Source organism: Streptomyces sp. NPDC096323 (assembly GCF_040302845.1).
Lineage (GTDB): Bacteria > Actinomycetota > Actinomycetes > Streptomycetales > Streptomycetaceae > Streptomyces.
This window is the reverse complement of record NZ_JBEOSI010000015.1, coordinates 69749-126661: the sequence shown is the minus strand read 5'-3', so window position 1 is coordinate 126661 and position 56913 is coordinate 69749. Positions and strand designations below refer to the sequence as shown.

Below are 56913 nucleotides of genomic sequence, written 5' to 3'. Positions count from 1 at the left end.
GTCGTCGTAACTGACGATGGCCAGGTCGTCGGGGACGCGGATGCCCTGCTCCGTCAGGTACTGGACCACCGAGAGCGCGTCGGGGTCGCTGTGCACGATGAGCGCGGTGATACGGGAGCGGCGGCAGCCCTCCACGATGTCGCCGATGATCCGGCGGTGTCCCGGGACGTCGAGGGCCACGCTCTCGCGTATGAGGAAGTCGTCGGGCAGCCCGAGTTCCGAGCAGGCGCGGTGCCACCCCACGGCGAGGTGCGCCGAGGTGGGGCTGCCCTTGGACAGCACGAGCCCCATATGGCGGTGGCCCAGCGTGTGCAGATGCCGGACCGCCATCTCCAGGCCGGTCGCGTGATCGCTGCGCACCCATTCGAGCTGGTGCGGCGTCGGGGTCCAGGCGGGTGTGTCGCGCTCCACGAAGACCACGGGCACCGGCAGCCTGCCGATCCAGTCGATCATCTCGTGCATGCCGGGGCCCTCCAGGTTCGGCGCGAGGAGCAACCCCTGCACCTGCCCGGATTCGGTCAGCCGGACGATCTGTCGGCGGTCCTCCGCCTGGTCGTAGCTGGAGCCCCGCAGCTGGACGTTGACGCCGTGCGCCGCCGCGGCGTTGCGGACGCCACTGACGATGTGCGGCCAGTAGAAGTCCAGCGAGGGGACCACCATCCCGATCGTGAACGCGGGCATCGTGAGCCGCCTGCGGCGCACCGGCTCCTGCTCCAAGGGAGAGGGCAGCGTGGCCCCGCCGTGCACCCGGGTCAGCAGGCCGCGCTCGGCCAGCGCCGCGATATCGCGCCGGATCGTCAGCTCGCTGACCGAGAGGTCGTGTGCGAGATCGCGTACGCGAACAGCGCCGTGCAGCCGGAGCCGGTCCATCAGTCGTTCGCGGCGTTGCAGTGCGAACAGCTGGTCGCCCCTCGCGGAACAATCCGCGGGCCCGTCGGGCCCGGTGAGCCGTGTCGACGTCATGGCGCATCCCCTCCCGTCCGGTCCTGAGCCCGGGCGATGTTCGAATCTGTTCGTTTCGCTTCGTCTGTGGTCGAGCTCTGGTGGGTCTGTGTGGCTGACCACTATCTCTGACTCAGCGTCTTCTGGCTGGAACTCGCCGGAAACACGGATGGCACCTGCTGTTTGAGCGGGCGCCCGGAGGCAGAGGAGCCCGCACCGCATGCAGACCAAGGCCCGCGCCCTGCTCGTGATGAGCAGGCCCAGCTTCGAGGCGCACTTCGACCAGGACCGGCTGCGCCGCCTCGCCGGCCTCGTGACGCTGGACGAGCCCTGCTGGACGGACGACCTCGACAGCGCACGGTCGCGCGAACGCCTGGCCCGCACCGAAGTGCTGCTCACGTCGTGGGGCGCACCCGCTCTCACACCGCAGCGGCTCGCCGCGGCACCCCGTCTGCGGGCCGTGCTGCACGGGGCGGGCAGCGTGCGGGACCTGATCGGGCAGGAGGTGTGGCGGCGCGGGATCCGGGTGACCAGCGCCGCCGAGGCCAACGCCGTACCCGTGGCGGAGTACACCCTCGCCGCGATCATCTTCGCAGGGAAGAAGGCCCCGTTCCTCGCCGCCGACGAGCAGCGGGCCTACGGGGGCTGGGGCTCGGTCACCGGGTACGGCGACCTGTCCAACTTCCGGCGGACCGTCGGCATCGTCGGCTTCTCGCGGATCGGCCGGCAGGTCGTCGAGCTGCTCCAGGTGCTGCGCGGCACCACCTGCCTGGTGGCCGACCCGTACGCCGACCCGGACGAGGTGGCGCGGGCCGGCGCCACGCTCGTACCGCTGGAGGAGATGCTGCCGCAGGTCCACGTGCTGTCCGTGCACGCCCCCGAGCTGCCCGAGACCCACCACCTCATCGGCGCCGCGCAGCTGGCCATGCTCCCCGACTTCGCGACCGTCATCAACACCGCGCGCGGCTCGCTCGTCGACCCCGACGCACTGGCCGCCGAGTGCGCCGCCCGCCGGCTCTTCGCGATCCTCGACGTCACCGATCCCGAACCGCTGCCCGCCGACTCGCCGCTGCGCCGCCTCGCCCGCGTGATGATCACGCCGCACATCGCCGGGTCGCTGGGCACCGAGACCGGCCGGCTGACCGACCACGTCCTCGACGAACTCGCCCGCTGGACCGCGGGCAAGCCGCTGCGGGCCGAGATCACCGCGGAGAGCTGGGCCCTGGGCCTGAGCGCCTGACCCGACCCGCCCGCCCCACCGTCCCCAACCGCTCAAAGGAGAGCCGCCGCAATGAAGTTGACGAAGAACCACGCCCGCATCGCGCCGTTGGCCGTCGCCGTGATCCTCACCGCCACAGCCTGCGATGCCAGCGGCACGGACACCACCTCGTCGTCCGAGGGCAGGACCGTCGTGAAGATCGCGCTGTGGAACTACCGGACCACGCCCGAGTTCAAGGCCCTCATCGACGGCTTCGAGGCCAAGAACCCCGAGATCGACGTCCAGCCGGTCGACATCCTCGCCGACAACTACCCGGAGAAGGTCACCACCATGCTGGCGGGCGGTGACACCACCGACGTCCTCACCATGAAGAACGTCACCGACTACGCCCGCTACGCCACCCGCGGTCAGCTCCTGCCGCTGACCGACGAGGCGGCCGCGCTGGACAAGGCGTCGTACTCCGGCCTCGACGACTACAACCTCAAGAACGCCTACTACGCACTGCCCTACCGCTCGGACTTCTGGGTGCTCTTCTACAACAAGGACATGGCCGGCAAGGAGGACCTGTCCAAGCTGACCTGGGACGACTACGCGAGGCTTGCGAAGAAGTTCACCCGGGGCTCGGGCTCCGACAAGGTCTACGGCACCTACCTGCACACCTGGCGCTCCGTCATCCAGGCGGTCTCCTCCGCGCAGACCGGCGGCGACCAGCTCGGCGGCGACTACGCGTTCTTCAAGGACCAGTACGAGATGGCCCTCGGCCTGCAGAAGGCGAAGGCCACCCTGCCCTTCTCCACCGCCTCCAGCAACCAGATCACCTACGACTCGCAGCTGACCACCGGCAAGGCCGCCATGGTCCCCATGGGCTCGTGGTGGGCAGCCGCGCTGCTCGCCGAGAAGGCGCAGGGCAAGAACGACATCAACTGGGGCATGGCGCCGATGCCGCAGATCAAGAACGACGGCAAGACCGTCACCTTCGGTTCGCCGACCGCGTTCGCCGTGAACAAGAAGGCGCGCAACGCTGACGCCGCGAAGAAGTTCGTCACCTGGGCCTCGGGCCCGGAGGGCGCCGCCGCCGTCGCGAAGATCGGCGTCACACCCGCGTACACCAGCGACAAGATCCTCGACACCTTCTTCTCCGTCGACGGCATGCCGAACGACGCCCTGTCCCGCAAGGCGATGCAGCCGACCACGGTGCAACTGGAGATGCCGGTCAGCGACAAGACCTCCGACATCGACCAGATCCTCAAGGAGGAGCACGAGATGATCATGAGCGGCGAGAAGTCCGCCGCCGACGGCATCAAGGAGATGGACAGCCGTGTGAAGGACGAAGTCCAGTGAGTGCCGTCGCACCCCCCGCCGCCCCGCCCGCGGCCGACGGCGCCTCCGCGGCCCACCGGGCCGCCGCGAAGCGCCGGCGGCGCCGCAACCTCCTGGTCGGCTGGTCCTTCATCCTGCCGAACTTCCTCGGGTTCGCCGCCCTCACCCTCCTCCCGGTGATCGGCGCGCTCGCGATCTCCTTCACCGACTGGGACTCCTACTCCACCCCGAAGTGGGCGGGCCTGGACAACTTCCAGCGGCTGTGGAACGACTCCAACTTCTGGGCCGCACTGCAGAACACCCTGTACTACGCGGCAGGACACATCCCGCTCACGCTCCTGGTCTCGCTCGGCCTCGCCGTCCTGCTCAACCAGAAGCTCCGCGGCGTGCACGTTCTGCGGACCGCCTTCTTCTTCCCGTACATCACCTCGCTCGTCGCGGTCGCCGTGGTGTGGAACATGCTGCTGAGCCCCGAGTCGGGGCCCGTCAACCAGTTCCTCATGTCCCTCGGCATCGACCACCCGCCGGGCTGGACCAGCTCCCAGGACTGGGCGATGCCCGCGCTGATCATCACGAGCGTGTGGCGGGACATGGGCTACTACATGGTGCTCTTCCTGGCCGGACTGCAGACCGTCCCGGCCGAGCTGTACGAGGCGGCCCGCATGGACGGCGCCGGCCCCTGGCACCGGTTCTGGCACGTCACCCTGCCCGGCCTGCGGCCCACGACCTTCTTCGTCACCGTCATGATCACGGTCTCCAGCTTCAAGGTGTTCGACCTGGTGCAGGTCATGACCGAGGGCGGGCCGGGCCGCTCCACCCTCGTCCTGTCCCAGCTGATCTTCCGCGAGGGCATCACGCAGGGCCGCTTCGGCTACGCCTCGGCGGTCTCCCTCGCGCTGTTCCTGATCTGCCTGGTGATCACGGTGATCCAGTTCCGGATGCAGCGAAGGAGCGAGCGATGAACACCACCCTGCTGAGCAAGGACACCCGCCCGCCCGCGGGCCGGGCTCCCGCAGGCTCTCCGGCGGAGCCCCGCGTCCGCAAGGGCGTGAGGGCCGTCGCCGGGCAGACCGCCCTGTACGTGCTGCTCGCCGTGGTCGCCCTCGCGGTCCTGCTGCCGTTCCTCTGGATGCTGATCTCGTCGGTCAAGGACGACCGCGACGTGTTCACGGTGCCGATCCAGTGGATCCCCGAAGAGTTCCAGTGGGACAACTTCACCAGCATCTGGACACGGGTGCCCTTCGCCGCCTACCTCGGCAACTCGTTCTTCCTGAGCATCGTGATCACGTTTCTCCAGGTGCTCACCGGGAGCTTCGCGGCGTACGGCTTCGCCAAGATGCGCTTCCCGGGCCGGGACGTGCTGTTCACCGGCTACATCGCGACGATCGCGGTGCCGTGGCAGGCGTACATGGTGCCGCAGTACGTGATCATGCAGAAGCTCGGCCTGGTGAACTCGTACACGTCACTCGTCCTGCTGCAGGCGTTCGGCGCGTTCGGCGTCTTCCTGATGCGGCAGTTCTATCTGACGATCCCGGACGAGATCAGCGAGGCGGCCCGCCTCGACGGCCTGAGCGAGTACGGCATCTGGGCGCGGATCGTGCTTCCGCTGTCCAAGCCGGCCCTCGCGAGCCTCGCCCTGCTGACGTTCGTGAACACCTGGAACGACTACATGGGCCCGTTCATCTACCTCACCGACAACCGCCTGTGGACGGTGCAGTTGGGGCTGCGCGCCTTCATCGGACAGTACGACGCGGAGTCGGCCATGATCATGACGGGGTCGGTGCTCTCCGTCGTGCCGGTCCTGGCGGTGTTCCTGCTCGGCCAGCGTTACTTCGTGCGCGGCATCGCGACCACCGGTGTGAAGGGCTGAGGGGTGGAGAGGATGGGTGCGAGCCCACGTGCACGGCTCAATGTGGCTTACGGCTCCTGGGAGTTGATATGGGCGCACGTGCACCGGGTGCTAGTCGTCAACCTAGGGATCGCCGTGACGAATCTGCCCCTGCTGGCCGCGCTGCAGGTGACCCAGCAGCCGTGGCGGCATCCGGTGTTCTTCGGGCTGTTGCTGCTGGCGCTTCCCGGTCCCTCCCTCACCGCCGCGTTCGCGTATCTCGGCGCGACGACCGGGGACGAGCAGGCGCCGGTACGGCTGTTCGTCCAGGCGTACCGGCGGCTGTTCCGGCGGGCGGTGCTGATCTCGGCGCCGTTCGTGCTGCTTATGATCGCGGCCGTCGCGGATGCCGTGACCCTGCGGACATCGCCGCTGGGGGCGGCCGTCGTGCCGATGGCGCTGGTGGCCGGGCTGGTCGCCGCCGCTGCGTGGCCGGTCGCGCTCGCGCAGGTGGCCGCGGGCGGGGACGTCGGACGCCGGCTCCTCCTGCTGGCGCCGTACGCGGTGATCCGGCACGGTGTACTGGCTCTAATGAATCTCGTGCTGGGGATGGTGGCCCTGTTGCTCGTCAACCAGGCGCCGCTGCTGGGGCTCGCGGTGCTGCCCGGGTGCGTGCTGTTCGTATGGTGGCGCAACTGCCAGGTCATGGCGCTCTCCAGCGAACCGGGCGCGGCGGGCGATCTCGGCGTCCGTGAGGGGAGGCGTGATGTCACCGACGGAATCCGAGCGGTCGCGCGGCCCTGAACAACGGCTGGACGCCGACTGGCCGGGCGGGATGCACGCGCGTATCCGGTCGGCGGCGGACAGCGCGCGGACCACCCCCATGCCGGACCTCCCCTTCTCCGCGTACCGCCGCTTCGACGACGATGGCGACCGTCTGGCGTACGAGGACCTGTACTTCCGGCGCCGCGCGCAGGTGACGGCCCTCGCCGCCGAGGCCCTGATCGGCCCGGCGGCGAAACTGGACGCGCTGGCGGACGCGCTGTGGTCCGTCTGCGACGAGTACACCTGGGCGCTTCCCGCCCACGAGATGCACGCCACCCGCCTCGGGCGGGGAATGGACCAGTGCCTCGACCTGTTCGCCGCGCTCACCGCGCAGCTGCTCGCCGAGACGGTCCGGATCTGCGGCGACCGGCTCGATCCCCGAGTCGCCGCCCGCGTGCGCGACCAGGTGGACCACCGGGTGCTGTCCCTCCTCGCCGACGACGAACGCCCGCTTCTGTGGGAGGCCTGGGCACACAACTGGGCAGCCGTGTGCGGCGGTTCCGCGGGCCTCGCGGCACTGGCCCTGTGGGAGCCGGGACCACGCCTGACCCGCCTCCTCGACCGGTGCCGACGCGCTCAGCTCACGTACCTCAGCGGCTTCGACGACGACGGGGGCTGCGCGGAAGGGGTGGGCTACTGGGTGTTCGGGTTCGCACACTTCGTCTACTTCGCCGAGGGGCTGCGGGAGTCCACCGGCGAGGATCTGCTCACGCACCCCAAGGTCCCGGCCATCGCCCGCTTTCCGGGCGCGGTGCATCTGGGCGACGGGCTTTTCCCCGCCTTCTCGGACGGGGAGGAACGGCCCCGCGTGCCCGCCGGTCTCGCCCGGCAGCTCGCGCGGAGGCTCGGGGTCCGGGCCCCCGCCGAGGCCGTGGAGGCCACGGTCGGCCGGGCGGACCTCACACGGGACTGGGCCGATCTCTCCCGGACCCTGCGCTGGGGCGCCCCGGACCCCACGCCCGCGCCGGAACCCGAGCCGCCGACGGCGTACCTCCCCGACCTCGCCTGGCTGATCGACCGGGGGCAGGGCGTGGCCTTCGCGGCCAAGGGCGGCCACAACGCCGAGCCCCACAACCACAACGACCTCGGCCAGTTCGTGCTCGCGGCCCGGGGCGAGGTGCTGCTCGCCGACCTGGGCGCCGGCGAGTACCGCAAGGGCTACTTCGACGACGCCACCCGCTACACGTTCCTGCACGCCTCCTCGCGCGCGCACTCCGTCCCCCGCGTCGACACGCGGGAGCAGTCCGCGGGCCGAGCCCGCACGGCCGAGGTCCTGGAGCTCCGCCTCCACGCGCACGGAACGGACCTGACCCTCGACCTCGCCGGCGCCTACGAGGTGAACGGCCTGACAGCGCTGCGCCGCGCCTTCTCCTGGCGCCGTGACGCCGGGGAACTGCTGCTGGTCGACGAGGTCGAGACGGAACGCCCGATGCCACTGGAGGAGGTGTTCGTCAGCCGGCTCCGCCCCGAGACCGGCGCGGAGGGGGTGGTGTGGACCGGGACCTCGGCACGGGCCCGCCTCTGCCTGCCGGAGGGCTGTGCCGCCCGCGTCGAAACGGTGCACACCACCGACCACGAGGGCGCCCCCGACACGGTCCACCTCCTGCGGCTCGACTTCGGCCTCGTCGAGCGGCGGGCCCGGTTTGCGTTCCGCTTCACGGTCGGAGGGCCCCCCTTGTCGGCATGAAGGCGTACTTGGCAGAGGCGGCGCCGCCCCGGTTTCAGCGGAAGGCGGCGACGTTGCGGGCGGCCCAGTCGGCGAAGGGGTGCGGGGCGCGGCCGAGGACCTGCTGGACGTGCGGGCTGATGCGCAGCTCGGCAGGGCTCGGGGAGCCGATGATGTCCAGAGTGTCGTCGGCGAGCTCCGCCGGCATGCTCTGGCTCATGGCGGCCTTGGCCTCTTCGCGGGTGAGCTCGTGGAACTTCACCGGCGAGCCCAGGGCGGCGGCGATGGCCTCGGCCTGCCGGCGCGGAGTGATCACCTCCGGCCCGGTCAGTTCGTAGACGCCGCCGGTGTGCCGGTCATCCAGCAGGCAGGCTGCCGCGACGGCGGCGATGTCCGCCGGGTCGATGACTGGTACCCCGACATCGCCGAAGGGCGCGGCGACGACCTGCTGCGTACGGACGGAGTCGGCCCACCACAGAGCGTTGGAGGCGAAGCCGCCCGGCCGCAGGATGACCCACTCCAGGCCCGACTCCCGCAGTGTGTCCTCCAGCGCGCGCATCGCGATGCGCGTCTCGCCGGAGGGCCTGGTCACCACGCCCAGCGTGGAGAGCAGGACGACCCGGCGGACCCCGGCGGCCGCGGCATCGCCGATGATCTCGGCAGGGTTGGCCCCGGTGGCGTGCAGGTCGCCGGACAGCAGCAGGAACAGCGCATCGGCCCCGGTCAGCGCGGACTTGAGGCCGCCCGGCTCGGCCAGGTCGGCCACCACGTGGTGGACACCGTCCGGCACCGCCGCCGTGTGCCGCGACACCGCCCTCACCTGCTGGCCGGCGTCGGCCAGCGCCTGCGTCAACGGCTGTCCGATGTTCCCGGTGGCCCCAGTTACTACGATCATGGTCGCTCCTCGTCGAAATGTTTCCTGTGGTCCGCACGCTAGGAGCAGGGGCTAACATTTTGTAAGGGCATACCTTTAGGTAAGCTCGTGACATGGTGGAAAGCGTGCAGCACAGGCCGGTTGAGGTCGAGAAGCGGTATGACGTGTTTCACACCGACTGCCCCGCGCGGGACATGGTCGACCATGTGACCAGCAGGTGGGGCATCTGGGTGCTGATCTCCTTGCGCAGAAGCAGCCTCCGGTTCTACGAACTGCGCGAGAGCATCCAGGGCGTCAGCGAGAAGATGCTGGCCCAGACCCTGCGGGGGCTGGTGCAGGACGGCCTGGTCTGGCGGGAGGTCGAGCCGACGACGCCCCCTCAGGTCACTTATGGGCTGACGGAGTTCGGCCGGGACGTCGGCGAGCCGCTGACGGACCTGTTCGACCGGATCACGCGACGGCTCCCGCCGCGCGGCACGGCGTAGCGCGGCTGGTGCGCATGCGCGGCGCCTTGCCGGTGACGCGCGCGTAAGCCCCTGGCTCCGTGGTGGCCGGCATGCGAGTCAGCCCGCTCGGGCCCGGCTCCTGCGGCGCCTGCGGAGGTCCTGCGCGAGCTGCAGGACGGTCGCGGCCTGCAGCAGCGCTGCGCCGGCCACGAACCATCCTGAACCTTCTCCGTCTTCGTACGCCCGCACCGCGCCGGTGAGGAGCACGAGGGCGATCGGGACGCCCGCCGCCGAAATGGCCAAGTTGATTCGATCGGTCACCCGCGAAGTGTGCTGCTTCGATCGCCGTTCCGGCTACGACCGGGGCGCCGTCGTGGATCCTGCTCGGTATCACCTGGACGAGGTCGACGAGACGCCCGGGCGGGTCGCCGACGCGCAAGCCGGGCCCCGCCCGGCGATCTGCAACAAAGGCGGCGCCGGTCACATCGGCATGGCCCGCTGTATTGACAGTACGCCGTCATGTCGGTGTGATGAGTGGGAGCGCTCCCATGCCTGAACTGTCCTACGGTTCCCCCCCACCCGAGGAGGCGCACATGCCGATTCTTCGCCCGCGATTACTGCGCAGACAGCTCTGGACAGCGGCCGGGGCCGCCCTCGCGCTGGCCTTGTCCCTTCTGGCCGTGGCGCCCGCCAGCGGCTCAGCCTCGGCGTCCGGATGCCAAGTCGACTACACGGTCAACGAATGGGCCGGCGGCTTCACCGCCCAGGTGGGCATCACCCATACCGGTTCCGCGCTCAGCGGTTGGCAGCTGACGTGGACGTACGGAGGCGACCGGCACGTCACCTCCGCCTGGAACGCTTCCGTCACCCAGACCGGCCACTCCGTGACCGCCGTCAACACGGCCTGGAACGGGGTGCTGGCCGACGGCGGTTCCGTGGACTTCGGGCTGCAGGGGACATGGCAGGCGGCCGACTCCGTGCCCACCGACTTCGCCCTCAACGGGGTGCCCTGCGGCGGTGACGGCAGTACGCCGCCTCCCACGACTCCTCCGCCCACGACACCACCCCCCACCACACCGCCCTCCGCGGAGTGCGGGGACGCCGCCGTCTGCGAGGACTTCGAGAACCAGGCCGGCCCGGCTCCCGCCGGCAACTGGCGGGTCACCGCGCCCGACTGCCAGGGCACGGGCACGGCCACCGTCGACACGGCCGTCGCGCACAGCGGCTCGCGGTCGCTCCGGCTGGACGGACGGGCCGGGTACTGCAACCACGCCTTCGTTGCCGCCACCGCGGACCTGTCGTCGGTCGGGCCGGTGCTGCACGTGAGGATGTGGGTGCGGCACACCACCGCGCTCCCGGCCGCGCACGTCACCTTCGTATCGATGCCGGACAGTTCGCAGGGCGGCAAGGCGCTGCGGATCGGCGGACAGAACGGCGCCCTGCAGTGGAACCGGGAGAGCGACGACGCCACGCTCCCGGCACAGAGCCCGGTCGGGGTGGGGCTGAGCCGGCCGCTGCCGACGGGCAGTTGGCAATGCCTGCGGTTCGCGGTCGACACCTCGGCACCGAAGCTCGACACCTGGCTCGGCGACGAACAGGTGCCGGGGCTGCACGCCGACGGCGTACCGACGCAGGACGTCGACCAGCAGTGGCTCGCGCGGACCACTCCGCCGAGGCCCACCGCCCTGCGGCTGGGCTGGGAGAGTTACGGGACCGGGGACGACACCCTGTGGTTCGACGACGTGGTCGTCGGCTCCTCGCCGGTCGGCTGCTGAAGGCGGCTGTGAAGGCCGGCTGACCGGAAGGCGGGGGAAGACCTGCGTGACCTGCGCCGACGGGCTGACGATGGCGCTCCGAGAGGGGGGCCTGTCAGCCCGTCAGCGGCTCCGGCGTCCCGGATCGCCGACGCAGGCGTTCCGAAATCCCTGCCCGGCCCGCCCCCGGCTGCGACGGCCGTGACGGCCCGCATAAGATCGCGTCGATCGGCCAGGGGGGTCGGATCTTTTAGGGCCTCTGGGGGCGACGCCGTGGGTGTCATTGTGGGTGCGATCGTTGCGGTACTCGTGGTCGTGGGCGGGTGGTGGGTCGTCCGGACCTACAACCGGCTCGTACGGCTGAGGAATCAGACGCAGGCCTCATGGGCGCAGATCGATGTGCAGTTGAAGCGGCGGCACGAGCTGATACCGAATCTCGTCGAGGGGGCGCGCGGTTACGCCGCTCACGAGCGCGGCACCTTCGAAGCGGTCACCGCCGCGCGCGGTCAGGCGCTGAGCGGCGGGCTCGGCGTGACGGAGCGGGCGGCCGCCGAGGATGCCCTCAGCGCGACGCTGGGGAGGCTGTTCGCACTTGGGGAGAGCTACCCGGACCTCAAGGCGGATCAGCACTTCAGCACGGTGCAGGCCGAGTTGAGGTCGGCGGAGGACAAGATCGCGTACGCACGGCAGTTCTACAACAGCGCCGTGCAGAGCTACCACACCGCCCTCGAGAGCTTTCCCGGCAACATCGTGGCCGGGATGGGCGGCGCGCACGGGCGGCGGGAGTACTTCGAGGCTCCCGGCGCGGCGCAGGACGCGGTCCAGGTGAGATTCGCGTGACGCACATCGAACAGCTCTACTGGGGCGGCGCCGCCCTGATCGTGCTCTGGCTCGTCGCCTTCGGGTTCGCGCTGGTCGCCACCCGCAACGGCGCGGTCACGCCGGGGCCCGCGACCCAGGAGTTCGGGGACCACCCCGAATCACCGGCCGTGGTCAGCCTGCTCGGCAACAACTGGCGAGGCGTGGAGCACGCCGCCGCGGCCACCCTGCTGGACCTTGCGGCCCGCGGGTTCCTCGAGCTGCGGCAGCCGGGCGACGACCCGGCCCGCAGCAGCGTGCACGTCACCGAGGCCGGCCGGACGGCACCGGACCTCATGCCGTACGAGCAGCGCGTGCTGGCCCGCGTCGCCGCCCGCGCGGTGAACGGCGGCGCGCCCATCGGAGCGATCGCCTTCCGTGACGACAAGCGCGCCGCCGCCTGGAACACGGAGCTGCGCAAGGAGGTCATCGCCGAAGCCCGGCTGCGCGGCCTGTCCCGGTTCCGGTTCCCGCGACTGCTCGCCGGTGCTCTGATGTTCAGTGCCTTCGTGCCCGGTGCGCTGTTCACCGTGGCCGCCGTCATGGGAGGTCACAACCTGCGTGCCGCGGCCGCGGTCGGTGTGGCGCCGGGGGCCGCGCTGGTCTACCTGCTGGGCAGGTCGATGGGCGAGCGGGCGACACCGCAGGGCCTGGAGCGCGCCGGGCACTGGGCCGGGCTGCGAGCCTGGCTGACGGCACACGACGACTTCGCCCGGCTGCCGCCCGCGGCCGTGACGGTCTGGGACCGTTATCTCGCGTACGGAACCGCACTCGGCGTCACCAGCCTGACCAGCCGACTCCTCGGCTTCGACGGGGGAGACCGGCGACGGGTCTGGTCCTCGTACGGAGGGACCTGGCGGCCGGTGCGGATCCGATACCCGCGGCTGCGTCCCGGGTTCGGCGCTTCGACGCGCCGGCTGCTGTACCTGGCGGCGGGGGCGGCCCTGGTCGCGGCCGGAATCTGCGCCTTCGCGGTGCTGCGGCAGCCCGACTGGTCGGTTGTGGCCGACGCGCACAGCGAGGGCTCGATGCGCCGGCCTGGACTGGTGCTGAGCGCCGGCTGGGTGGTCAGCGCCCTGCTCGGTCTGGTGGTGGCGGGCAGGATGAGCCGCTGGATACTTCTGGCGGCGTTCCTGGCGATGATGCCCGGCAACTTCGCGAGCGACAGCGACGGCTGGTTCGTCGACGCGGCGGCGCAGGAGGGGCCCCTGCCCGTCGAGTTCGCGGCGATCGCCGTCTTCGGCGCGCTGGCGGTGTTCTTCGTGGTGCTCGCCTGCCTGGAACGGAGTGAGCCCGACACGATCACCGGTGAGGTGCTGCGTATGGAGTCGCGCAAGGGCAAGGATGTGGCCCGCTTCCTGGTCCTCGACGAGGGGAACACGGACCTGACCACCGCCTGGGCGCTGCCCGCGGCCTCGCAGGGCATCGCGACCGGTGCGCAGGTGCGACTGAGGGTTTCGCGGGGCACCCGCGTCATCCGCTCCGCGGAGCTCGTGAAGCGCGCGATGCCGGAGGGCGACCGGGTGAAGCCCGTCGGGCGACCCGCCTCCTGAGGAAGCGGATGGGCCGGAGCGCCTCCCGGTGAGGCGCTCCGGACGCCGGGTGGCGGACCCGATGCCGTGCCGGGTGCGGTACCGGAGCGGCCCCGGGCTCCTGTCCGTCACCCGCTTTGCGCTGCCGTACCGCTCTGCGGATAGTTTGTGCGGGACAGGTACGCAGACCCGTGGCGGCTCAGCCGCACGGGGACGGGAGGTCGGGAAGAGTGTCGCTGCGCGGAGGTGATCCTGCCGAGATCGGCGGCTATCCGCTGGAGGCGCGGCTAGGCTCGGGCGGCATGGGCACGGTGTTTCTGGCCCGTACGGGTTCGGGGCGGCCCATCGCGATCAAACTGATCCACCAGCAGTTCGCGGGGGACGAGGAGTTCCGCATCCGCTTCCGGCAGGAAGTGGCGGCGGCGAGGCGGGTGAGCGGCGCGTTCACCGCCGCCGTGGTCGACGCCGCCCCCGAGGCCGAGCAGCCGTGGATGGCGACGGCCTACATCGAGGGGCACACGCTCGCCCAGCACATCGCCGCGGAAGGCCCGCTGGACGGGGCGGAGTTGCGCAGGCTCGCCATCGGCCTGGCGGAGGCGCTGCGCGACATCCATCGCGTGGGGGTCGTCCACCGCGACCTGAAGCCTTCGAACGTCGTGCTCTCGTCCGAGGGCCCGCGCGTGATCGACTTCGGCATTTCGCGTGCCACGGACCAGCAGACCCTGACGATGACCGGGCGCGTCATCGGTACGCCGCCCTTCATGTCCCCGGAGCAGTTGCAGGCGCCGCGTGGGGTGGGTCCGCGGTCCGATGTCTTCTCGCTCGGAACGCTGCTGGTGTACGCGGCGACGGGCCACGGGCCCTTCGACGCGGACAGCCCTTATATGACGGCGTATCAGGTGGTGCACGAGGAGCCGTCGCTGGACGCCGTGCCGACAGCTCTGCGCGCGGTCGTCGAGTCGTGCCTGGGCAAGGAGCCCGAGGGGCGCCCCTCGGCGGACGAACTCCTCGTGCTGCTGCGGGACCTGCCGGCCGACCTCGGGGGGACCGGCGCGTCCGGGGTGGGCACCGGCCGCACCCGCGACATGGCCACCCAGCATCACCTCGCGACGCGGGACACTCCGGCGCCGAATGCCGCCCCCGCCGACTCCGGCCGCCCCGGGAGCACCGGCACCTTCGCCGGCCGACGTCTCAGGAGCCGATGGCGGCCCGTGCTCGCGGCAGCGGTCGCGGTGGCGGCGATCGGCGGGGGAGTCACCGCGCTGCAGGTCGGCGGCTTCGGGGAGAGCAGCGGCGGCGACAAGGACACCCGGCTCGAGGCGCCGGGTGCCGCACTTCCGGCCGGCTTCCAGCCGTGGCGCCGGACCGTGCAGGGCGGTCGCGCGGACGTTCCCGACGAACTGCGCTGCCTCGCACGCGGCGACGCGCTGTTCTGCGGGGGCGGCGGTGTGATCGCCGCCCGGATCAGGGCCAAGGACGGCTCGCGGGTGTGGACGGCGAAGAGCCCGGGCATCCCCGTCCAGGGCATGCACCTCGTGGGCGCCACCGACGACACGGTGATCGGCTACCGCTTCGCGGCCGAGGGTGACCCGCAGGCCCCTCCCAGCGAGGTGGTGGCCATCGACGCGGACAACGGCCGGGAGCTGTGGTCCGTTCCGTCCGGCGCCCAGTCGACGGTTGTCACGGGCCGGACGCAGGACGCCCTCGTCGTCGGCTCCACCGTGGTGACGGTCGACGCCTCCAACTCCCGCTTGGAGGCCCGGGACGCGCACAGCGGTGCGGGGTCCTGGAGTACGCCGTTCCCCGTCGGCACCCAGTGTTCCGCTGTCCCCATGGGCCCGCGACTCCTCGCGATGTGTGCGACGGACGCGGAAGCGGACGGACTGGAGGTCCGCCACCCCACCCTGTACGAGATCGGCCTCGCCTCCGGGTCACTGGGCAGGCCCCTCGCGCTCGACGGCCCCGCCGTGCCGATGGGCGTCGCCGACGGCAGTCTCGTATTCCTGCGGGAGCACATGGACGGGCCGGCAGCGGTCGGCTACGACGGGGTGGTGCGGGTCGACCCGTCCTCGCGGAAGGTCACGTACTCCCGACTGGCCACGACGTACGAGGGAACGCCCGGGATGGCGGAGGGCACCCTCTTCGTGAGCGGACAGACCGGCCTCGTCACGGCGTTCGACCCCGCGACCGGCCGGAAGAAGTGGGCCCGCCAGACGGGCGTGGAGGGGGCGTCGGGTCCGGTGGCCGGACCCGACGCGCTGTACTTCAGCTCGGCCACCGGCCGGGTGGTCGCGCTGTCGCCGGACGACGGAAAGCCCCTGTGGACGACGAACCCGCAGGCCGACGGCCTGACGGGCCAGCAGGGCGCGAGCCCGCGCGTCACCGTCGCGGGGCGTGCGGTGATCGTGGCGGCGGCCAAGAACACGCTCTTCGCCTTCGACGCCCGGAAGCCGCCGAAGGCGGGCTGACCCGGGGGTCCGGCCGGGCTCAGCCGAGACCGCGATGTGCCGCCCACAACGCCCCGGCGCGGCCGGCGGCACCGGCGACCAGGGCGGCCAGCTCGGGGCGGTCGGGGAGGGGGAAGGACACGTAGGCGCCTCGACCGCCGGCGACCGGCCGGCCGTAGGCCTTCGCCGCGAGGCGGCCGTCCGGCAGAAGCCGGACGTTGATCGTGGTCAGCGTGAACGCTTCACCGCGTCGGGTGTCCGTCCAGCGGAGCGCCTCCGGGACGGTGACATTGATCGCCAGAGCGCTCACTTCCGGGTCGCTGCTCATGGGCGGATCCTCTCACGCGCGTGCCGCGGCAGCCGGGGCAGGACAATTGACCGCGATGACCCGTGACCGCGCCCCCAACAGAACCCAGGAGTGCTGACGACATGACGAACCGCTGGGCCGGAGTGACGGTCGACTGCGTCGACGTGGAACGGGTGGCGGGCTTCTGGAGCGCGCTGCTGGACCGACCGCAGGGGCCGTCCGAGCCCGGCTGGATCTACCTCGGCCACCGTGACGATCCGCAGCCCCGCCTCGTCTTCCAGCCGGTGGCCGAGCCGAAACAGGGCAAAGTACGCCTCCACCTCGACGTGGCGGTCGACGACGTCGAACAGGGCATGGCCCAAGTCGTCGCGCTCGGCGGCAGGTTCACCGGCGAACGGCACGAGTACGACGAGGGCGTGGTCGTCGTCATGGCCGACCCCGAAGGGCACGAGTTCTGCATGGCTCAGTACTACTGACCCGCTACCGCCGCCGGTGAGTGTCGGTGCGGGCCGGCTTCCGTGTGACTCCGTTCGCCTCAGAGACCGGTGACCTTGCCGCTCGCCGACAGCTCGTACACCAGCGTGACCGTGCGACGGCCGCCCGGCGGGAGCGTGACGTCCCAGCGGACGATGCCCTCGGCGTCCACCGCGTCCGGCGCCGGGGAGCAGGCGTCCTTGTGCAGGCGTACGGTCACCTCCGCGACCTCGGGGACGGGGATGCGCTCCCGGAGGGTGACCACCCGGTCGCCGTGCTCGCCCGGGGCGGAGAAGCGGGACAGGTGCAGCCGGACCGTGCGGGTGAGAACGCTCCGCTGGGTGATTCCCGCGGAGGCGCGGGACTCCTCGGTGTAGCGGACCACCCGGTAGTCGTCGCGGCTGCCGAAGGCCAGCTCGACGGGGGCGCCCGGGGCGGCGAAGTCCAGCATGCCCCGGCCGCCGAAGCCACTGCCGCGGATGAGGTCCACCGGCCCGGCGAGCAGTGCATGGCCGGACCGGTTGTCGAACCGCACGACCTGGGTGACCAGGGGGGACAGCTCCGGCGAGCACGCGTACTCGCTCGGTGCGGCGGTGGTGAAGGCGGAGACCGCCACCCGGTGGGCGCGGCCGTCACAGGGGATCGAGACCGGGGCGGGGGCCATCAGGACCCGCGCCTCGCCCCCGTCGTCCACCCCGGGCAGGCCGAGCACCGGGGCCGGCCCGAGGGTCCCGGTCTCCTCCTCGCGCAGTTCGACGTCGACCGTGCGGCGCTCCTGTGCCGAGCGGTCCCTGAGCGTCAGCCGGTCCTCGTCCAGCCGTGGCGGCTCGGTGGCCGCCGCCGAGCGGGCCGTCGACAGCGTCAGCCGTACGTGCGACCAGTCCTCACCGGTGCGCTGCCAGACCATCGCGTCGGTCTCCAGCGTCAGGGCGTCGCCGTCGAGCACCGCCCGGTAGGCGGGCCGCCACAGCGCGCACGGGGTGAGGTGGCTGAGGCGCAGCCCGACGGTTCCGGCGGCCGAGGCCCGTACCGTCAGCTCGATGTGACCGACCAGCTCGGCCGGTTCTTCCTCCGCGAGGGACAGAGCCCGCTGGAGGTCGGCGAGTTCGGCGCCGACAGCGATCAGCCGGGCCTTTACCACGCGCAGTTGCTCGGCATGGGTGTCACGCTCGGCGTCCGCACGGTCGAGCTCGCGGGACCAGCGGGACAGCTCCGTCTCCCCGAATCCGGCGCCCTCGCCGATCTCGCGCAGCAGGTCGGTGGCGAGATGGCCCAGCAGGTCGAGGCGGGTCTTCAGCCGGTCGCGTCGCTGTCCCAGGGACCGTTGCTCCTCCTCGAGGGCGTGCACACGATGGCGCAGTACGGAGTCGTCCTCCGTGGGCGGTGACGGCTCGCGCGGCATCCAGGTGCGGACGATCCGCACGTCGAGCACGGTCGCGGGGTGTCCGGAGGTCAGCTCGGCATGGAGCGTCCGGTCGACGGCCAGCGCACTGACCGGTCCCAGGCGCAGCCGCTGGACCCCGGCCTCCAGATCGAGCACGGCGGTGCGCTCGACGTGGGCGCGGTCCTCGAGGCACGTGACGGCGGTGACGGGGAGGGCGATCGGCTTCGTGGCCGTGGACATGAGGGGTGTCAGCTCCTGCGGTTTCCGCCGGCCAGGGCCTTGCCGGCCGGGATACGGACTTCGTAGCCGCCGTCGAGAGCGGCGGTGGCGCCGGCGGGCAGGTCCAGTCGCCAGACCCGGGTGCCCGGGGCGTGCCGATCGGGTCCGGCGCCCTCCTCGGGCGCCGTCCAGTCGGCCCGCTCCTCGATCCTGACATCCGGTTCGGAGGTGACAGGTACCCGTTCGCGGACCTCCACCGTGACCGGCACGGACAGGCGGTTGGCGAGTTCCACATGGACACGGTGGTCGAGCACGGTGGTGTTGTTGCGCAGACCGGAGGTCGACTCGTTCAGGTGCGTACGGCGCGTCACGCGGATGCCCTCGGCCGGCCCCAGCCCCACCCGGCGGACCTGGCCGGGTGCCAGTGTGGGCAGCGCGGCGGTCAGCAGGAACGCGTCGTCGACGCTGACCTCCACCGGACCGGCGAGCAATGCCTGGTCCGTGGCGTTGGAGAGCACCAGCGTGGCGTACACGGTCTGCTCCACGGACGGCACGCAGAGGTACTCGGTCCGCAGGCCGACCGGGATCTCGCCGACGGTGACGGTGTGCCAGTTGCCGTCCGACGGGATGTCGGCGCGGGCCGCGGCATCGAAGCGGTGGTCGAAGGAACCGGCCGACTCGCGGGGCCGCACGGCCTGCCCCGGCAGCGGCAGGAAGGCCACCGTTTCGGCGCGCCGCCGGTACTCGGCCGCCACCGGGTCGGACGGGGAGCCGGGGAACAGCCGGCCCCTGCGATCGCCCTCCTCCTCCGGGCCGCAGAGAGCGAGGGCGGCGTAATCGAGCTCGGCGCTGCTCGGCTGCGGCGGACCGGCTGCCGGAGCCGGAGGGGACGGCGGCGCGGCCATGCCGGGAGCGGGGGGCGCGGGGGCGTTCGCGACGGATCCGGAACGCGATCTGCTGCGCGGTCGTGCCCCGGCCGGTGCCGCGGGGGCGGGCACCCCGCCGCCGAGGGCCTCCGGGGGAGCGCCGTAACCCGGGGGCGGCGGAGGACCGCCGTAAGCCTGCGGCGCCGGTGGTGGCGGCAACGGGACGGCCCTTGACGCGGATGCGCCTGCGCCGCCCATGGGCGGGCCGCCGGCTGCCACGGGCCCGGGCGAACGGTCCGGGCCGGGGCCTGCCGCGTCGTACCCGGAGAACAGGCCGACGAGCCCGGCCGGGGGTTCACGCCAGCCGGACGGCGCGGGGAGGGGCTGGCTGCGTCCGATCCGGACCGAGCGGAGCCTCGGCAGGTCGGTGCGGCGCCGCAGATCGGCGGTGGCCAGGGCGATACGTACGCCGGTCCAGTCCTCGCCGGTCCGCTGGGCGACCGAGGCGCGCAGCACCAGGTGCCCGCTGTCGTCGCCCTGGCGGTGGCCGAGGCGGTACGCAGGCACCCAGACGGCGCCCGGCACCCCGTACTCGAGCTCCAGTTCCACCTCGCCGCCCGCGTCGGCGGCGCCGTCGAGGGTCAGGGCCGCGCAGACCGTGGTCTCCACGTGCGCGGACGGCGCGTCGGTGGAACCGCGCTCCAGCCGGTCCGCGGCCACCGTGAGGGCGTGCTCGGCGTCGCGTACCGCCTCCTCCAGCTCGACGAGCCGGCCGTGCAGTCCCGTCAGCCGCTCGTCGACGAAGCCGGCGAGCTCCAGCCACGCGTCGGCCGGGGTGCGGCGGTGCGGGTCGTCGCGCTTGCGGGGCGGCGGGACCGGGTGAAGGGTCCTGACCTCCTCGATCACGAGCAGCTGCCGGTCCCGGCGCCCCAGCGCCGCCTCGTACACGTCGAGCAGCCGCTCGTAGTCGCGCCGCAACGTGTCCGTGGAGTCGGTGCCGGGCAGCGCGGCCTCGACTTCCACCCGGGCCTCGGTGACCCGCACCCCCGGGGCGCCCAGGACCCGGACCCGCAACGAGCCCGGGTCAAGGGAACGGGGCAACCCCGTCACCCGTACCCGGCCGTCGGACGGCACGCCGCCGCGGGCCAGCCGGCTGCACACCGCGCCCTGCGCGTACACCACGACAGAATCCAGGGCCGATGCCCACCTCGTTGCCGACTCACCCGTCATGCGCTCCGCCCCCGCCGCGTTCATGGTCAGCGAAGCCTACGCCGGGACGGCCGCCCGTACGCTCCGGTCAGGCAGGTCCGCAGTCCGGGCACAGGCCCCGGTAGGTCACCTCGGCCTCCGAGACGGTGAAGCCGAACCGTTCGGACTCCGGCAGCTCCGCGAGAAGGTCGCCGCTGGGGTGGACGTCCCGGATGGTGCCGCAGCCGGAGCACACCAGATGCTGGTGAGGGTGGTGGGCGTTCGGGTCGTAGCGCTTGGCGCGGCCGTCGGTGGTCACCTCGATGACCTCGCCGAGCGAGACGAGATCACCGAGGGTGTTGTAGACGGTGGCGCGGGATATCTCCGGCAGCCGGGAGGTGGCGCGTGCGAGGACCTCGTCCGCGGTGAAGTGGACGTGTTCGCCGGCGAGTACCTCGGCGACCACCCGGCGTTGAGCTGTCATCCGCCAGCCACGTGCGCGAAGCCGTTGCAGCAGGTCACTCATGCCCACCAGCCTTACTGTGCGTTGTCCGACGAATGGCGCGGTACATGCCTGTCGTTCGTATTGACTTGGACTATGTCCATCGTAGGATCGGTTCCGGTCGACAGCCAAGGGACAGGACAGCAGTGCGGGAAAGTTCGTGACTTCAGGAGACGGGGCCGCTCGCCCCGGCATCCGGCCCCGGCCTTCCCGCCGTCCGCAGTTCCTCAGCACCGTGATCCGCCCCGTCCGGAAGGATTGTCATGACTGAGAACCACGACGCGATCGTCACCGACCCGAAGGCAGAGGAGACCGGTGGCTGCCCGGTCGCGCACGGTCGCGCGCCGCACCCCACCCAGGGCGGCGGGAACCGCCAGTGGTGGCCGGAGCGGCTCAACCTGAAGATCCTCGCCAAGAACCCCGCCGTGGCCAACCCGCTGGGTGAGGAGTTCGACTACGCCGAGGCGTTCAAGAGCCTCGATCTCCCGGCCGTGAAGCGCGACATCGCCGAGGTGCTGACGACGTCGCAGGACTGGTGGCCCGCCGACTTCGGCAACTACGGCCCGTTCATGGTCCGGATGGCCTGGCACAGCGCCGGCACCTACCGGATCAGCGACGGCCGCGGCGGCGCCGGGGCCGGTCAGCAGCGCTTCGCGCCGCTCAACAGCTGGCCGGACAACGCGAGCCTCGACAAGGCCCGCCGGCTGCTGTGGCCGGTCAAGAAGAAGTACGGCAAGAACCTCTCCTGGGCCGACCTCATCGTCCTGACCGGCAATGTCGCCCTGGAGACGATGGGCTTCAAGACCTTCGGCTTCGGCGGCGGCCGCGCGGATGTGTGGGAGCCCGACGAGGACGTCTACTGGGGCCCCGAGACCACCTGGCTGGGCGACGAGCGCTACACAGGCGACCGCGAGCTCGAGAACCCCCTCGGCGCGGTGCAGATGGGCCTCATCTACGTCAACCCCGAGGGCCCCAACGGCACTCCGGACCCGATCGCCGCGGCCCGCGACATCCGCGAGACGTTCCGCCGCATGGCGATGAACGACGAGGAGACGGTCGCCCTGATCGCCGGCGGCCACACCTTCGGCAAGACCCACGGAGCCGGCCCGGCGGACAGTGTCGGGCCCGACCCCGAGGCGGCCCCGCTGGAGCAGCAGGGTCTCGGCTGGCGGAGCACGTACGGCACCGGCAAGGGCGCCGACACGATCACCAGCGGTCTGGAGGGCATCTGGACGGACACCCCGACCACCTGGGACAACAGCTTCTTCGACATCCTGTTCGGCTATGAGTGGGAGCTGTTCAAGAGCCCGGCGGGCGCCCACCAGTGGCGGCCGAAGGACGGCGCCGGTGCGGGCACCGTCCCCGACGCGCACGACCCGTCGAAGACCCACGCGCCGACGATGCTGACGACCGACCTCTCGCTCCGGTTCGACCCGGCGTACGAGGAGATCTCGCGGCGCTTCCACCAGAACCCCGACCAGTTCGCCGACGCCTTCGCCCGCGCGTGGTTCAAGCTGACGCACCGCGACATGGGCCCGGTCGTACGCTACCTCGGTCCGGAGGTTCCCCAGGAGGTCCTGGTGTGGCAGGACCCGCTGCCCGCCCGGACGCACGAGCTCATCGACGCGGGAGACATCGCCTCCCTCAAGGCGCGGATCCTCACCTCGGACCTGTCGGTGTCCGAACTGGTCTCCACGGCGTGGGCGTCCGCCTCGTCCTTCCGCGGCAGCGACAAGCGCGGCGGCGCCAACGGCGCACGCATCCGCCTCGAACCGCAGAACGGCTGGGAGGTCAACGACCCGGACCTGCTGGCGAAGGTGCTGCGTACGCTCCAGGAGATCCAGGAGTCCTTCAACTCCGCCCAGCAGGGCGGGAAGCAGGTCTCGCTCGCCGACCTCATCGTGCTCGCCGGCGCCGCAGCCGTCGAGAAGGCCGCCGCGGACGGCGGCTTCGACATCGAGGTCCCGTTCACGCCGGGCCGCGTCGACGCGTCGCAGGACCAGACCGACGTGGAGTCGTTCGTGGAGCTGGAGCCGTCCGCGGACGGATTCCGCAACTACCTCGGCAAGGGCAACCGGCTGCCCGCCGAGTACCTGCTGCTCGACCGGGCGAACCTGCTGACCCTCAGCGCCCCCGAGCTGACCGTGCTCGTCGGCGGTCTGCGGGTCCTGGGCGCCAATTACCAGCAGTCGTCGCTCGGGGTTCTCACCGACACGCCCGGATCCCTGACCAACGACTTCTTCGTCAATCTGCTCGACCTGGGCACGACGTGGAAGGCGACGTCCGACGACGCGAGCACGTTCGAGGGTCGCGACGCCGCCACGGGTGAGGTCAGGTGGACCGGTACCCGCGCCGACCTCGTCTTCGGCTCGAACTCCGAACTGCGTGCGGTCGCGGAGGTCTACGCGAGCGATGACGCGAAGGAGAAGTTCGTGAAGGACTTCGTCGCCGCGTGGGACAAGGTCATGAACCTGGACCGGTTCGACCTCGTCTGACGGTGCGTCCGGGCCGGCCTCTCCACGGGGCCGGCCCGGACCTGTGTCGCGGGGCGGCGGCCCGCCGCCCCGGCCTTAGGCTGCCAACCGGACCCGGCCCCCGGTCCCGATCCAGGAGTTCACCTCATGTCCGATCCCGCAAGCACACCCCCGTACCCCGACGCCTTCCGGCCGGACGAGGCCCCCGCGCCGCACCCGTTGCTGGAGCCGCTGCTCGGGTTCCTGGGCAGCTGGACCGGCCGGGGCCGCGGCGGGTATCCGACCCTCGCCGAGGACTTCACGTACGCGCAGAAGGTCACCTTCAGCCATGACGGGCGGCCCTTCCTCCACTACGAGGCGCGCGCCTGGCTGCTGGACGCGGACGGGCTTCCCCTGCGGCCGGCCGCGCGGGAGAGCGGCTGGTGGCGGATGCAGCCCGAGGGCCGGGTGGAGGCGCTGATCACCCAGCCCACCGGCATCGCGGAGATCCTGACCGGCCGCGCGGACGACGGCGCGGTCGACCTCACCACCCACCAGGTCGCGGCCACCCCCACCGCCAAGGACGTCGAGGCAAGCCGCCGTCGGTACACCCTGGCGGACGACGGCACGCTCGACTTCGTCCACGACCTCGCGGCAGTCGGCCACCGGCTGCGGCACCACCTCACGGCGCAGCTCCGGCGTGAGGCCGGAAGCCAGGGGTAGCGCACGGCGCGGCCGGACGGGCTCAGCGCAGCGCCTCGGGCAGCTCCTCCCGGTGGATGACGCCCAGACGCTGTGTGGCCCGGGTCAGCGCCACGTACAGATCACTGGTCCCGAACAGCGCGGGCTCCACGACCAGCACATGGTCGAACTCGAGACCCTTCGCCTGCCGCGGATCGAGCAGTACCACCGGGTGGGTCAGATCCGGCTCGGCGCCGGCCGTGACTCCGGTCAGGGGAGCGGCGATCTCGTCGTGGAGCGCCCGCGGCGCGATCACCGCGAGGCGCCCCTCCTCGGGCGTCAGCTCCACGACCGCGCGGGCCACCGCGCCCGCCAGGTCGTCACCGGACGCCCGCAGCCACGGCGCCTCGCCCGTCGACCGCACCGAGGCGGGCGGCTCGAACGAGGGGTCGTGGGCGCGCAGCACCCTGGCGGCCAGCTCCATGATCTCCGCGGGCGTACGGTAGTTGACCTTCAGCGCGACATGGTCGAAGCGGTCACCGACGTACGGCTGAAGGATCTTCTCCCACGAACCGACGCCGGCCTCCTCCGAGGTCTGCGCGGGGTCGCCGACCAGGGTCATCGACCGGGTCGGCGAGCGGCGCATCAGCAGTCTCCACGCCATCGGCGACAGCTCCTGCGCCTCGTCGACGATGATGTGCCCGAACGCCCAGGTGCGGTCGGCGGCGGCACGCTCGGCCGCACTGCGGTGATCGGCCTCCTCGTGCCGCTCCGCCATCCGCTCCGCGTCGACGATGTCGTGGGCGGCGAGCACCTCGGACTCCTCGTCCTCGAACTCGAACGACTCCGAGCCCCTGGACAGCTCCAGCACGCCCTGCGCGTACGCGATCCGCTCCTGGCGCTCGGCCTCCTCCGCCGCACGCTCGGCGCTGTCGTCGGCCCCGAGCAGCTCCGCCGCCTCGTCGAGCAGCGGCACGTCGGCGGGTGTCCAGCGCCCGTCGCCGGGTGCGCGCCGGATCGCCTCGGCGTCCTCGGCCGGTACGTACACGGGGTCGGCCAGGTAGTCACCGAGGAACCCCTGCGGGGTGAGCGGCGGCCACAGCTCGTCGATGGCGCCGTGCACCGCCGCGCTGACGGCGACCGCCTTGCCGAGCTGGGCGATGTCGTCGGGGCCCAGGAAGTTGGGGCCGCCGTACGGGTCGGCCCCGATGCGCTCGGTGAGCTGCGCGGTGAGGGCGTCGATGATCCGGAACGCGAAGTGCGGGCGGGCGAGATTGTGGGGCAGCAGGGTGTCGCGGGCCGCCTGCCGGGCCTCGTAGGCGATCTCCCAGTCGAGGATCAGGTCCCCGTCGTCGTGCGCGATGACCAGCGGTGCACCGGGCTCCGGCAGCAGCTGCCGGTCGCGCACGGCCATGGCGAGCGCCTCCGCCATCGGCTCACCGCCCTTGACCGCGGCGGCGCGAGGCGTGTCCGTGCCGTCGGCGTGGACCCCGGGGAACAGCTCGGCCTGGGTGGCGAGCAGCACGCCGGTCTCGCCCAGCGCGGGCAGCACCTCGCCGATGTAGCTCAGGAAGGCCGGGTTGGGGCCCACGATCAGGACGGCGCGCTTGGCGAGCAGCTCGCGGTGCTCGTACAGCAGGAACGCCGCGCGGTGCAGCGCCACCGCCGTCTTGCCGGTGCCGGGACCGCCCTCGACGACGAGCACGCTGCGGTGCGGGGCACGGATGATGCGGTCCTGTTCCGCCTGGATGGTGCGCACGATGTCGCCCATGCGACCGGTGCGGGCGGAGTTCACGGCGGCGAGCAGCACCGTGTCGCCGGCCGGGTCCTCGAAGCCGGTGCGCTCATGGTCGCCCACGTCGAGGGTCTCGTCGTGCAGCTCGGTGACGGTGCGGCCCTCGGTGGTGAGGTGCCGGCGCCGCCGCAGCCCCATGGGCGTGTGGCCGGTGGCGAGGTAGAAGGGGCGGGCGACCGGCGCACGCCAGTCGATCAGCAACGGCGTATGCGCGGCGTCGTCCTCACGGATTCCGATGCGGCCGATGTGGTGCGCGGCGCCGTCGGTGAGATCGATGCGGCCGAAACACAGAGAGCCGTCCACCGCGTTCAGGGCGGCCAGCAGTCCCGAGCGTTCGGAGACGAGCACATCGCGCTCCAAGCGCGCCTGCAGACCGGTCCCGACCGGCGTCAGCGCGTCCTCGACGCGCCGAGCCGCGACCCCGCGCAGCGCGTCGACACGGTCGTAGAGCCGGTCGATGAATTCCTGCTCCATCTGCAATTCGGCGCTTTCCCGAGTTGACAACATTGCTCCCTGACGGATATGGTGTTTCTTAGTGGCCCCCGTTGTGGGGCCTTTTCTGTGAGCGCACAGAAACACTCAATATACTCGGGAGAATCCCCGGTCCGCAATTGTGGACCGGGGATTTCTTGTTGTCGGCAGGCTTCCCGTGGTGGCCAGGGGTCGCGAACCGGCTGGGCCGGCCGGCCCAGCCGGTCACGCTGTCAGACGGAGGCCGGGGGCGCCGTGGTGCTGCCGCGGCCGTGAGACACCGGCCCGAAACCGCTCGACAGCCGGACGGCATCGCTCCTATGCTCGCAGGCGGACATCGCGTGTCGGTCACCGGCTGGGTGAGGCATGGAGGTGTCCGGGAGATGCCTTCGGAGGCATTCCACTTGCCCGTCGAACTGAATCACACCATCGTCCACGCCCGGTCCAACCGGGAATCCGCCGAGTTCCTGGCCCGTCTTCTGGATCTCGAAGTCGGCACGGCGTGGGGCCCGTTCATCCCGGTCTCGCTGAGCAACGGCGTCACGCTGGACTTCGCCACCATTCCGGCCGAATCGATCACCCCGCAGCACTACGCCTTCCTCATCGGCGACGCCGACTTCGATGACGCGCTGCGGCGCATCCGGGCGGAGGGGATCACCTACTACGCCGATCCGCACCTCGAGCAGCCGGGCGAGATCAACCACCACCACGGCGGACGGGGACTCTACTTCCTGGATCCCGCAGGCCACGGCATGGAAATCATCACGCGCCCCTACGGAAGTCACCCAGTGACATCCGCGGAGTGACGCCCGCGGAGCCGTAGTCCCGGCCCCCGTCCGCCTCCCGTCGTGTACTCAAAGAGTTGAGTAGTCATATTCTTGAGTACGATGCCACGTGGCCGGTGCCGCGGGGTTCCGGCGAGAAGAGGGAGGGGGCTGCTTCGATGGCCCTGCGACATGCCGTGCTGGCGGCGCTGCTGGACGGCGAGTACAGCGGGTATCAACTGGCGAAGGCGTTCGACGTCGGCGTCGCGAACTTCTGGCACGCCCTGCCCCAGCAGCTGTACACCGAGCTGGCCAAGCTGGAGAAGGAAGGCCTGGTGGAGGGCCGGCAGGTGATCCAGGAGACCCGGCCCAACAAACGTGTCTTCCAGGTCACCGACGCCGGCCGCGACGAGCTGGAGAAGTTCGCCGCGGCCCCGTCCAAGCCGTCGTTCATCCGCGACGACCTGCTGGTCAAGGTCCAGTCCGCCGACCGCATCGGCACCGCTCAGGTCATCGAACAGCTCGACGAGCGCGTGGCCGCGGCGGACGCGAAGATCGGGCTCCTCGACGACCTGCTGCGCAGGATGCGGGGGGACGCGGACGAGGACGAGTTCCTGCGCCACGGCGACCGGATCGGTCCCTATCTGACGTGCCTGCGCGGCGTGGCCTTCGAGAAGGAACACCGGGACTGGTGCCTGCGGATCGCGGCAGTGCTGAGGGAGAGGCAGTCGACTCGTGCGGAAGGGTGAATACCTGCGTTACGTCGCCCTGGGTGACAGCCAGACCGAAGGGATCGGTGACGGGGACGACATCATCGGCCTGCGAGGCTGGGCCGACCGGCTCGCCGAGCACCTCGCCACCGTCAACCCGGGTCTCCAGTACGCCAATCTGGCGGTACGGGGACGGGTCGCCGGACAGGTCCGCGCCGAGCAGCTGGGCCCCGCGCTGGCCCTGCGGCCCGATCTGGCCACCGTCGTCGCCGGGGTCAACGACTTGCTCCGGCCGCGGGTCGACGTCGCGGAGGTGGCCGGGCAACTGGAGGAGATGTTCGCCGCGCTCACGGCCGCCGGGGCACAGGTGGCGACGTTGACCATCCCCGACGTGGGGAAGATCGCGCCCCTCGCCCGGCCTGTGAGATCCCGGGTGTCGGAGCTCAACACCCTCATCCGGGCCGCGGCCGCCCGCCACGGCGTCGTGATCGCCGAGATCGCCCTTCACGCCGTCGCCACCGACCCACGCCTGTGGAGCGTCGACCGGCTCCACGCGAGCTCTCTCGGCCACGCGCGGATCGCCGCGGCCGTCGCCGAGGCCATCGGTCTGCCGCGGAGCGACGACACGTGGACGCACCCGCTCCCGGCCAAAGTGCTGCCCAGCGGCCTGCAGGCCGCAGGTGCCGAACTGCGCTGGGCAGCGGCTTTCCTCGGCCCCTGGCTGGGACGCCGCCTGCGCGGCCGGTCGTCGGGAGACGGACGCACCGCCAAGCGCCCGGACCTGCTGCCCTGGAGCGCCGGTATGTGACCGCCGGGTGGGCCGCCGAAAAGGACCCGGCCCGCCGCGCGACGCGGCGGGCCGGGCCCTTTTCGGCGGGTGCCGAGAGGTCAGCGTGCGAGGCGGATGCGGTGCAGCTGGTCCTTGCCGTCGGCGCCCGCGCCGGACTTGTCGACGACGTACGCGATGTCGCCGGCGACCTCGATGTGGTTGGGGTTGGCGCCGGTGGCCACGGTCTCCACGACGCCGCCCTTGCGGGGGTCGACGACCGAGACGGTGGCGTCCGTGCGGTTGACGACGAGCACGCGGCCCGAGCGGCCGTCCGTGGCGACGGACAGCGGACCCCGGCCGGTGGCCACGGACTTGGTGACGAGGCCCTTGCGGAGGTCCACGACCGACACGTCCCCGCCGGTCTGGTTGGCGGTGTAGGCGGTGCGGCCGTCCCTGGACAGGGCAACCGATATCGGGCCGTCGCCCGCGGGGATGAGGCGCGGGGTGGTGGAGCGCGCGGCGACCTGGATGATCTGGTCGTTGGTGAGGTCGGCGGCGTACACGGTGCCGGAGCGCTCGTCGACGGCCAGACCGGTGGGGCCCGCACCCGTGACGGTGACCCGCTTCTTCTCCTTGAGGGTGCGGCTGTCGAAGGCGACGAGCGTGCCGTCACCGAACGCGCTCGCCCACACGGTGTTGTGGCGCTCGTCGACGACGATCTCACGGGCGTGGTTCACGCCAGGGAGCGTGGCGAGGTGCTCGCCGGTGCGCTGGCTGTAGACGGCGACCGAGTTGTTGCGGGTGTTGGTGGTCCAGACGGTGTTGTGCTCGTCGTCGACCGCCACCCCGTAGACCGCCTCCACCGCGCCGGTGGCCGGGTCGGTGACCGGCGGTGCGTAGGTGGCCTTCACCTCGAGGGTCCGCGGGTCCACCTTCGTCAGCGCGGAGTTCGTCACCGGCGGCCGGCCCACAGCGGAGGCGGTCCACAGGACGTGGTTCCGCTCCGAGTAGGAGGACTGGTAGAGCCCCTTGGTGACCGGCGCGGTGGTGACGGCCGAAACGGCCGGCCGGGCCTGGGCGGTCGCGGTGCCCGTCAGTGCCGCGGTGCTGCCTGCGGCGAGCACGACGGCGACGGCCGCACAGGTGCCGGTGCGACGCGGGCTGCGGGTGGGTGAGCTCATGCTGGGGTCAACTCCCTGAAGGTGGTGCACGGGGATCCGCACATCTGCAACACAACTTAGCTTAGCCTTACCTAAGTAACGGCCTTTCAGGTGTGTGATCCGGATTACGCCGCCCCTGGCTCGGCAGCCGCAAAGGTAAGGTGACCCTAAGTCAATTGCTCGTCCCGTCATTCGGAGCCTCCCCATGATCACGTCCGTGCCGCCCCAGGACGCCCCGCAGCGACCGCCCAGGACGGCACGGCCGGATCCGCCGGCCCGACTCGCCGAACCCGTCTGCGCCCTCCCCGGCGCGGACGGCACCGAGGAGTTCTGGGCCCGGATCGCCCAATCCGGCACCCCGCTCGTCGGGCCGGACCCCCTGGGCGGCGACGACCATGCCGCCGTGACGTTCCTCTGGCGCGGAGCCCCCGGCACCCGTGCCGTTCAGGTGCTGCCCAACAAGCTCGGCGACCCCCGGGCCCCCGAGGGCAACCTGATGGAGCATGTTGCGGGCACCGATGTGTGGCACTGGACGCTGAGACTGCGGCACGACTGGCGGGGCACGTACGACTTCTACGTCGACGAGGGCGACGGCCCCGGACCGGAGAGCGCCGACTACTGGCAGCGGCTGCGCGCCCGGCGGCGTCACGATCCGCTGAACCGCCGTTCGCTGCCCCGTCGCTGGGGCGGCGACCCGGTGTCGTACGCCGAACTCCCGGCCGCCCCGAGCGCTCGGGACTGGGCGCCGCGGACGGGAATCCCCCGCGGCGAGGTGTCCGTCCACGACGTTGCCTCCGAACGCCTCGGCGGGAGCCGCCGCGTGTGGACGTACCAGCCGGCCGGAGCGCGCGGGGCGACGGACCTGCCGGTGCTCGTCCTTCTGGACGGAGAGCACTGGCAGCCGCACCTCGGACTCGCCCATCTGCTGGACAACCTCATCGCCGACGGGCGGATCCCCCCGCTGGTGGCCCTGCTCCCGGACTCCGTCGACGTGGCCACCCGCTGGTCGGACCTCGCCTGCAGCCGGGACTTCGTCGCGTTCCTCGAGGACGAACTGCTGCCCTGGGCCGCCGCACGTCTCCCCGTCACGGACGACCCCGCGCGCACCGTCGTCGCGGGCCAGAGCCTGGGCGGGCTCACCGCCGCCTATGCCGCCCTCGTCGCTCCCGGCCGCTTCGGCAACGCCCTGGCGCAGTCCGGCTCGTTCTGGTGGCCGGACGGCCCGGACGCCGAATGGCTCACCGCGCGGATCGCCGAGTCCCCACGCCTGCCGGTGCGCTTCTGGCTCTCCTTCGGCGAGCAGGAATGGGTGGCCCTGCCCGCTGCGCGCCGACTGCGCGACACGCTCGCGTCCGCGGGCTACGAGGACGCCGTCTACCGGGAGTTCAACGGCGGGCACGACTACCTCTGCTGGCGTACGGAGCTGGCGGACGGCCTGGTCGGTCTGCTGTCCCGGGCCGCCGCCTCCAGCTGACCGGCGGAGGGGCCGGCCGCCGCCCCCGCTGACCGGCGGAGGGCGCCGGTCAGCGGGGAACCGGAACGGTCAATCGTCCAGTTCCTTCAGCCGGGCCGCGAGCACCTCGCCGATGGTGTCGAGGAAGCGGTCCTGCATCAACTGCGGGTGCGTGGCGTCCAGATTGTGGTTCACGACCGCGCCCGACACATGCGCGCGCCATGCCTCGCGGGTGAGCCAGTCCTCCGCCCGCGGCGCGGCCGCGGTGAAGAACAGCAGGTCGCCCGCGTAGCCCCGGTGTATGTGCTCACGCATCATGCGGGCGTGGTTGGGCACGATGTCGACGATCTTCGACAGTGTCCGGTCCCCGAGCCCGGCGAGAGGACTGCCCGCCCGGCGCAGCGTGGCCAGCACGTCCTCACGGGTGCGTTCGCCGGTGCGCTCGAATCCCGCCATGCGCAGCACCGCCGTGAGGGCGTCGCCCTCCTCCGGCGCCGGCCGCTCCCGCCACTGCTCGGCGGGGAACGCGTCCAGCAGCGCCAGGAGTTCGACCTCCTCGCCGCTCTCCTGGAGCAGCACCGCCACGGTGTGCGCGAGCACCCCGCCCACCGACCAGCCCAGCAGACGGTACGGGCCCTGCCCCTGCACCTCCCGGATGCGCTGGACGTAGTCGGCCGCCTCGTCCTCCAGGGTCCTCGGCAACGGTTCCTCGCGGACCAGGCCGCGTGCCTGGATGCCGTACACCGGCTGATCGGGGCCCAGCCGGGCGGCCAGCCCGGCGTAGCACCAGGCGATGCCGCCCGCCGGATGGATGGCGAACAGCGGGGCCCGCGCGCTCCCCCCGCGCAGCCGCAACACGACATCCAGAGCGTCCCCGGACGCGGGCTCCGTACCCGCGCCGTCGATCCGGGCGGCGAGCGCCGCCGGGGTCGACGCCTCGAACAGCGAACCGATCGTCAGCTCGGCGCCGAACTCCTCCCGCACCCGGGCCACGAGCCGGACCGCGAGCAGCGAGGTGCCGCCGAGGTCGAAGAACGCGTCGTCGGGTCCCACCGAGTCCGCTCCGAGCACCTCCGCGAACAGCAGCGCCAGGGCCTCCTCACGGACACTCATCGGCCGGTCACCGCCGCCGCCGGCGAAGACGGGGGCGGGCAGTTCGCGGCGGTCCAGCTTTCCGCTGGGGCTCAGCGGGAAGGCGTCGAGCGCGACCACCGCCGACGGCACCATGTGTTCCGGGAGTCGGCGCGCCAGTGCGGCCCGTACGGCCGAGGGGTCGGCGGATCCCGTCACGTACCCGACGAGCCGCTGCTCGCCGGGCCGGTCCTCGCGCACCAGGGCGCAGGCCCCGTCCACCTGCGCCACGGCCGCCAGCGCGGCCTCGATCTCACCGAGCTCGATGCGCTGCCCGCGCAGTTTGACCTGGTGGTCCGTGCGGCCGAGGTACTCGACCTCGCCCCGCTCGGTCCAGCGGGCCAGGTCACCCGTGCGGTACATCCGCTGCCCCGGGGCACCGAAGGGATCGGCGAGGAATCGCGAGGCGGTCAGGTCCGGGCGGTTCAGATAACCGTCCGCGAGCTGCCGGCCCGCGAGGTACAGCTCGCCCGGCACCCCCGGCGGACAGGGCCGCAGCGCGGCGTCCAGTACGTACAGCCGGGTGTTCCACACGGGCTGCCCGATCGGCACGGGCCCGGTGTCGTGTGCGGCGCACGCGTGGAAGCTGACGTCCACGGCCGCTTCCGTCGGGCCGTACAGATTGTGCAGCTCGACGTGCGGCAGCCCGCGGCCGAAGGCGTGCGCGGTCTCCCGGGGCAGCGCCTCCCCGCTGCAGAAAACGCGGCGCAGCCCGCCGCACGCCCCGGGGTCCGCCTCCGCGAGGAAGACCTGGAGCATCGAGGGCACGAAGTGACAGGTGGTGACGGCCTGTTCGCGGATCAGCCGGGCCAGATAGGCGGGGTCCTTGTGGCCGCCCGGCTCCGCGACGACCAGCGCCGCGCCCTCGCGCAGCGGCCAGAAGAACTCCCACACGGACACGTCGAACGACGAGGGCGTCTTCTGCAGCACCCGGTCGTCCGCCGTCAGCCCGTAGGCGTCCTGCATCCACCGCAGCCGGTTGTCGATCGCGCCGTGCGACACGACGACACCCTTGGGGCGGCCGGTGGATCCCGAGGTGTAGATGACGTACGCCGGATGTGCGGGCGTCAGCGGGCGCGACGGGTCGCACCACGGGTACCCGGAGACGTCGAGGCCGTCCAGGACGACCCGCGCCGTCCCCGCGTCGTCGGCGAGGCGGTCCGCACGGTCGGTGACCACACAGACGGGCGCCGCGTCCCGCAGCATGTACGTGATCCGCTCCGCCGGGTACTCCGGGTCGAGCGGCAGATACGCGGCTCCCGCCTTCAGTACGGCGAGCAGCGAGACGATCAGCTCCACGGAGCGCGGAACCGCCACCGCCACCACGGCCCCCGGCCGGGCGCCGAGCGTCCGCAGGTGCCGGGCCAGGCGGTTGGCACGGGTGTTCAGCTGCGCGTACGTGAGCGAGACGTCCCCGTACACGAGCGCGGTCGCGTCCGGGGTGCGGGCGGCCTGCGCCTCGATCGGGCCGATCAGTGTCGTCGGCGGCAGCGCGCGGACCGTCCGGTTGAACTCCTCGACCACCAGGGCCTGTTCGGCGGGTGTCGCGATCCCGTGCGCGGACAGCGAGGTGTGCGGGTCCGCCGAGGTCAGCCGTTCCACGAGGTGCAGGAACCGCTCCTGGTGGGCGGCGAGTGCGCCCTCGTCGTACAGGGCCGGATTTCCGTCGTGGTCGACGCGCAGCCCGCGGCCGTCCGCGCGGTCGTAGATGTTGACCGTCAGATCGTCCACCGGCCCCGCGGACAGATTGCGGGCCCGGGCCGGCGCGCCCGCGAAGTCCACGTCGTAGTCGAAGGGCATCACGTTCACGAGGGGCCCGACCAGGCCGCGGCTCTCGCCGAGCAGCCGCAGGTCGCGGCGGATGTCCTCGTAGCGGTAACGCTGATGGCGGCGGACCGCGCGGACACCCAGCACGACCTGTCGCACGAGTTCCGCGAAGCTCGCGCCGGGGGAGACGGTCAGCCGCAGCGGCAGGACGTTCATCACCATGCCCGGCACGCGCAGGGCGACCGATCCCACTCGCCCCATCATGGGCAGCCCGAGCACCACCTCCGCGCGGGCGGTGGCCCGAGCGGTGTAGAGGGCCTGTGCGGCGATCAGCACCTCCGGCCAGGTCGCGCGCAGGTGCGTCGCGAGATCCCGGACCCGTTGCGTGGCGTCCGGACCGAGGTGGGCGGTGCGGCGCAGGAACGTACGCGAGGGCAGTGCGCCCCGGCCCGCGAGACGCGGCGCCTCGGGCCGGTCGGCGAAGGCCTCGGACCAGTGGGCGCGGTCCGCCGCGAACGCCTCCGACGACCGGTAGTCGGCGTCCTGCGCGACGAGGTCGGTGAGCGTTGCGAACGTACGGGGCCCGGGCTCGAAGCCCCGGGCGAGCGCCGTGTACACCTCGGCTGTGCGCCGCACGAGCAGCGAGTAGCCGAAGCCGTCCATGACGAGGTGATGGATCCGCTGGTACCAGAGCCAGCGTTCCTCTCCGACGCGCAAGAGCGCGTGCCGGAACAACGGTCCGGCGCCCAGGTCGCAGGGTTCGCCGAGGTCGGCGCGCATCCACGCCTCCGCCTGCCGGTCAGGATCGGGCGCCTCCCGGAGATCGTGCACGGTGAGCGGCAGGCCCACCGACGCCGCGACGAACTGGCGAGGCCCCTTCGGCCCGTCCTCGATCCGGACGCGCAGCGCGTCCGTCTCGGCGATGACCCGGCGCAGCGCCGCGGCGAACACGTCCGGGTCGAGCGGTCCGTCGATCTCCAGGCACTCCGCGGTGTTCTGCGCGGGACTGAGCGGGTCGAGGGACTGCGCGTACCACATGCCCGACTGGGCGGCCGTCAACGGCAGTACGGTGCCGGATCCGTCCGGAGCAGCGGTGGCGACGGTGTCGGGGAGCAGGACCGTCATGAGACCCCCAGCAGCGTGGCCCAGGCCTCGACGGAGGGCTGTTCGGCGAGATCCGCGAAGTCGGCCCGCACGCCGTGGTCACGGCGCCACCCGCCGAGCAGCGCCATGATGCGGACCGAGTCGAGCCCGTAGTCGAGGAGGTTCTCGTCGACGGGGATGTCCGCCGGGTCCTCGCCCAGGGACTCGGCGACGTCGGTGCGGATCTGTTCCAGGGTGAGGGACACGGTGTCAGATCTCCTTCAGAAGGGCGTCGGTGGTGGTCACGACCGCACAGCGGCCCGCCGCCCAGCGCAGCGCCATGTCGTGGTCCTCGCGCGAGAAGTCGGCGACGGCGTCGGCCACCACGAACGCCTGGATGTCCCGCATCCACGCGTCGGCCGCGCTCATGAGCACCCCGATGTGCGCGTACACCCCGGTGATCACGAGCTGGTCGCGGCCCGGCTCCCGTATCAGGGACTCCAGTTCCGTACGGGCGAAGGCGCTGTACTTCCACTTGGTGAGCACCGTGTCACCGGCGGCCGGTGCGACGGACTCCGGCATGGCGAGGGCCTCCGCGTCGTCGGCCGCGCCGGGGCCCCAGAAGTCGAGCTGGAGCCCCCGCTCCTCGGCGGTCTGACCGCCGCGCTGCGCCGAGTAGATCACCGGCACGCCGGCCGCGCGGCACGCCTCGATGATGCGGGCCGTGTTGCCGAGCATGCCGGTCAGCGGCTGTTCACCGGCGGGGTACGCGCCGAGGAAGTGGTTCTGGAGGTCGTGGACGAGGAGGACGGCGCGCGCCGGGTCGACGGTCCACGCGACCCGGTTCTCGGGGAGGTCGTCCGGGCGGGGCAGGGGATAGGGGGTGATGGCGGGGAGTGCCATGGGAGGGGCCTTTCAGTGCCGCGCGGAGCGGACTCGGTGCTGTTCGGCAGGGGTGTCGGCGGCTCAGGCCGCGGGGCCGGTGGCGGCGCCCGAGCCGGGAGAGGTTCCGGTGCGCAGGCCCTTCTTGCTGACCTTGCCGATTCCGGTCTGCGGAAAGGCGTCGACGAACTCGACGAGGTCGGGAACCTTGTACGCGGCGACTCCGCGCTCGCGCACGTGCCGCTTCACCGCGAGGGGCCTGAGCGGTCCGGCGCCGTCGCGCAGGATCACGTACGCGAGCGTGCGCTCGCCCAGGAACGCGTCGGCGACGCCGACGACCGACACGTCGTGCACGGACGGATGGGCGAGGATGATGTTCTCGATCTCCTCCGGCGCGACCTTCTCGCCGCCCCGGTTGATCTGGTCCTTCGCCCGCCCCTCGACGACGAGACTGCCGTTCGCGGTACGGCGCACGATGTCGCCCGTGCGGTAGAAGCCGTCCTCGGTGAAGGCCGTCCGGTTGTGTTCGGGGGCGCGCCAGTAGCCGCGGATCGTGTACGGGCCACGGGTCAACAGATGCCCGAACTCTCCCTCGGCGACGTCCTGTCCGGCATCGTCCATGATGCGGATCTCGTCGTCCTCGGAGATCGGCCGGCCCTGCGTGGTGACCACGGTCTCCGGGTCGTCGTCCAGCCGGGTGTAGTTGACGAGGCCCTCGGCCATCCCGAAGACCTGCATGAGCCGGCAGCCAAGCGCGGGCTCCAGCCGGCGGGCCGCCGCCTCGCTGTACTTGGCGCCCCCGACGAGGACCAGCTCCAGACTGGAAAGGTCGTGCCCGGTGTCCGCGGCGGCCTCGGTCCACACCAGGGCCAGCGGCGGCACCATCCCCGTCATGGTGATCCGCTCCTGCTCGACGAGCGCGAACGCCGTCGCCGGATCGGGCCGCGGGCACAGGACGACCGTGCCGCCCGCGTACAGCGCACCGAGCCAGCCGGGGGAACTCATCGGGAAGTTGTGCGCGGCCGGCAGGACCACGAGGAAGCGGGTGTCCGCGTCGACGCCGCAGATCTCGTTGGAGCCGCGCAGCGAGTAGATGTAGTCGTCGTGGGTGCGCGGAATGAGTTTGGGGACGCCGGTCGTGCCGCCCGACAGCTGGAGGAACGCCAGGTCGTGCGGCTCGGGCCCGGCGAGCGGGCCGGACTCCTCGCACGGCACGTCGGACAGCGCGGTGTGCTCGCCCGGGTCGCCGACGACGAACACGTGCTCCAGGCCCGGAGTCCGCGCCTTCACCGTCGTCGCCAGCTCACGGTGGTCGAAGCCGGCGTGCCGGTCGGGGATCACGTAGGCGACGGCCTCGGTGAACGAGCAGAAGTAGCCGATCTCCGTCTCCCGGTGGGCGGGCAGCGCGAAGACGGGCAGCGCCCCGATCCGGAAGAGGGCGAAGACGACCTGGATGAACTCCGCGACGTTCGGCAGCTGGACGACGACCCGGTCGCCCTTGGCGATGCCCCGGGCCGCGAACCCCGCCGCCAGCCGGGCCGCGCGCTCGTCCAGCTCGCCGTACGTCCAGGAGCGGCGCCCGTCCGCGGGATCGACGACCGCCACGCGGTCGCCGTGGGCGGCGGCGCGCGCCCGGAGCACGCCCGTGAACGTCTCGCCGCGCCAGTGCCCCGCCGCGCGGTAGCGCTCGGCGAAACCGGCGGGCCAGGTGGGTGCGTCGTCGTGCGGGGCGGCGTTCACAGCGTGGCCCCCACGGCGTCGAGGAAGGTACGGAACTTGGCACCGGTCTCCGCGGTCTCCGCCTCGGGCGAGGAGGCGGCCACCACGCCCGCACCGGCGAACAGCCGCAGCGAGCGGCCCTCGGCCTCGGCGCAGCGGATCGTCACGACCCACTCCCCGTCCCCGTCGGCGTCCTGCCAGCCGACCATGCCGGTGTACGCGCCGCGGTCGAAGGGCTCCGACTCCGCGATGACGGCACGGGCCTTCTCGGTCGGGGTGCCGCACACCGCGGGCGTGGGGTGCAGCGCCGATGCGAGGTCGAGGGAGGTGGTGCCGGGGTCCGCGAGCGTGCCGGTGACGGTCGTCGACAGGTGCCACATGGCCGCGGTCCGTACGAGCGTGGGACGCTCGGGGACGTCGAGGCGCACGCAGAACGGGGCGAGGGCCTCCCGCACGGCGGCGACGACCACGGCGTGTTCGTGCAGGTCCTTCGGGGACTCCAGCAGCGCGGCCGCCCGCCGCACGTCCTCCGCCAGATCGTCGCTGCGCGGTGCGGAGCCCGCCAGCGGATTGGCGGTGAGTACGTTGCCGGCGCGGGCGACCAGGAGTTCGGGACTGGCGCCTATCAGCGTGCGGCCCGCCCCGCTGGGGACGGCGAAGGTGTAGCCCTTGGGGTCGCGCTGCGCGAGCCGGCGCAGCATGGCGGGCAGATCGAGGTCGTGCGAGGAGGTCAGCTCCAGGGTGCGTGCGAGGACGACCTTGTCGAACTCCCCGGCGCGCATCCGCCGCACCGCTGCGGCGACCGCCGCACTGTACGCGCCGGCCTCGGGAACCTCCCGGGTCTGCCAGGTCCCGGGCTCCGCCGGGGGACCGGGGAGCGCGATGAGCGGGTCCTCGCACAGGGCGTATGCCCGGCGGACGGACTGCGGGACCGCCAAGGAGTGCGGGTCACCGGGGGAGAAGGGCAGCGCGCCCAGGACCATCGGCGCAGGATCCCCGGCCCTGCGCCGGGCATCGAGCACCTCGCGTACCCGGGTCGCCAATGGCCGTTCGTCATGCGGGACTTCGGCCGCGGTGCCGGAGGCGAGCAGGGTCTGCCGCGACGAGGCGAGGAAGCGGTCCGTACCGGGCCGGTAGGCATCCAGCAGTGCGGTGGCCGCGCCGGGTGAGGGGGGAGGGGAGGTGTGGGGGACGGACCGGTGCGGGGCGGTGGGTACACGCAATGAGGCAGACATGTCTTCTGGTCTCCAGTGGGGGAGAGGGTTGCGATCCGCTGTCTTGGTCGCGGGCGGGGGTGATTCAGGCCCGCAGCGTGGCGCCGCCGTCGACGTACAGGTCGTGCAGCGTGATGTGGCGGGCGCGGTCGGACACGAGGAAGGCGACGGCGTCGGCGATGTCGGACGGGTCGGCGATGCGGCCGAGCGGAATGCCGGTGCGGTAGCTCGCCCCGTCCCCGTCGATGACGCGCCGGGCGGCGGCGTCCTCGTCGCCGGCCTGCCACATGCCGCGCTGCATGTCGGTGAGTGTCGAACCGGGGGACACGGTGTTGCAGCGGATGCCCAGCGGCGCCAGTTCGAGGCCGAGACACTTGGTGAACATGACGGCCGCCGCCTTCGAGGCCGCGTACGCGGCCATGTTGGTGCGGGGGATACCCGCGGCGTTGGACGCGACCGTGACGATGCTGCCCGTTCCCCGTGCGGCCATCCGGCGCGATACGGCCCGCGAGACGTGGAAGACCCCGTTGGTGTTGACGGCGAACGTGGCCGCCCAGTCCTCGTCCGTCAGCTCGGCGACCGACGAACTGCGCAGTATTCCGGCGACGTTGACCGCGATGTCCAGCGGGCCGAGCGTGTCCTCGGCCTGCGCGACGAGCGCCTCGACGGCTGCGGCGTCGGTGACGTCGAGCGTGCGGGCCGTCACGTGCCCGGCGTATTTTCCGGCGAGTGCGGTGACGCCGTCCGGGGCCACGTCGGTGGCCAGGACGCGGGCGCCGCGTTCGACGAGGGCGTGCACCACGGCTTCGCCGATCCCGCGGCCCGCCCCCGTCACGAGGGCGAGCCGGCCGGCGAGTTCCGGGACGGGATTCACTTGACCATGGCCTTGCGGATGTCGTCGAGCACCGAGACGGCCGCCTGCGCACCGCCCAGGCTCGTCCACTTGGTGCCGTCGATGACGGTCGACTGACCGCTGCTCACCGCCTTGAGCTGCTTGTACGCCGGCTTCCCGGACAGCTCACCCACGAGGGCCTGGTCCGATCCGGTGGAGGTGAGGGTGCCGATGAAGAGCCAGTCCCCGTCGATCTCCTTGAGGTTCTCGTCGCTGATCGGCGTGGAGTGGCCCTCCCCCTTCTCGTTCTGGATGCCGGGACGGGTGAAGTCCAGGTCCTTGAGGACGTCGCTGATGAACACGCCCTGCTGCATGACGGCCGAGCCCTTGGCCGAGTAGCGGGCGACGGACACGCTCTTGCCCGCCTGTGCGCCCAGGTCCTTCTTCAGGGCGGCGGCCCGGGTGGCGTAGTCGGTGAGGAACGCCTCGGCCTTGTTCGCGCGGCCGAGTGCCTTGCCGGTGAGGGTGAGCGCCTTCTTCCAGTCCTTGGTGCCGTCGATCGTGACGACCGTGGGCGCGATCTTGCGCAGTTGCTGGAGGACCTGTGCGTCGGCGAGCTGACCGGCGAGGATCACATCGGGCTTCGCCTGGACGACCTTTTCGATGTCGGGGCCGGTGACCGCACCCACCACGGGGATGCCCTTCGCCTGGCCGGCGAGGTAGCCGGGGGCGCCCTTCTGGCCGCGGCCGGCGGTCAGGCCCACCGGCTTCACGCCCAGCGCGAGAGCCGCGTCCAGGTCCATCTCGCTGAGGACCACCACGCGTTCCGGCGTCGCGGGGACCTTCACCGACGTGCCGGTCGCGTCCGTCACCTGAGTCCCCTTCGGGGCCTTGGAGGCGCCTGCGCCGTCGGAGCCCTCCGATGCCTCGGAGGATCCGCAGGCGGTCAGCGCCAGGGCGCAGACGCCGATCAGCGAGGCCGCCAGAGCGGGGCGGACGAGGCCGCGGGAAGAGAAGGTCGAAAGCGGGGCCATGGCCTGGAGTCTCCGTTGTGTTCGAGTGATGAGGCCGGTACGGGCGGGAATCCCGCCGTACCGAAGAGGACCGGGCAAGGCGATTGACGCCGTTTCAGGGCATGGGGGAGCCCGGGGCTCCCCACCGGCCGCCCGGTGCACTTAGGTTAGGCTAACCATATGTCGATCGTGCAAGTGGGACGGCCCGCAACCGGGTCCCGCCCCACCGGAATCCCGCCACGGGAAGGGCGCGCGCCCCTGTGGGCGGCCACCGGTCTCGTACTCCTGCTGCCCGCCCTCGTCCTGCTGTCCCTGCTCATCGGCACCGGGTCCAGCTCGGTGGGCGGCGCCTGGGACTACCTCACCGGTGACCCCGCCGCCCGCGCGGACGCGCAACTGCGCCTGGCCGTCGTGGACGTACGCCTGCCGCGCACGCTCGCCGCGGTCCTGGTCGGAGCGTGCCTGGGAACGGCCGGATGTCTCCTGCAGGCAGCGACGCGCAACCCCCTGGCCGAGACGGGGCTGCTCGGGGTCAACTCCGGAGCCGCCTTCGCCGTGGTGCTGGGTCTCACCTTCTTCGGGGCTGACTCACCCGCCTCGCTGCTGGTGTGGGCGCTGGCCGGAGGCATGGTCGCGAGCGCCGCCGTCCTCCTGTTCGCCGCTTCGGGGCGCGGCGGCGGATCCCCGCTGCGGCTCGTCCTGGCCGGATCGGCGCTCGGCGCCACCTTCCACGGCCTCACCTCGTACGTCCTGCTGGGCACTCAGTCGACCTTCGACACCTACCGCTACTGGACGATCGGCTCGCTCGCCGGCATCGAGGTCTCCGACCTGCTGCCCCTCCTGCCGCTGATCGCGGTGGGCCTGCTCACCGCGCTCGGCTGCGCCCGCCCGCTGGCGGCGCTCGGCCTCGGGGACGACGGCGCCCGCTCGCTCGGCCACCATCCCGGCCGCATCCGGCTCGTCGTGGCGGGCGCCGTCTCGCTGCTCGCCGGCTGCGCCGTCGCCGTGGCCGGGCCCATCGCCTTCCTGGGACTCTTCGCGCCCTACGCCGCCCGGGCCCTGGCCGGAGCGCGGATGGCCGCCGGTCTCGTCCTGTCCGCCCTGATCGCGGCCGACATCATGATCCTCGCGGACATCCTCGCGCGGATCGTCATCCGGCCCTGGGAGACCCCGGTCAGCGTGCTGCTCGCCTTCGTCGGCGGCCCCCTGCTCGTGTGGATCGCCCGCTCCTCCCGGCTGTCCACGGCGGGAGTCCCGGCATGACGGACGTAACCGAGGCTGCTCCCGGCGGGACTTCCCGCATGACTGACGTGACCCCAACTGTCCATGGCGGCAGTCCCCGCATGACGGACGTGACCCCGCCCGACAGCGTCGTGCTCCGCACCGGAACGCTGTCCTGGCTCCTGCCGAGGCGCAGCGTGCTGGCCGCCGCGCTGCTCCTCCCCCTGCTGGCTCTCCTCATCACCCTGGCGGTGATGGCGAGTTCGTCCGGAATGAGCCTGTCGCAGACCCTCTCCGGACTCCTCGGAACGGGCGACGCGGGCACCGTCATGATCGTGCGCGACTTCCGGCTGCCCCGCATCTTCACCGGTCTGCTGGTCGGCGCCGCACTCGGCATCGCGGGCTGCCTCACCCAGACCCTGGCCGGCAACCGGCTCGCCACACCGGACCTGGTCGGCGTCAACGAGGGCGCCACCGCCGCCGTGGTCGCGGCCGCCGCGGGGTCCGCCACCGGCATGGTCGGCAACTGGTGGCTCGGGCCGATCGGCGCCGTGGCCGCGGCCGTTCTGGTCGTCCTGTGCGCCGGAGGGGCGGGCAGCGCGGGCTACCGGCTGCTGGTCGCCGGGATCGGCGTCTCCACCTTCATCGGCGCGGTGAGCGACCTGATCATGTCGCGCGAGAACGACAACACGGCGGGCGGAGTGTTCCTCTGGGCCGTCGGCAGCCTCAACGGGCGTGACTGGGACGCCGGTGTACCGCTGGGGGGCGTACTGCTGTTCCTCGTCCCCCTCGCGCTGGCGGCCGGGCACCGCCTCCAACTGCTGCGCCTCGGCGACGAGGTGGCCGCCTCCCTCGGCGTCGACCTGGGCCGGGTACGTACCGTCGCGCTCGTCCTCGCCGTGCTGCTGGCCGGCACGGCGGTCGGTGTCGGCGGCCCCATCGCCTTCGTGGCCCTCGCGGCGCCCATCCTCGCCCAGCGGCTGACCGGCCCCACCCGTGTCCCGGTCACCGGCTCGGCGCTGACCGGAGCCGCGCTGATCGCCGCGGCCGACGCGATCGGACGCGTCGCCGCTCCGGTCGAGCTTCCCGTCGGGGTCGTCACCAGCGTCCTCGGCGGCCCCTTCCTCCTGTGGGTACTGCTGCGGCCCGACCCGGCCGCCGGAAAGGCGTGAGCCGCACATGACCGAGCATCCGACCGGCACGAAGGCGGGCCTCGAAGTATCCGGCCTGCACGCCGGATACCCGGGCCGTCCCGTCGTCGAGGACGTCTCCCTCTCCGTCCCCGCCGGACAGGTCGTCGCGATCGTCGGTCCCAACGGCTGCGGGAAGTCGACCCTGCTGCGGACCGTCGCCCGCCTCCACCGGCCCGCGTCCGGCACGGTCCTGATCGGCGGGACGGACATCTGGGAGACCGGCCGGCGCCGGGCCGCCCACCATGTCGCCCTGCTGCCGCAGTCGCCGCGGGCCCCCGAGGCGGTCACCGTGGCCGGCCTCGTGCGCTACGGCCGCAGCCCGCATCAGGGGCTGCTGCGCCAGTGGTCGCGCGAGGACGAGCAGGCGGTACGCGACGCGCTCGAGGCCACCGGCACGACAGCCCTGGCCGCCGAGCGCGTCGACCGGCTGTCCGGCGGCCAGCGCCAGCGCTGCTGGCTCGCGATGGTCCTGGCCCAGCAGACCCCGGTAGTCCTGCTCGACGAACCGACCAGCGCCCTCGACCTCGGGCACGCCGTCGAGGTCCTGGAACTCGTCCGCGAGGTCGCGGCTGCCGGCCGCACCGTCGTCATGGTCCAGCACGACCTCGCCGCCGCGGCCCGATACGCCGACCTGCTCGTCGCCATGAAGGGCGGCCGGGTCATCGCCCGGGGCGCCCCCCGCGAGACGGTCGACCAGGCCCTGGTGAAGGAGCTGTACGCGATCGATGCCGACGTGCTCGCCGCCCCGGGTGACGGATCACCCGTCGTGGTGCCCCGCAGCCGGGCCCACGCGGCCGTGCAACCGACACCGGCTGCGTAATGTCCTGATTGACCGTTTGCTCCGGAAGATCGGGAATGCCCAATGGGGGCCGTGTTTCCGCAGGTCATAGCTGCTGAGTAGCTGACAAATCGCCCCTTTCGGACACAGTGGCCAGCGTCACGTTTCCCGCCCCCGACGCAGAACCGGAAGCGCGGGTTCCCAGTCGCGCCAAGAAAGTTGGCCCGCTCCGGTGTGACCGGCGTCGCACATTTCCTTTGATTGATCTTGCGCGGCAATTGTGATCAGTAATTCCGGGCTTGTTATGCCCTGCCTTTCTCGCTTACGGTCACGGTCAATCCGGACGGAACGCCGAATCCTGCCGCCGTCCGGTAACCCGACCACTCACGTACGGCAGGAGCGGGGGACCCAGGTTTGCCGCCGTTCCGGAATCCGGAGCGGCTAGGGGTGAAGTCGCCATGTGCGGCCGGACATCTCCAGTCCGAACCCGACAGCTCACCTCGCAGGCGGCGGAGAGGAAAAGCGCCATGCCCATCAAGGGTCAGCACCGTCGTTCCAAGTCCACCTCCCTGGCCCGCGGTTTCATCGCCGTGAGCGCTGGTGGAGCCGTTCTCGCGCTCCCCCTGATCGCCGCCGGATCGGCCTCCGCCGCGCCGGCCACGTCGGTCGCCGCCGAAAAGGCCGTAGCCCCGACTTCCGTCGCCGGCAAGGAAATTGCCGTGCAGAAGGCGGAGTCCACCACCTATTCCGTGATCTCCGGCGATTCGCTTTCCAAGATCGCCCGCGGGCATTCCCTCAGCGGCGGCTGGGAGCGGCTGTACAAGGACAACCGCAGCGTGGTCGGCGGCAACCCGGACCTGATTCACCCCGGCCTGAAGCTGACCATTGGCGCCAAGTCCGCAGCCGCCGCCCCCAAGGCCGCGACCAAGAGCGAATTCAAGGCCGAGACCACGTCCGGCAGCGCCTCCCAGCCGTCGGCCGACCGTGCCGAGAGCGCCGACCGCGCCGACCGTTCCGAGCGGACGGCGGCGCCCGTCGCCGAGCAGACCGCCGCGACGACCCCGGCGGAGACCGCCCCCGCGCAGACCGCGACGGCGTACACCGACGACCTCGACGGCTGGATCAAGGAGTCCCTCGCCGTCATGGCCGAGCACGGCATCCCCGGCAGCTACGACGGCATCTACCGCAACGTCATCCGCGAGTCCTCGGGCAACCCGCAGATCGTCAACAACTGGGACTCGAACGCCGCCGCCGGCATCCCGTCCAAGGGCCTGCTCCAGGTCATCCAGCCCACGTTCGACGCGTACCACGTGCCCGGCACCTCGCTGGACATCCTGGACCCGGTCGCCAACATCACCGCCGCGTGCAACTACGCCGCCGACAAGTACGGCTCGATCGACAACGTCTTCGGGGCCTACTGATCCCACCGCGGTCCCGCCTCACGCGGAGCCGTAGAGCAGGGGTGGAAGGGAGCTGAACGGCTCCCTTCCACCCCTTTTGCCATGCCGTACAACCTTTGTGCCACGGTGCCGGTCAAACAGGGCGCCAGGAGGGTAACGGGCTCTTCCCGGCGTCCCCTCCTCTCGCCCGGTCGCCTTTGATCCGAGGAGCCGCTCGTGCGCACCTACCGTTCGGCCGCCGTCGCCGCGGCCTCGTTCCTCCTGATCGCGGGGGCAGCCATCGCCGCGCCCTCCGCCTACGCCGGCACCCCCGGCGGAACGCACGCGAACGACCGCAACACCGATTTCAACGGCGACGGTTACGAGGACGTGCTCACCGGCGCCCCCGGCGGAACCGTCGGCGGCAAGAAAGGCGCGGGCTACGTGACCGTGCAGTACGGCGGGCCGGCGGGCATCGGCACCAGCCGGGGCGCCGTGCTCAGCCAGAACACCACCGGGGTGCCGGGCGCCGCCGAGGCGGGCGACGGCTTCGGCCGCGCCCTGGCCTCCGGCGACCTCGACGGGGACGGGTACGACGACGCGGTCGTCGGCATCCCGGGCGAGAACCTCGAACCGGTGACCGACGCGGGCGGGGTCGTCGTCCTGTGGGGCTCGGCGAAGGGGCTCTCCGGCGCGGTCAGCGACTGGCTGCAGGCGGAGGAGCCCGTCGCCGGCGCCAGGTTCGGCGGCGCGCTCGCCGCGGCGCACTTCAGCCCCGACATCCCCGGCGACCAGCTGGCCGTGACCGACCGCACCGACCTCAGCCTCTACCAGTACGACGCGGCGGCCCGGCGGAAGGCCGCGTCGCCGGCGCCCGACTCGCGCAGCAGCCTCATCCCCGGCACTCCGGGGCGGGAGATCGTGCCCCGGGCGATGACGACCGGCGACTACGACGGCAACGGTCTCGCCGACCTCGTCATCTCCGGCGTCACCATCGGCGAGGAACCGGGACACGGCTGGTCCGCGGTCTTCCTCGGCGAGGTCCAGGGACTCCGCTACGACCACGACCTGCGCGGCGGCCCCGCCGTCGCCTCCGGCGACATCAACAAGGACGGTTACGACGACCTCGTCACCGGGGAGCCCAGCAGCCCCGACGACGGCGGCGAGTCGACGACCGGCGGTGTCGTCGGTGTCTACTACGGCAGCCAGGGAGACGGACCCGTCGGCGCCGAAGGTTCCGGCACCCCGCCCGTGTGGTGGACGCAGGACACTGCGGGCGTCCCCGGAACGGCGGAGGCCGGCGACGGATGGGGCGCCGACCTCTCCGTCGCGGACACCAACGGGGACGGATTCGCGGACGTGGCAGTCGGCGCCCCCGGCGAGGACATCGGCACGGTCGCCGACGCGGGAGCCGTATGGGTCCTGCGGGGTGCGGCCGACGGGCTCACCGCCAACCGCGCCGCGTCCTGGGACCAGAACTCGGTGAACGTGCCGGGCGTGCCCGAGAAGGGTGACCGCTGGGGCGGCCAGGTGCGGCTGACCGATCCCAACAAGGACGGGCGTTTCGGTCTGCTGTCCGCCGCGCCCGGTGAGGACGCCGGCGACGGTGTGGTCTGGGTGTTCTCGGCCGGCTCGGGCGGTGTGACGGCCGCCGGCTCGTGGACCTTCAACGCCGCACCCTTCGGCGGGGCGAAGGCGGGCGCCGGATACGGAACCGCCATCGACGAGTAAGGGCGTCGGCAGAACGGGCCGGGGCGGCCGCGGGACCCGCCCCGGCCCGCTCCGAACCCGGTGCGCGATGGCACTATGAACCTTTCCTCCCGCGCGCTACCCTCCGCCGCATGATTTCCACGGTGGTCTGGGGTACCGGCAATGTCGGCCGCGCGGCCATCCGCGCGGTCGAAGCCCATCCGGCCCTGAAACTCGCGCACGTACTCGTCCACGACCCCGCCAAGGCGGGCCGCGACGCGGGCGCTCTCGCCGGTCTGGACCGCGATCTGGGCGTCGCGGCGACCGACGACATCGACGCGGTGCTGGCCACCGCCCCCCGTGCGGTCGTGTACGCGGCCTCCGGAGACATTCGCCCCGACGAGGCACTGGCCGACATCACCAGGGCGGTGGCCGGCGGCGCCGTCGTCGTCACCCCGGCGCTGTACGCGCTCTACGACCAGCGGGGCGCCCCGCCCGAACTGCGCGAACCGGTGCTCGCCGCCGTCGCCGGCGGTGGCGGCTCGCTCTTCGTCTCCGGCGTCGACCCCGGCTGGGGCAACGACGTACTGCCCCTGCTGATCAGCGGACTCGGCACCACGGTCGACGCGATCCGCTGCCAGGAGATCTTCGACTACTCCACGTACGACCAGCCCGACTCGGTCCGCCACCTGATCGGCATGGGCCACCCCATGGAGTACGAGCCCCTCATGCTCGCGGACTCCGTCCCGACCATGGTGTGGGGCGGCCAGATACGGCTGATGGCGCGGGCCCTGGGCGTGGAACTCGACGACATCCGCGAGACCATGGCCCGGCGGCCGCTCGAGGAGACCGTCACCACCAGGACGATGGGCGACTTCGAGGCCGGCACCCAGGGCGCGGTCCGCTTCGAGGTCCAGGGCATCGTCGAGGGCGAACCCCGCATCGTCATCGAGCACATCACCCGCATCCACCCGTCGTGCGCCCCGGACTGGCCGTCGCCGCCCGACGGCGCCGGCGCCCACCGGATGATCATCGAAGGGCGCCCGCGCATCGAGGTCACCGTCGAGGCCACCGACGAGGGGGAGAACCGCTCGGCGGGCGGCAACGCCACCGCCGTCGGCCGGCTGGTGAACGCCATCGACTGGCTGGTGGACGCCGAACCCGGTCTCTATGACGCCCTCGACATCCCCCTGCGTCCCGCAGCCGGCCGACTGGGAAGGAAGCAGCCGTGATCATCGACATCCCCGAGGGCCAGGAGCCGATCGGCTACGTGTGGGGCGACATGGTCCCCGGCATCGGCATGGCCGCCGCGAACTTCTCCCTCTCCGTGTACGAGCACACGACGCTCGGACTCCGCGAGTTCGAGGCCGCCCGGCTGCGCATCGCGCAGATCAACGGCTGCCTCTTCTGCCTGGACTGGCGCACCGAACGCGACGGCCACAAGGTCGAGGAGGAGTTCGCCGGTGCGGTGAGCGAGTGGCGCACCACGGAGTCGTTCGACGACCGGACCCGGCTGGCGGCCGAGTACGCCGAGCGGTACGCCCTGGACCACCACGGCCTGGACGACGCGTTCTGGGCCCGGATGACCGCGCACTACAGCCAGCACGAGATCGTCGAGCTGAGCATGAGCATCGGCTCCTGGCTGGCGTTCGGGCGGCTCAACCATGTGCTGGGCCTGGACGCCGTCTGCGTTCTGCCGGGGCACTGAACTGGCCGCCGGACGGGCCCGGTTGGTACCCGTGTCCGGTAGGAGGCCTGCCCGTCGTCTCCTACCGGAAGGTCCGCCCCCGCGGATCCGCTGTCACAGGTCGGTGGCGATGATCTTCTCGATGTTCCGTTCGGCGAGTGCCGTGATGGTGACGAACGGATTGACGCTGGTGTTGCCGGGGATCAGCGATCCGTCGATGACGTACAGACCCGTATAGCCATGCAGACGGCCGTAGTTGTCGGTGGCCCGGTCGAGCACCGCGCCGCCGAGCGGGTGGTAGGTGAGGTGGTCGCCCCAGATCTTGTACACCCCGAAGAGGTCGGTCCGGTAGATGGTCCCCTCCTTGGCGTTGATCTTGTCGAAGATCGTTTTCGCCATGTCGATGGAGGGCTGCTTCCAGGCGGTCTGCCAGTCCAGATCGACCTTGCCCGTGGCGGCGTTCCAGGAGAACCGGGCGCGGTGCGGGTTCTTCGTGATCGACAGGTAGAACGAGGCGAAGGTCTCGATCCCGGTCGGCAGCGGTGCGACCTCGGCGAACGCGCCCCCCGCGGCCCAGTTGTCGATGCCGCCGCAGGGGATGCTCGACTGGAGGGCGCCGGTCGCGTCCCACACGTGATTGGCGCGGCCGCACATGACGTTGCCGTTGTCGCCCCAGCCCTTGCCGATCTCGTCGTTCAGTCCGGACAGCGCGCCCGTGGCCTTCAGCCGGGTGAGCAGCTTGCTGGTGCCGACACTGCCCGCGGCGAAGAACACCTTGTCCGCGGTGACCGTCTTGGTGGTCGCGACGCTCCCGTCCGTGCGCAGTGCGTCGATGACGACGGTGTAGCCGCCACCGGCCGCGGGGGCGACCGACGTCACCTGGTGCAGCGGTGAGACGGTGATGTTGCCCGTCGCCGCGGCCTGGGCGAGGTAGGTCTTCTGCAGCGACTTCTTGCCGTAGTTGTTGCCGTAGAGGATCTCACCGTCCAGCGCCGACCTGGGTACGGTGCCGGCCGCCTCCTGCTCCATGTAGTGCCAGTCGTACACATCGGGCACGAAGACGAACGGGAAGCCGGAGCGCTGCGCGTGCTTGCGGCCGACCCGGGCGTACTGGTAGCAGTCCGCGGTCTCGAACCACGCCGGGTCGACGGTGCCGGCCCCGAGCCCGGCGTTGGCTCGCGGGTAGTAGGTCGCGTACATCTCGTCGGCGTTCACGGACGGCAGGATCGCACCGAAGTTCTCCCGCCTGGGCGTCACCGCCATGCCGCCGTTGACCAGCGATCCACCCCCGACGCCGCGCCCCTGGTAGACCGTGATGCCGCTGAAGTCCTCGGCGTCCAGGATGCCCGTGTAGCGCGGGATCGCCTTGTCGATGGGAAAGCCGAGGAAGTTGCTGAGGGGCTGTTTGCTCTTGGTGCGGAGCCAGTATGAACGGCCGTCGGGCTTCGTCGTGTTGGCGAAGATCTTGCCGTCCGCCCCCGGGGTGTCCCAGGCCATCCCCATCTCGACCAGGTGGACGCGGATCCCCGCCCGGGCGAGCCGCAGGGCGGCGACGGACCCTCCGTATCCGGTGCCGATCACCAGAGCCGGGACATGGTCCCCACTGCCGATCACAGCGGCGGCGGTGGTACGCGCCTGAGCGGCGGTGGCGTGACCCGACAGGGCTGCGGCTCCCAGAATGAAACCTGTTCTCGCCATGAATCTGCGACGTGAGACATCGCTCGATCCCTTGGGACGTAAGCTCGAACTCGTCATGTGACGTTCCTCACTGTCAGTCGAATGGGAACGAGTTCTACTGGCGCTTGCATCAGAAGTCACTACATACCTGTGGGTAATTTCCTCCCCGCCCCGGCCGCCCCGCCCCGGCTCCCCGCCCGGGGTGCGGCGCCGGGGTATCGCATGGATGCTGGGAGAGTCACGGTTCCAGGAGGAGGAAAGTCATGAGCATGCTCGACAAGATCAAGGACATGATCAAGGGGCATCCCGACCAGGCCGGCAAGGGAGTCGAGAAGGGCGGCGACTTCGTCGACAAGAAGACGAGCGGCAAATACGGCGGCCAGGTCGACTCCGCCCAGCAGAGGCTCAATGACCAGCTCGGTGACCGCCGACCGCCCACCGACGAGCGGTAGGGCGCCACATTTTTTGCGGGGGGGGGCGGGGGGCGGGGCCGCACCCCCAAAAAGTTGGCGCCGCCGGGGGGGGCGCCGGGGGGGCCGGCCCCCGCCCCCGGGCCGGGCCCATTTTTTTTGGCGGGGCCGCCCCCGGCGGCCCCCCACCGCAAAAAATGTGGCGCCACGTCGTCTGCGGTCATGCGACCGCTGCCACGCGCCGAGCGCGCGGTGCAGACGCGCGTCGCTCCGTCAGTTGTGGCCGAACTTCCGCTCGCGCTTGTGGGAGACCTGCTCGGAGATGGCCTTCACCGACTCGGGTGCGGGCACCGGGCCCGGCTGCTCCTTCACCTCTGCGGCGGAGCGCTCATGGCCTCCGGTGCGGGCGCCGCGGTTCTGCCGGCTCTGCTTCTTGCCCATGATCGTGCCTCCTGTGCGGATGTCGGACGATGGGCCGTCTTCAGAGTTGCATACAAGGGTGAAGGGTGCATTTCGATCGGCTCTGCCTCGCGCCTCGAAGTGCGGGGCACGGCGGCAGGGGAGCATGCTGGCTAGGTGACCTGGTACGGCGCGGTCCGGCGCAAGCCGCTCAGTGAGGGCAGCAGCATGCCCGGGAGACTCGGGAACGGCGGGGCTCCGGACCAGCTGTCGCTGGTGCTGGCCCAGGCCGTCGTGAACGCGGTCGAAGCCGCGGGCGGACGGGCGGGCGGCGTCTATCTGCGCTCCCTCACCCCGGGCCTCCTGAAGCTCGCGGTACTGGCGGGACTGCCCGGACCGCTGTTCCGGCCGTGGTGGCGGATGCATGTGAACCGGCCGTTCCCCGTCGCCGAGGCCTTCCGGTCCGGCCAGGCCGTGCACCTCGCCGACGCGGAGGAGGCGATGCGCCGCTTCCCCCAACTGATGGCAGGGCTGCCGTTCCCCTTCGGCTCCCTGTACGCGCCCGTCTTCAGCGGCGGCAAGCCGGTCGGCGTCCTGGTCGTACTGCGTGCGGCGACCCCGGGCAAGCCGGTGGGGACCACCGACCGGCGCAGACTGCAGAGCATCGCCGAAGGGCTCGGCGCCGCGCTGGCCGGCCTGGAGGCCACGGGGACACCGGCGCGATGGGAGGAAGAGCCCCTCCCCGTCCAGCTGCCGGCGGACAGCTCGCCACCAGTGAGGATCGGCCGGTTCGACTGGGACCTCGACAGCGGAGCCGTCGGCGCGGACGACGAACTGTGCGCCATCCTCGGCACCGGCCGCAACGAGTTCCCCGGCACGATCGACGCACTCGCGGCGCGGCTCGCCCCCGAGGACGTGTACGGGCTCTGGGCCCTGGCGCGCCAGGCGGCGGACTCCGGCGGGCCCGTCGTCCGCAGGATGCGGCTGCGGGGCCCCGACGGCCGCTCGCACCTGCTGGAGGTATCGGGACGCAGGGAACGCGGCGCGGGCCCCGGCTCCCCGACCCATCTGAGCGGATTCCTGGTGGACCTCGGCATCGGCCCGGTCGTCGCCGAGGCGGCCGACCGGCTGCCGCGCGGCATCTTCTCCCTCGACCGCTTCGCCCGGATCACCTACATCAACGGCCTGGCGGAGGAGAGTCTCGGCCGTCGCCGGTCGGAGCTGATCGGACAGGTGCTCTGGGAGGCCCTGCCGTGGTTTGCGAACCCGGCCTACGAGGACCACTACCGCGCCGCGATGCTCTCCGACACCCCGGTCCACTTCCTCGCCCGGCGCGCCCCCGGCCCCTGGTTGTCCATCTCCCTCTACCCCGGTCACGACGGCCTCACCGCCGTGCTCACCCCCACCGAACAGCCGGCTTACGCACCGGAGTCCGTCGCCTCGCCCGGGCTGGGGCTCGGCTCCCCGGCCGACCGCTCCGCCGCGCTCTACCGCCCGGTCGCGCTGGCCATCGCCCTCACCGAGGCGGTCACCGCCCGGCAGGTCTCCGCCGTGGTCACCGAGGAACTGCTCCCCGCCTTCGGGGGCCGACAGCTCGCGATCTACCTGCTGAGGGAGCGCCACCTCTACCTGGAGTGGGAGACCGGCTTCCCCCACGGCTTCCTCGACCGGTTCGACGGCGTGGCCCTGGACGCCCGCATCCCCGGCGTCGACACGCTGACCACCGGGCGCCCCATCTTCTTCGAATCCATGGAGCGACTGGCCGCCGCCTACCCCGGAATCCCCATGGAGACCGACGTCGGCGCCCGCGCCTTCCTGCCCCTGATCGCCTCAGGACGCCACGTCGGCTCCTGCATCCTCGGCTTCGACCAGCCGCGCGGCTTCAGCCCGGAGGAGCGCACCGTCCTCACGGCCCTCGCCGGCCTCATCGCCCAGGCACTGGAACGGGCCCAGCGCTACGACTCCGAGTCGGCCCTGGCCCGCGGGCTGCAGGACGTCCTGCTCCCGCACGGGCTCCCCGTCGTGGAGGGCATCGGCACCGAGGGCCGGTACCTTCCCGGCACCCAGGGCATGGACGTCGGCGGCGACTGGTACGACGTCATCCAGACCGGCCGAAAACTGGCGCTGGTCATCGGGGACGTACAGGGCCACGGCGTCGCGGCGGCCGCGACCATGGGACAGCTGCGCAGTGCCCTGCGGGCCTTCGCGCTCAGCGGGCACGATCCGCAGGAGGTGATGAGCGGCACCAACCGGCTGCTCATCGATCTCGACCCCGGCCAGTTCGCCAGCTGCTGCTACATCGTCATCGACCCGGCCACCGGCCTCACGCAGGCCGTGCGGGCGGGCCATCCGCAGCCGGTGCTGCGCCACCCGGACGGCACGGCCGAGGTCATGGACCTGCCAGGCGGCATCGTGCTCGGCATCGACGCCGAAGCGTCCTATCCCGTCACCGAACTCCACCTGGCCCCCGGGGAGATGCTCGCCCTGTACACCGACGGCATGGTCGAGGAGTCGGGAACCGACATCGACGTGGGCGTCGAGCGGCTGCGCGGCACGATCGCCGCGCTCGGCCCGGCCTCCCTGGCCGAGACGGCGGACCTCGTGATCGGCCGCGCCAGGCAGGCCGCGGACCGCCCCGACGACATCGCGCTGCTGCTGGCCGCCCGATGGGACGACGGGGCCCGGAATCCCTAGGTTCTGTCCCCGACGGATCCAGTGCTGAAGATTGCCGGACACCGGCAATGCGGCAAGAGCTGCCGCGCCTGCATGATGGTGCCTGCCGGCAGAAGCGGGGGTGTTCGGTGGAAGTAACAGTGGAAGCAGCCGCGGCCCGCAGGGTGGTCCGTGCGCGTATGGGATCGGGCCTGGCGGTGACGGTCCTTCTGCTGCCCTTCGGCGGCTACGGACTGGCCCGGACGGGTGCGGTCCCCGGAGGCACACCGATCGTGCTCGGCCTGCTGTGCGGGATCATCGGCTTTCTCCTCCTCCCCGCACTGTGCGAGGAGCGGGCCCCGTTCCGGCACTCGTCGTCGAGCCTGACGGCGCGCACCCTTACAGGAGGGCGGACGTCGAACTGCCTTTTCAGGGGACGGTCGGCTCAGGCCGATGTGGGACATCGGCAATCGCGCAGCCGACGGAGAGCGGGAGCTGAGCATCGCAAGGCTGTGGGTGGAGTTCGAACCGGAACTCGGCCCTGGAGAGACAGCCGACGTTCGCCTGGCTCCCCTGCAGCCCGGGCAGTGGCAGCACCTGAAGCCCGGTGACGTGATCTTTATGCACGAGACCCAACCTGTCGCCGGCATCGCCGAGATCATCGAGGTCCTGCCGCCGCGCGCCTGAGCTCATCTCGCGTCAGGCGGGCTCCGGCTGAAGCCGGGTGATCTTCGAAATCTGTCCGAGCTCAGATGGTGGGACCAGTACTGTTCCAGCGTAATGAAGCCAGATGGGATGAAGTCGGGATCGAAGCAGCGCGCCTTCTCGCCGTTGCGGACGGCTGCGAGATAGCGCCAGGCCTGAGCGAGGTCGAGCTCCAGCGTATTGAACAGGAGTACGGCTTCGAGTTTGCCGACGACCACCGGGCTTTCCTGGCGTCGGGCTTGCCGGTCAGTCAGCAGCCCGAAGAGGGGGACACGTGGGAGAACCCGTGGCCGGACTGGCGCAACGGCGACCCCAAAAGACTCCGAGAGCGGCTTGAGTGGCCCGTGGAGGGCATTGCCCTGTCGGTCCGACGCGGCTACTGGCACCCGAGCTGGAGGCAACGGCCGGAGGATGCCGACGAGGCCCTTCACCAGGCTCAGGCGCTGCTTGCTCAGGTCCCCAAGCTCGTTCCCATCTACGGGCATCGGTTTCTGCCTGCCGGCCATGGTTCCCAGGGTCACCCGGTTCTCTCAGTGTGGGGCACCGACATCATCTGTTACGGCACTGACCTGGTCGACTACGTCAACCACGAGTTCGACGCTTTCGACGCCCACACTCCGCACGACTGGCGCCCGCAGGCCACCGTCTCGTTCTGGCGGGATTTCCTGCCCAAGACTTGATCTCGCGGCGGCAACCGGCCCGAATACGCGGTCGACTCACAACGGGCCCGCCGCGGTTGGCGGGGTTTCGGGCTCGGCGCTGCTTCGTCCGGCGTTCCGTCGGAAGTCGGGCATGCCCAGGTGGACGGTGAACGGTTGCGCTGCACGCTCGCGCATGGCCTCCAGCTTTTGCAATGCGGCGGCCATGGTGGTCTCGATGGCGGCGACCTCGCCAAGCCGGCCCTGGTCCCGGGCCAAGCACTCCTGTGCCGATGCGCGACAGTTGTCACAAAGGCAGGCTTGTTGTCACCAGGATCACTGGAGTGGGTGCCTGGCCACCTTTCCTGGTTTCCAGTGACAGTGAACTTGAGCGCGTGCCATTGATGCTTGACGGATGCGGTTTCGTGTCACCGAACCTGGGACACGAGGCGCTGGCGGGCCCGGGCAGGGCGGTACCCTGCGCCGTTATGATCACCGCGCGCGAACTCAACCGGGCAGCCCTCAGCCGCCAACTGCTGCTGGAGCGTGAGCCGCTGACCATCCCCGACGCGGCGCAGCGCGTGGTCGCGCTCCAGGCGCAACATCCGGCCTCGCCGTACCTCGCGCTGTGGAACCGGGTCACCGATTTTGCTCCGGCCGAGCTCGACGCCGCCTTCGCCGGGCATGCGGTCGTCAAGGCGACCCTGATGCGGATCACCCTGCACGCCGTGCACGCCGGGGACTACCCGGTCTTGCGCGCGGCGATGCAGCCCACCCTGTACGCCTCCCGGCTCGGCTTCCGCTTCGCCGATGCGGGGCTGCTCCCAGCGGACGCCGACGAGCTGGTGCCGGAGTTGTTGGCCTTTGCTCGTCGGCCGCGGACTTCGGCAGAGATGCAGGCGTGGGTCGAGGAGCGGCTCGGTACCGAGAAGAAGGACGGAGCGTGGTGGGGGCTGAAGGCCTACGCGCCGATGCACCATGCCCCAACAGGCGGGCCGTGGTCATTCGGCCTCCGGCCGTCCTTCGTCGCGGCGGGGACCGGGACCGCCCCTGCGGGGCGGGCGGTGGATCCCAAAGCGCTGCAGACCCTGATTCTGCGCTATCTGGCGGGCTTTGGGCCCGCGTCGGTGGCGGATGTGGCGCAGTTCGCCATGGTGCAGCGGGCACCCGTCCGCGAGGCGCTGTGCGCTCTGGATGGGGCCATCGAGCAGGTCCAAGGGCCGGACGGCAGCACGCTGTTCGACCTCCCGGCCGCCCCCCGGCCGCCCGCGGATACGCCGGCGCCGCCCCGGCTCATGGCGATGTGGGACAGCATTCTGCTGGCCTACGCCGATCGCAGCCGGGTGATACCCCCGGCCTACCGCCCCCTGGTGATCCGCAGGAACGGAGACGTATTGCCCACTTTGTTGGTGGACGGCTATGTCGCCGGTGTGTGGCGCCCGGTGGCCGATGGCATCGAGGCCACGGCCTTCCACTCCCTGTCACCCGCCACCTGGGACGGACTCGCCGCGGAGGCCCAGTCCCTGGGAGCGCTCCTCGGTGACCGCGAAACGGAGGTCTACAGCCGCTACCACCACTGGTGGGCGAAGCTCCCCGAGAGCGAAGTGCGGATGCTGTGACCAGCTCATTTGTCGCTCAGACTTCAGCGGTACCTGTTCAAGGTTCGTGAACACAGGACACCTGGCACCGTCTGCAGAGGTCGGCGCGGCGCTCCGCGGGGTGGGTGGCGACCACTGCCCTGCTGCGCGCGGGCCGGTGGCAAGTGGCTTGCTTCGCCAGTGACATGGACGCCGGCGCCGTTGCGGCGGTCCTTGAGGACGCACGGTTCGACGCGCGGCAGGCGTCCCGGCACGAGGACCTGGCCGACGTCGTCCGTGGCCCGGCGGAGCTCACGGAGTGGGAACGGATCGACCAGCTGCTCGCCGCCGCGCCGGCGG

General features: G+C 71.7%; 50 protein-coding genes and 1 riboswitch (2 of these 51 only partly in view). Of the genes, 30 read left to right on the top strand and 20 right to left on the bottom strand.

Annotation, left to right across the window (positions count from 1 at the left end; all coding sequences use genetic code 11):
* Positions 1 to 963, bottom strand: the 5' portion of a protein-coding gene (locus tag ABTX18_RS33270) for a substrate-binding domain-containing protein (RefSeq protein ID WP_352126536.1). It extends 219 nt beyond the left edge of the window; the window shows 963 of its 1182 coding nt (coding positions 1–963); its start codon is at positions 961 to 963; the stop codon falls past the left edge of the window.
* 199 nt (positions 964 to 1162) lie between these two features.
* Here ABTX18_RS33270 and ABTX18_RS33265 point away from each other — a divergent pair, with 199 nt between their 5' ends.
* From ABTX18_RS33265 to ABTX18_RS33240, 6 genes are all read left to right on the top strand, one after another.
* Positions 1163 to 2182: a hydroxyacid dehydrogenase gene (locus tag ABTX18_RS33265; RefSeq protein WP_352126535.1), complete on the top strand. Its 1020-nt coding sequence runs from the start codon at positions 1163 to 1165 to the stop codon at positions 2180 to 2182.
* Between the two features lie 51 nt (positions 2183 to 2233).
* A complete protein-coding gene (locus ABTX18_RS33260; protein WP_352126534.1) occupies positions 2234 to 3502 on the top strand; it encodes an ABC transporter substrate-binding protein in 1269 nt (422 codons plus the stop codon).
* The gene (locus ABTX18_RS33255; RefSeq protein ID WP_352126533.1) at positions 3499 to 4443 is read left to right on the top strand and encodes a carbohydrate ABC transporter permease; all 945 of its coding nucleotides are present in this window, start codon (positions 3499 to 3501) and stop codon (positions 4441 to 4443) included. Before ABTX18_RS33260 ends, ABTX18_RS33255 begins: the two co-directional genes overlap by 4 nt.
* The gene (locus ABTX18_RS33250; RefSeq protein ID WP_352126532.1) at positions 4440 to 5351 is read left to right on the top strand and encodes a carbohydrate ABC transporter permease; all 912 of its coding nucleotides are present in this window, start codon (positions 4440 to 4442) and stop codon (positions 5349 to 5351) included. Before ABTX18_RS33255 ends, ABTX18_RS33250 begins: the two co-directional genes overlap by 4 nt.
* A gap of 114 nt (positions 5352 to 5465) precedes the next feature.
* The gene (locus tag ABTX18_RS33245; protein ID WP_352126531.1) at positions 5466 to 6113 is read left to right on the top strand and encodes a hypothetical protein; all 648 of its coding nucleotides are present in this window, start codon (positions 5466 to 5468) and stop codon (positions 6111 to 6113) included.
* Positions 6076 to 7821 carry a heparinase II/III domain-containing protein gene (locus ABTX18_RS33240; RefSeq protein WP_352126530.1) on the top strand — a complete coding sequence of 582 codons (1746 nt, stop codon included), beginning with the start codon at positions 6076 to 6078 and terminating at the stop codon, positions 7819 to 7821. Before ABTX18_RS33245 ends, ABTX18_RS33240 begins: the two co-directional genes overlap by 38 nt.
* A 34-nt stretch (positions 7822 to 7855) precedes the next feature.
* Here the strand turns inward: ABTX18_RS33240 and ABTX18_RS33235 are convergent, their stop codons facing one another.
* Positions 7856 to 8695, bottom strand: coding sequence for an SDR family oxidoreductase (locus ABTX18_RS33235; RefSeq protein WP_352126529.1), 840 nt, complete (start codon positions 8693 to 8695; stop codon positions 7856 to 7858).
* A gap of 92 nt (positions 8696 to 8787) precedes the next feature.
* Here ABTX18_RS33235 and ABTX18_RS33230 point away from each other — a divergent pair, with 92 nt between their 5' ends.
* Complete coding sequence (locus ABTX18_RS33230) at positions 8788 to 9159, top strand: winged helix-turn-helix transcriptional regulator (RefSeq protein ID WP_352126528.1); 372 nt, start codon at positions 8788 to 8790, stop codon at positions 9157 to 9159.
* Positions 9160 to 9237: 78 nt separating this feature from the next.
* Here the strand turns inward: ABTX18_RS33230 and ABTX18_RS33225 are convergent, their stop codons facing one another.
* Complete coding sequence (locus tag ABTX18_RS33225) at positions 9238 to 9441, bottom strand: hypothetical protein (protein ID WP_352126527.1); 204 nt, start codon at positions 9439 to 9441, stop codon at positions 9238 to 9240.
* A 272-nt stretch (positions 9442 to 9713) separates the two neighbouring features.
* Between ABTX18_RS33225 and ABTX18_RS33220 the strand changes: the two genes are divergently transcribed.
* The 4 genes from ABTX18_RS33220 (at position 9714) to ABTX18_RS33205 (ending at position 15732) form a co-directional block, all read left to right on the top strand.
* A complete protein-coding gene (locus ABTX18_RS33220; RefSeq protein ID WP_352126526.1) occupies positions 9714 to 10895 on the top strand; it encodes a cellulose-binding domain-containing protein in 1182 nt (393 codons plus the stop codon).
* A gap of 264 nt (positions 10896 to 11159) precedes the next feature.
* The gene (locus ABTX18_RS33215) at positions 11160 to 11714 is read left to right on the top strand and encodes a LemA family protein (RefSeq protein ID WP_352126525.1); all 555 of its coding nucleotides are present in this window, start codon (positions 11160 to 11162) and stop codon (positions 11712 to 11714) included.
* On the top strand, positions 11711 to 13285 hold the full coding sequence (locus ABTX18_RS33210; protein ID WP_352126524.1) for a DUF2207 family protein: 1575 nt from the start codon (positions 11711 to 11713) through the stop codon (positions 13283 to 13285). The genes ABTX18_RS33215 and ABTX18_RS33210 overlap by 4 nt, the downstream gene beginning before the upstream one ends.
* Positions 13286 to 13494: 209 nt before the next feature.
* Positions 13495 to 15732 carry a serine/threonine-protein kinase gene (locus ABTX18_RS33205; RefSeq protein ID WP_352126523.1) on the top strand — a complete coding sequence of 746 codons (2238 nt, stop codon included), beginning with the start codon at positions 13495 to 13497 and terminating at the stop codon, positions 15730 to 15732.
* Between the two features lie 19 nt (positions 15733 to 15751).
* Here the strand turns inward: ABTX18_RS33205 and ABTX18_RS33200 are convergent, their stop codons facing one another.
* Positions 15752 to 16039: a hypothetical protein gene (locus ABTX18_RS33200; RefSeq protein ID WP_352126522.1), complete on the bottom strand. Its 288-nt coding sequence runs from the start codon at positions 16037 to 16039 to the stop codon at positions 15752 to 15754.
* Between the two features lie 101 nt (positions 16040 to 16140).
* Between ABTX18_RS33200 and ABTX18_RS33195 the strand changes: the two genes are divergently transcribed.
* Positions 16141 to 16494 (top strand): VOC family protein, encoded by a 354-nt coding sequence (locus tag ABTX18_RS33195; protein WP_352126521.1) that lies wholly within the window; start codon positions 16141 to 16143, stop codon positions 16492 to 16494.
* A 59-nt stretch (positions 16495 to 16553) separates the two neighbouring features.
* On the opposite strand, the gene ABTX18_RS33190 is transcribed toward ABTX18_RS33195, so the two are convergent.
* From ABTX18_RS33190 to ABTX18_RS33180, 3 genes are all read right to left on the bottom strand, one after another.
* Positions 16554 to 18116 (bottom strand): mucoidy inhibitor MuiA family protein, encoded by a 1563-nt coding sequence (locus ABTX18_RS33190; protein ID WP_352126520.1) that lies wholly within the window; start codon positions 18114 to 18116, stop codon positions 16554 to 16556.
* Between the two features lie 8 nt (positions 18117 to 18124).
* Complete coding sequence (locus tag ABTX18_RS33185; RefSeq protein WP_352126583.1) at positions 18125 to 20191, bottom strand: DUF4139 domain-containing protein; 2067 nt, start codon at positions 20189 to 20191, stop codon at positions 18125 to 18127.
* A 67-nt stretch (positions 20192 to 20258) separates the two neighbouring features.
* Positions 20259 to 20675 carry a Fur family transcriptional regulator gene (locus ABTX18_RS33180; protein WP_352126519.1) on the bottom strand — a complete coding sequence of 139 codons (417 nt, stop codon included), beginning with the start codon at positions 20673 to 20675 and terminating at the stop codon, positions 20259 to 20261.
* A gap of 239 nt (positions 20676 to 20914) precedes the next feature.
* Here ABTX18_RS33180 and katG point away from each other — a divergent pair, with 239 nt between their 5' ends.
* Complete coding sequence (katG, locus tag ABTX18_RS33175) at positions 20915 to 23146, top strand: catalase/peroxidase HPI (RefSeq protein WP_352126518.1); 2232 nt, start codon at positions 20915 to 20917, stop codon at positions 23144 to 23146.
* Positions 23147 to 23272: 126 nt separating this feature from the next.
* On the top strand, positions 23273 to 23827 hold the full coding sequence (locus tag ABTX18_RS33170) for a nitrobindin family protein (RefSeq protein ID WP_352126517.1): 555 nt from the start codon (positions 23273 to 23275) through the stop codon (positions 23825 to 23827).
* A gap of 22 nt (positions 23828 to 23849) precedes the next feature.
* Here ABTX18_RS33170 and ABTX18_RS33165 read toward each other — a convergent pair whose 3' ends face one another.
* Positions 23850 to 26060 carry a HelD family protein gene (locus ABTX18_RS33165; RefSeq protein ID WP_352126582.1) on the bottom strand — a complete coding sequence of 737 codons (2211 nt, stop codon included), beginning with the start codon at positions 26058 to 26060 and terminating at the stop codon, positions 23850 to 23852.
* A gap of 395 nt (positions 26061 to 26455) precedes the next feature.
* Here ABTX18_RS33165 and ABTX18_RS33160 point away from each other — a divergent pair, with 395 nt between their 5' ends.
* From ABTX18_RS33160 to ABTX18_RS33150, 3 genes are all read left to right on the top strand, one after another.
* On the top strand, positions 26456 to 26857 hold the full coding sequence (locus ABTX18_RS33160) for a VOC family protein (RefSeq protein ID WP_352126581.1): 402 nt from the start codon (positions 26456 to 26458) through the stop codon (positions 26855 to 26857).
* A 137-nt stretch (positions 26858 to 26994) separates the two neighbouring features.
* Complete coding sequence (locus ABTX18_RS33155) at positions 26995 to 27564, top strand: PadR family transcriptional regulator (protein ID WP_352126516.1); 570 nt, start codon at positions 26995 to 26997, stop codon at positions 27562 to 27564.
* Positions 27551 to 28333 (top strand): SGNH/GDSL hydrolase family protein, encoded by a 783-nt coding sequence (locus ABTX18_RS33150; RefSeq protein WP_352126515.1) that lies wholly within the window; start codon positions 27551 to 27553, stop codon positions 28331 to 28333. The genes ABTX18_RS33155 and ABTX18_RS33150 overlap by 14 nt, the downstream gene beginning before the upstream one ends.
* An 80-nt stretch (positions 28334 to 28413) precedes the next feature.
* On the opposite strand, the gene ABTX18_RS33145 is transcribed toward ABTX18_RS33150, so the two are convergent.
* The gene (locus ABTX18_RS33145) at positions 28414 to 29475 is read right to left on the bottom strand and encodes a YncE family protein (RefSeq protein ID WP_352126514.1); all 1062 of its coding nucleotides are present in this window, start codon (positions 29473 to 29475) and stop codon (positions 28414 to 28416) included.
* 184 nt (positions 29476 to 29659) lie between these two features.
* Between ABTX18_RS33145 and fes the strand changes: the two genes are divergently transcribed.
* Entirely contained in the window at positions 29660 to 30928 is a 1269-nt protein-coding gene (gene fes, locus ABTX18_RS33140; RefSeq protein WP_352126513.1) for an enterochelin esterase, read from the top strand.
* Positions 30929 to 30997: 69 nt separating this feature from the next.
* On the opposite strand, the gene ABTX18_RS33135 is transcribed toward fes, so the two are convergent.
* From ABTX18_RS33135 to ABTX18_RS33105, 7 genes are all read right to left on the bottom strand, one after another.
* On the bottom strand, positions 30998 to 34930 hold the full coding sequence (locus ABTX18_RS33135) for a non-ribosomal peptide synthetase (RefSeq protein ID WP_352126512.1): 3933 nt from the start codon (positions 34928 to 34930) through the stop codon (positions 30998 to 31000).
* Positions 34927 to 35154, bottom strand: coding sequence for a phosphopantetheine-binding protein (locus tag ABTX18_RS33130; protein WP_352126511.1), 228 nt, complete (start codon positions 35152 to 35154; stop codon positions 34927 to 34929). The genes ABTX18_RS33135 and ABTX18_RS33130 overlap by 4 nt, the downstream gene beginning before the upstream one ends.
* A 4-nt stretch (positions 35155 to 35158) precedes the next feature.
* On the bottom strand, positions 35159 to 35791 hold the full coding sequence (locus tag ABTX18_RS33125) for an isochorismatase family protein (protein ID WP_352126510.1): 633 nt from the start codon (positions 35789 to 35791) through the stop codon (positions 35159 to 35161).
* A gap of 63 nt (positions 35792 to 35854) precedes the next feature.
* Positions 35855 to 37510 (bottom strand): (2,3-dihydroxybenzoyl)adenylate synthase, encoded by a 1656-nt coding sequence (locus tag ABTX18_RS33120; protein WP_352126509.1) that lies wholly within the window; start codon positions 37508 to 37510, stop codon positions 35855 to 35857.
* The gene (locus ABTX18_RS33115) at positions 37507 to 38724 is read right to left on the bottom strand and encodes an isochorismate synthase (RefSeq protein ID WP_352126508.1); all 1218 of its coding nucleotides are present in this window, start codon (positions 38722 to 38724) and stop codon (positions 37507 to 37509) included. The genes ABTX18_RS33120 and ABTX18_RS33115 overlap by 4 nt, the downstream gene beginning before the upstream one ends.
* Positions 38725 to 38788: 64 nt before the next feature.
* Positions 38789 to 39577 (bottom strand): 2,3-dihydro-2,3-dihydroxybenzoate dehydrogenase, encoded by a 789-nt coding sequence (locus ABTX18_RS33110; RefSeq protein ID WP_352126507.1) that lies wholly within the window; start codon positions 39575 to 39577, stop codon positions 38789 to 38791.
* On the bottom strand, positions 39574 to 40569 hold the full coding sequence (locus tag ABTX18_RS33105) for an ABC transporter substrate-binding protein (protein ID WP_352126506.1): 996 nt from the start codon (positions 40567 to 40569) through the stop codon (positions 39574 to 39576). The genes ABTX18_RS33110 and ABTX18_RS33105 overlap by 4 nt, the downstream gene beginning before the upstream one ends.
* A 159-nt stretch (positions 40570 to 40728) precedes the next feature.
* On the opposite strand from ABTX18_RS33105, the gene ABTX18_RS33100 reads away from it, so the two are divergent.
* The 7 genes from ABTX18_RS33100 to ABTX18_RS33070 all read left to right on the top strand — a co-directional run bounded on the left by ABTX18_RS33100 (position 40729) and on the right by ABTX18_RS33070 (position 48516).
* Positions 40729 to 41811: a FecCD family ABC transporter permease gene (locus ABTX18_RS33100; protein WP_352126505.1), complete on the top strand. Its 1083-nt coding sequence runs from the start codon at positions 40729 to 40731 to the stop codon at positions 41809 to 41811.
* 80 nt (positions 41812 to 41891) lie between these two features.
* The gene (locus ABTX18_RS33095; RefSeq protein WP_352126504.1) at positions 41892 to 42941 is read left to right on the top strand and encodes a FecCD family ABC transporter permease; all 1050 of its coding nucleotides are present in this window, start codon (positions 41892 to 41894) and stop codon (positions 42939 to 42941) included.
* Between the two features lie 7 nt (positions 42942 to 42948).
* Positions 42949 to 43782, top strand: coding sequence for an ABC transporter ATP-binding protein (locus ABTX18_RS33090; RefSeq protein ID WP_352126503.1), 834 nt, complete (start codon positions 42949 to 42951; stop codon positions 43780 to 43782).
* A gap of 297 nt (positions 43783 to 44079) precedes the next feature.
* Positions 44080 to 44264: riboswitch (cyclic di-AMP (ydaO/yuaA leader) on the top strand.
* A gap of 3 nt (positions 44265 to 44267) precedes the next feature.
* On the top strand, positions 44268 to 45161 hold the full coding sequence (locus ABTX18_RS33085) for a LysM peptidoglycan-binding domain-containing protein (protein ID WP_352126502.1): 894 nt from the start codon (positions 44268 to 44270) through the stop codon (positions 45159 to 45161).
* Between the two features lie 195 nt (positions 45162 to 45356).
* A complete protein-coding gene (locus ABTX18_RS33080; RefSeq protein WP_352126501.1) occupies positions 45357 to 46850 on the top strand; it encodes an FG-GAP repeat protein in 1494 nt (497 codons plus the stop codon).
* 110 nt (positions 46851 to 46960) lie between these two features.
* Complete coding sequence (locus tag ABTX18_RS33075) at positions 46961 to 48040, top strand: NAD(P)H-dependent amine dehydrogenase family protein (RefSeq protein WP_352126500.1); 1080 nt, start codon at positions 46961 to 46963, stop codon at positions 48038 to 48040.
* A complete protein-coding gene (locus ABTX18_RS33070) occupies positions 48037 to 48516 on the top strand; it encodes a carboxymuconolactone decarboxylase family protein (protein ID WP_352126499.1) in 480 nt (159 codons plus the stop codon). The genes ABTX18_RS33075 and ABTX18_RS33070 overlap by 4 nt, the downstream gene beginning before the upstream one ends.
* A gap of 93 nt (positions 48517 to 48609) precedes the next feature.
* Here the strand turns inward: ABTX18_RS33070 and ABTX18_RS33065 are convergent, their stop codons facing one another.
* Positions 48610 to 50193, bottom strand: a complete 1584-nt coding sequence (locus ABTX18_RS33065) for a GMC oxidoreductase (RefSeq protein ID WP_503061253.1) — start codon at positions 50191 to 50193, stop codon at positions 48610 to 48612.
* A gap of 242 nt (positions 50194 to 50435) precedes the next feature.
* On the opposite strand from ABTX18_RS33065, the gene ABTX18_RS33060 reads away from it, so the two are divergent.
* Positions 50436 to 50624 carry an antitoxin gene (locus ABTX18_RS33060; protein ID WP_352126497.1) on the top strand — a complete coding sequence of 63 codons (189 nt, stop codon included), beginning with the start codon at positions 50436 to 50438 and terminating at the stop codon, positions 50622 to 50624.
* Positions 50625 to 50855: 231 nt separating this feature from the next.
* Here the strand turns inward: ABTX18_RS33060 and ABTX18_RS33055 are convergent, their stop codons facing one another.
* Complete coding sequence (locus ABTX18_RS33055) at positions 50856 to 51023, bottom strand: hypothetical protein (RefSeq protein WP_352126496.1); 168 nt, start codon at positions 51021 to 51023, stop codon at positions 50856 to 50858.
* 186 nt (positions 51024 to 51209) lie between these two features.
* Between ABTX18_RS33055 and ABTX18_RS33050 the strand changes: the two genes are divergently transcribed.
* The 3 genes from ABTX18_RS33050 (at position 51210) to ABTX18_RS33040 (ending at position 55018) form a co-directional block, all read left to right on the top strand.
* Positions 51210 to 53675: a SpoIIE family protein phosphatase gene (locus tag ABTX18_RS33050; protein WP_352126580.1), complete on the top strand. Its 2466-nt coding sequence runs from the start codon at positions 51210 to 51212 to the stop codon at positions 53673 to 53675.
* Positions 53676 to 54086: 411 nt separating this feature from the next.
* Positions 54087 to 54320, top strand: coding sequence for a hypothetical protein (locus ABTX18_RS33045; protein ID WP_352126495.1), 234 nt, complete (start codon positions 54087 to 54089; stop codon positions 54318 to 54320).
* Positions 54321 to 54385: 65 nt separating this feature from the next.
* Positions 54386 to 55018, top strand: a complete 633-nt coding sequence (locus ABTX18_RS33040) for an SMI1/KNR4 family protein (protein ID WP_352126494.1) — start codon at positions 54386 to 54388, stop codon at positions 55016 to 55018.
* 36 nt (positions 55019 to 55054) lie between these two features.
* Here the strand turns inward: ABTX18_RS33040 and ABTX18_RS33035 are convergent, their stop codons facing one another.
* Positions 55055 to 55255 (bottom strand): hypothetical protein, encoded by a 201-nt coding sequence (locus tag ABTX18_RS33035; protein ID WP_352126493.1) that lies wholly within the window; start codon positions 55253 to 55255, stop codon positions 55055 to 55057.
* 209 nt (positions 55256 to 55464) lie between these two features.
* Here ABTX18_RS33035 and ABTX18_RS33030 point away from each other — a divergent pair, with 209 nt between their 5' ends.
* On the top strand, positions 55465 to 56595 hold the full coding sequence (locus ABTX18_RS33030) for a winged helix DNA-binding domain-containing protein (protein ID WP_352126492.1): 1131 nt from the start codon (positions 55465 to 55467) through the stop codon (positions 56593 to 56595).
* Between the two features lie 23 nt (positions 56596 to 56618).
* Here ABTX18_RS33030 and ABTX18_RS35920 read toward each other — a convergent pair whose 3' ends face one another.
* Positions 56619 to 56913: the 3' portion of a hypothetical protein gene (locus tag ABTX18_RS35920; protein WP_503061252.1), read on the bottom strand. The gene runs 173 nt beyond the window's last position; 295 of the gene's 468 nt are visible here — the last part of the coding sequence; its start codon lies beyond the right edge, outside the window; the stop codon is at positions 56619 to 56621.

Coding starts and splice junctions, on each gene's coding strand:
- ABTX18_RS33085 (WP_352126502.1), top strand. CDS start 44,268: ATGCCCATCAAGGGTCAGCACCGTCGTTCCAAGTCCACCTCCCTGGCC.
- ABTX18_RS33145 (WP_352126514.1), bottom strand. CDS start 29,475: ATGAGCTCACCCACCCGCAGCCCGCGTCGCACCGGCACCTGTGCGGCC.
- ABTX18_RS33235 (WP_352126529.1), bottom strand. CDS start 8,695: ATGATCGTAGTAACTGGGGCCACCGGGAACATCGGACAGCCGTTGACG.
- ABTX18_RS33180 (WP_352126519.1), bottom strand. CDS start 20,675: ATGAGTGACCTGCTGCAACGGCTTCGCGCACGTGGCTGGCGGATGACA.
- ABTX18_RS33040 (WP_352126494.1), top strand. CDS start 54,386: ATGGTGGGACCAGTACTGTTCCAGCGTAATGAAGCCAGATGGGATGAA.
- ABTX18_RS33055 (WP_352126496.1), bottom strand. CDS start 51,023: ATGGGCAAGAAGCAGAGCCGGCAGAACCGCGGCGCCCGCACCGGAGGC.
- ABTX18_RS33100 (WP_352126505.1), top strand. CDS start 40,729: ATGTCGATCGTGCAAGTGGGACGGCCCGCAACCGGGTCCCGCCCCACC.
- ABTX18_RS33065 (WP_503061253.1), bottom strand. CDS start 50,193: ATGGCGAGAACAGGTTTCATTCTGGGAGCCGCAGCCCTGTCGGGTCAC.
- fes (WP_352126513.1), top strand. CDS start 29,660: ATGATCACGTCCGTGCCGCCCCAGGACGCCCCGCAGCGACCGCCCAGG.
- ABTX18_RS33220 (WP_352126526.1), top strand. CDS start 9,714: ATGCCGATTCTTCGCCCGCGATTACTGCGCAGACAGCTCTGGACAGCG.
- ABTX18_RS33030 (WP_352126492.1), top strand. CDS start 55,465: ATGATCACCGCGCGCGAACTCAACCGGGCAGCCCTCAGCCGCCAACTG.
- ABTX18_RS33170 (WP_352126517.1), top strand. CDS start 23,273: ATGTCCGATCCCGCAAGCACACCCCCGTACCCCGACGCCTTCCGGCCG.
- ABTX18_RS33125 (WP_352126510.1), bottom strand. CDS start 35,791: ATGGCACTCCCCGCCATCACCCCCTATCCCCTGCCCCGCCCGGACGAC.
- ABTX18_RS33105 (WP_352126506.1), bottom strand. CDS start 40,569: ATGGCCCCGCTTTCGACCTTCTCTTCCCGCGGCCTCGTCCGCCCCGCT.
- ABTX18_RS33240 (WP_352126530.1), top strand. CDS start 6,076: ATGTCACCGACGGAATCCGAGCGGTCGCGCGGCCCTGAACAACGGCTG.
- ABTX18_RS33195 (WP_352126521.1), top strand. CDS start 16,141: ATGACGAACCGCTGGGCCGGAGTGACGGTCGACTGCGTCGACGTGGAA.
- ABTX18_RS33260 (WP_352126534.1), top strand. CDS start 2,234: ATGAAGTTGACGAAGAACCACGCCCGCATCGCGCCGTTGGCCGTCGCC.
- ABTX18_RS33090 (WP_352126503.1), top strand. CDS start 42,949: ATGACCGAGCATCCGACCGGCACGAAGGCGGGCCTCGAAGTATCCGGC.
- ABTX18_RS33075 (WP_352126500.1), top strand. CDS start 46,961: ATGATTTCCACGGTGGTCTGGGGTACCGGCAATGTCGGCCGCGCGGCC.
- ABTX18_RS33135 (WP_352126512.1), bottom strand. CDS start 34,930: ATGACGGTCCTGCTCCCCGACACCGTCGCCACCGCTGCTCCGGACGGA.
- katG (WP_352126518.1), top strand. CDS start 20,915: ATGACTGAGAACCACGACGCGATCGTCACCGACCCGAAGGCAGAGGAG.
- ABTX18_RS33115 (WP_352126508.1), bottom strand. CDS start 38,724: ATGTCTGCCTCATTGCGTGTACCCACCGCCCCGCACCGGTCCGTCCCC.
- ABTX18_RS33045 (WP_352126495.1), top strand. CDS start 54,087: ATGTGGGACATCGGCAATCGCGCAGCCGACGGAGAGCGGGAGCTGAGC.
- ABTX18_RS33050 (WP_352126580.1), top strand. CDS start 51,210: ATGCCCGGGAGACTCGGGAACGGCGGGGCTCCGGACCAGCTGTCGCTG.
- ABTX18_RS33230 (WP_352126528.1), top strand. CDS start 8,788: ATGGTGGAAAGCGTGCAGCACAGGCCGGTTGAGGTCGAGAAGCGGTAT.
- ABTX18_RS33155 (WP_352126516.1), top strand. CDS start 26,995: ATGGCCCTGCGACATGCCGTGCTGGCGGCGCTGCTGGACGGCGAGTAC.
- ABTX18_RS33250 (WP_352126532.1), top strand. CDS start 4,440: ATGAACACCACCCTGCTGAGCAAGGACACCCGCCCGCCCGCGGGCCGG.
- ABTX18_RS33060 (WP_352126497.1), top strand. CDS start 50,436: ATGAGCATGCTCGACAAGATCAAGGACATGATCAAGGGGCATCCCGAC.
- ABTX18_RS33190 (WP_352126520.1), bottom strand. CDS start 18,116: ATGTCCACGGCCACGAAGCCGATCGCCCTCCCCGTCACCGCCGTCACG.
- ABTX18_RS33200 (WP_352126522.1), bottom strand. CDS start 16,039: ATGAGCAGCGACCCGGAAGTGAGCGCTCTGGCGATCAATGTCACCGTC.
- ABTX18_RS33265 (WP_352126535.1), top strand. CDS start 1,163: ATGCAGACCAAGGCCCGCGCCCTGCTCGTGATGAGCAGGCCCAGCTTC.
- ABTX18_RS33185 (WP_352126583.1), bottom strand. CDS start 20,191: ATGACGGGTGAGTCGGCAACGAGGTGGGCATCGGCCCTGGATTCTGTC.
- ABTX18_RS33095 (WP_352126504.1), top strand. CDS start 41,892: ATGACGGACGTGACCCCGCCCGACAGCGTCGTGCTCCGCACCGGAACG.